A 57671-nucleotide genomic window follows, 5' to 3' on the forward strand; every position below is an offset into this window, starting at 1 on the left:
TTTTGCCAAGTCGATAGCAATTAAATTAGACTGTGTCATGTATGGACTCCTTATTTGGTAAAAGTGTTTTGCAATATCTTTATACCGTACTCTCCCGTTAAGGGGGAGGAGTCCATACATCTCCCACCAAATTAACCACTCCGTGTAGGTGTCTGTTCAACCGGCGATCTTGAACTTTAGAATATGGCTCCCCAAATCAAAAAATGAAAATAAAAAGACACTATTATTGCAGCATTTTATTGCGCTTTACGTTAAAATATTCGGTTATACCAATCACACAAGTGCCTATGGCTTGCAAACAATTGTAATTGGTATCAATTGGCAGCACTTGCTGCTTGTCACCATCACACGGGCTTCCTAACGGGGTATTTATGTCAGATAAGTGCTATATCACAGCGCAACAATTGCTAGAAGATTCATTTCGCTTAGCCGCTAAAGTTTATGAAGACGGGTTTAGACCTGACTTTATTATCGGTATTTGGCGTGGTGGTGCGCCTATTGGTATCGCAGTTCAAGAATACTACGATTACAAAGGTATAGAGACTGATCATATCGCAGTACGTACTTCTTCTTACTATGGCATTGGTAAGCAATCTAAAGAAATCAAAGTACACGGTCTGCATTACATCGTTGAAAATGCAAACGCTGACGATTCATTGCTAATCGTTGATGACGTGTTTGATTCTGGGCGCAGTATTTTTGCGTTGAAAGAAAAGCTTGCAGAACTAATGCGCTTGAACTTGCCTCGCGATATTCGTGTCGCTTGCCCATACTACAAGCCAGCAAACAAAAAAGTACCAATGACACCAGATTACTTTATTCATGAGTCTGACGAGTGGTTGGTATTCCCTCACGAGCTGTCAGGTTTAACGCCGGAAGAATTAGTGGAAGGAAAGTCTGACTTAGCAAATATTAAACACCTATTTGCAAAATAAGCTAATCAGTACTCAAGGGCGAGCAAGTACTCGCCCTAGTTATTCTAAACGCGAAAAATTAAGCTTGCGCGAAGCTATCAACAAAATCCTCAAGCGCGTCAACATCGACTGGCTTTAAGCCTTCACTACTGCGTACTATCAAGCCCTTTTCTACCAATTCACTGACCACCCGACGATATGCACGCTCAGTGGTCGCAAATCTTTCGGCTTCAGCACTTACCGTTGAGTAGGCACGAAGTAATGTTGGGTTCGAATTCTCGGCACGTAATAAGCAGTCTTTAGCAATGTTGTAGCTAAGCGGCAACAGCAACTTGTCTAAGTTTATCTTTTGGTTTTCAGTAAACTTAGCAGCGATGGTTTGCGCGGTATACAGGCTCAGCTCCGGTTGCTCTAGCAGTAATTTTCGCCAATATTTTAGCTCAATGAGGTGATAGGTTACATCGCTTAAGCAAGTCACGGTATAAATACAGGGCTGATGATTCAGCGCTTCGATTTCGCCAATTAGCGTGTTGTTACAGTCCAGTTGTCCGAGTAATAGACGACGACCGTTACCGACATCATAACTAAAAGACACAGTACCACTGGTCACCAATATGAGTTTACTCAATGGTTCATCTTGGTGGATCAAGACTTCTTTTTTGCTGTGCTGAAAACTATTACCAGCAAAAGCGAGTAACTGTTCGACCAAATTGGTTGAAAAATGATATTGAAACATCTAGATGGCTCTTCGGACATATGTCCTATTTATTAAACTATAATGACGTTAGCATGAATTTTTCAGTTTTACGCTAACTCACACCGTTTAAGTAGTATCGGTTTTATCTCAGCGCTGTGGCGAAGAATTTAACAAACGATATTACCATTAAACCCCCACTTCCCGTGTTAGAGCTAATTTATTGGTGCTAATTTCTAGGGGCTTGTGGGTTAGCCTTTTTATTCTGCTCGATACGTAAATTCGAGCATAAACTATATGCTAACGCAACTTAGGGGAGAGGACAAATGAGTTGGGAATATTTAGGCTATTTAGCCTCTGCTTTTTTGGTCGTTTCTTTGATGATGAGCGATGTTGCTAAGTTGCGTTGGTTCAATTTAATGGGCTGTATTTGTTTTACTGCCTATGGCGCACTTATCCAGGCTTGGCCGGTGGCGTTAACTAATGGTCTACTGGCACTAGTTAACACCTACCATTTGGTTAAATTACAAAAAGATCAACGCTGATATTTAAGTTCACCTGCAATCCACGTCTGCTCGACTTTAATATCATCAATTTTATCTTCGCTTACGGTAAAGTAATCTTGGTCGATTAAGATAAAATCGGCCCACTTTCCTTGTTCTAAACTTCCCAGTTTATATTCTTGAAATGCAGCATAAGCAGCATCAATAGTAAATGCTTGGAGTGCTTGTTCTCTGGTTAGCTTTTCTGTTGGGCGCCAGCCATCTTTGGGTAAATCTTGATGGTCTTGTCTGGTGATAGCGGCATGTAGACCATGGAAAGGGTTTGCAAGCTCCACTGGAAAGTCAGAACCCGCCGCGACTCTACTTCCTTGCTTTAAGAATGTTTGCCATGCGTAAGCGCCACTAAGCTGTTTGTCGTCTAGGCGCTTTTCGGCCATATGCATATCGGATGTGGCATGAACAGGCTGCATTGATGGAATAATATCTAACGTTTTAAAGCGGGGGATATCATCCGGATGGACAATTTGTGCGTGCTCAATGCGATTTCTGAGCAGTCTTCCACCTGCTTTTTTAAAAACGTGTTGATATGAGTCTAGCACGATGCGATTCGCTCTATCACCAATGGCGTGCGTGTGCGCACTGTAGCCGCTGCGTATGGCTTGGGTGATTAATGCTTCAAGCGTCGCTTGGTTTTCGAGCATTAACCCTTTATGACCTTTGCGGTCATGATAGTCGCGAATAAGTGCCGCACCTCGACTACCAAGTGCACCATCAGCATAGATTTTTACACTACGAATAGAGAGTTGATCTCGTGTATCTTTGATCACTCCAGCGTCTAACATCTCTGCGAGTTTGGGGGAGCTTGCACTGAGCATAGCGTAGACTCGCAGAGGCATTGAGTGTTCCTTGGTGCGTGCTTGGTAAACCTGCCATGTGGTGTAGTCAATCCCGGCATCATGGGCTGAGGTAATGCCTAAACTCAGTAAGTGTTCTCCGGCTTTATTTAGCGCCTTGTTTACCTGTACATTTGACTGTTCTGGGACATGAGTGCGAATAAGGTCTTCTGCCTTGTCGATAAAAATCCCGCTCGGCATGCCGCTATTCAATGTAATGATTTCACCGCCTTCAGGTGTCTTTGTTGATTTCGAAATGTTGGCAAGCGCCATCGCTTTTGAGTTTACCCAAATAGCGTGACCATCTACTCGAGTGAGCATGACAGGCTTATCTTTTACGTATTTGTCGAGATCAGCTGCGGTTGGGAATTGTCCGCCGGACCATAAGGTTTGATCCCAGCCTCGACCTATTATCCATTCACCTTCATGGGCTTTGGCGTAGTGGCTAAGCCGTTTTCCTACTTCTGCAATGGTTTTGCTACCGCGCACGTCGAGTGTGAGTAAATTATTGCCAAGGCCAATGATGTGACCGTGTGCATCAATTAAACCGGGCAATAGGGTTTTTCCCTCACCATCAAACTTGGTTGCACTCGGGTATTGAGTACTGAGATCCTTTGCACTTGTTTTTACGACTTTACCGTCTCTAATGACCAAAGAAGAAAAGCGCTCAATTTGCTGTGATTTAGTGGGCGTATAGCCATTTACATTGTGAATTAAGGTTACTTGAGCTGTTGATGACAGGCTAAAGCTAGCCAAAAGCGCGAGGAATGTTTTTTTCATTATATTGTCCTTCACTGAGAGTGTTTATTCAGAATAATCATCTAACTCAATAAAGCCAAGTCTTTGAGTTGAGAGTATACTTGGGTTTTAAAGGAGTGGAGTGTCAAAGTGAAGTTGTTTGTTGTATACCTAGGTGGCCGTATTCAAGGTTGCCATATTGAAATGCATGATGTGCGCTTTGTCGCGGCAAATACAATTGAAGAAGCTTATCCCAAATTAAAGCAGCAATGGGTTGGTGATAAAAACTCGGTGCATATGGATAGCTACACAATCATTGAACATGCCGATGGCTATGCCATTGAACTTACCGAAGAGCGTGTTGAGCAAGCTGAGCATTTGTATTTTGTGAACGTGGGAGGATATAAGCCAGATAGTTTAGCTGAGGCGCATGACTTTGGGCTGTTCGTTGCGACGAATGCGGATGAAGCAAAAGAGAAGGCAAAAGCGTTTTTGCTTAACGGTTTTAGCCATATTCATAAAGACGATTTACATGATGTAGATGACTGTTTTGCCATCGATTTATTTGATCAAAACTTAAATATCAAGCTCACCCACAGTGGCCAATCAACACCGCTTACCCCTTTGTGGTTTGGTTATCATCCTCTATAACCAATGTGAGGGATACTTTAGCCCTCACCCTCATTGTTTTCATCGTTATCTGCTTTTATGGCTATTTTAATAGCGACAATCACGACGGCAAACATTAAAAAAGGCAGTGCAGCTAGAGAGTACTCGACAATGTGGCTGTCTTTGTAGCTAGGTTGCAAAATAAAATGGCCACCCACACACATTAAGATCACTACAAACAGTAAAGGTAGCATCATAATCTCTTTGTTCTTTTTGTGTTTTTTCATTCTGAACTCAGCTAATTATTCTTTCATTGAATGGTGAACACTCTCTCACACGCGGTGCAAAAAAGCCTTGATCGAAATCAGTGCGGCGGATTATACCAATTCACTCTGAGTTAGAAATAAAATTCATGAGTTTATACCAATTGTATTAATTAAATAAGCTATTTGAAGCGGAGGAATAGCTTTAGTAGCGAGGCAAAAATTTTGCTATTTAGTTGTTCTAAATGAGAAATTTTTAACGACGCTAATATGGTATTTCACCCTTCAAATTGGTTGGAGAGTTAATGCAATTGGTATTATTACTTGGGAGGGGGGAAGGTCCGTGGTATAACGAAAACCTGTCGCTGGAAAATCAAGCAATAAATTATGACCAAAAACAATAAACAAACCATTGTTATCAAGCTCGGCACAAGTGTCTTAACTGCAGGCAGCCAGACCTTAAACAAGCCCAGGCTTGTTGAGCTGGTAAGGCAGTGTGTAACGTTACGTCAAGCTGGTCATCAGGTCATTGTCGTATCTAGCGGTGCTGTTGCTGCTGGGCGCGGTGTATTGCAGCAACAAATTGGTCATTCACTCGCTGAAAAACAGATGTTAGCTGCGATTGGGCAAGGTCAATTAATCCATTTATGGCAGTCATTGTTTAGTATTTACGATGTCACTGTGGCGCAAATGCTACTGACACGGGCCGATCTTGAGCACCGCGAACGTTACCTAACGGCACGGGATATGCTCACTAAGCTTCTAGAACATCATGTCGTGCCGATCATCAACGAAAACGATGCAGTGGCAACGTCTGAAATAAAAGTTGGCGATAACGATAACCTCTCAGCCTACGTCGCAATTTTAGCAAATGCCGATAAATTGGTATTACTCACCGATCAGCATGGTCTTTTTACCGCAGATCCCAGAGCCAATCCTGATGCGCAGTTGATAGAGCAAGTAACACATATAAACGACGAACTTAGAGCACTAGCTGGTGGCAGTGGCACACAACTTGGCACGGGTGGTATGGCAACTAAGTTGCAAGCCGCCGACATCGCACAACGAGCAGGCGTTGATGTCGTGATTGCAAAAGGTAGTGAATACGACATTTTACCGCAAGTACTTACGCAAACCGCACCAAGCACGACGTTTTTGAAGTTTGACGCTCCGGTTGGAGGGCGCAAGCGCTGGTTGCTGTCTGGCCCTAAATCAACTGGTAAAATAATTTGTGATAATGGCGCAATCAATGCGGTATGTAATCAAGGAGCAAGTTTACTAGCAAAAGGCATCGTGTCGATTGAAGGGCAATTTAAACGTGGTGAGCTGGTTCAAGTGTTTTGCCAACAAGGCACGCTACAGGCACAAGGTTTAACTAGCTTAAGTAATCAAGAACTTGGTTTGGTAATTGGCCGCCATAGTAGTGAATTTGCGCAGTGTCTTGGCTTTGAAAGTGCTGAGGAAATCATCCACCGTGATAATTTGGTACTCTTAAATCAACATAGCCAACAAGAAGTATTAAATTAGCCTATAAATTACTGTAAATTCAGAGGGCTGTTCTACACTTATCAAGAGTCAATTTTATTGAGAGGCCTTGAATGTCTATTAGCTATTCACCCTGTGGTCACGAACTTACTTTAGAGCTCTTGGCGCAAAAGAGTGAACTGGTGCTAATGCAGGCCCTTGAGCGGGTTATCTCTGATGTTTGTGGGGAAAGCTATGCATTTTATTTCAGTAAAAGCTTATCGGAAAAAGAAGTCCCAAAGTCTATATTTGTGAGCCATCGCGACTTTTGTGTTGTGGTGGGACCGGTAGATGCCGTGGTAGATAAATTACAGCAGCGTCAAGATGACAAACACCTCATTCAATACCACGGCGATAGTGTTATCCCGTTTTATCACCAAGCTCAGCTAGTTGGTTTTTTATATATAGAAGGCCAAGTAAATCTCACCACTGCGACTTTAATGAAGCACTTACTCACTGTTTTTGCGCATCAAATGGCAACATTGCACTTTGCTCGTATCGATCCGCTTTCCGAGCTACTCAATCGCCAAACGTTTGATGAAAAAGTCATGGAAATAACCAATGGGGACGGGTTTACGGTATGTCGTGATGACAGTGAAGATCGCAAGTGGTATTTAGCGATGGTAGATATCGATCACTTTAAACAGGTAAATGACAATTTTGGCCATGTGATTGGCGATGAAGTGATCCTGTTGGTGGCACAAAAGATCAAAGCTAACTTTAGAGCAGAAGACTATGTGTTTCGCTACGGCGGTGAAGAGTTTGCAGTGCTATTTCAAAGTCACAATGACGATTCTGCTGTAGTGGCACTTGAGCGCTTGAGAAATGCAATTGCCTCTAGCCGATTTCCGCAAGTAGAGCATGTTTCTGTCAGTCTAGGTTTTAGCGAAGTGGTCGATACACTACAAGTTTCTGAGCAAGTTCATAAAGCCGATCTTGCGCTTTATCACTCAAAAGAAAATGGCAGAAACCAAGTCACAAACTACCTCGCTTTAGGGTTAGCTGAATCACAATACGCATGTGCAGAAATAGAGTTGTTTTAAGCTCCGCTTATATATAGCGCTTAAAGATTATGCTAAACTCCCCAACCTATTTTTTAGCGAATTTAGCAAAAGGTTTGGGAAACGTTATGCAATTTGTAAGATGGTTTTTAGGACGTCTGATTTTACTTTTTGATTTTATTTTTACCCCGCGCAGTAAAAAACGTGCCGCAGAACAACAGCAAAAGCTAGATGCTATGACGGCAAACCTAAAGTTATACCAGTTTAAGGCATGTCCATTTTGCGTTAAAGTGCGCCGTGCTGCCAAGCGTGAAGGGCTTAAGCTTGAAACCCGTGATGCCAAAAATGATGAGCAATATCGCCAAGAGCTGCTAGAGCAGGGCGGTAAGGTGAAGGTGCCATGCTTGCGAATCGAGGAGCAAGGCGAAGTTACTTGGTTGTACGAATCCAATGACATTGTTGCTTATCTAGAAAAGCTGGAAAAAGCAGCTTAATTCACGCGCCTTACTATGCGCTAATCAGGCGCTATGCTAGCATAGCGCCATTAATCGACTAATCCATTTTTAAGAGAATTTTGATGACTATCCGTACTCGTGTCGCACCCTCTCCAACCGGTGATCCGCATTTAGGAACGGCTTATATTGCCTTATTCAATTATTGCTTTGCCAAGCAGCAAGGCGGTGAGTTTGTATTACGAATTGAAGATACCGATCAGGTACGTAGTACTGTTGAATCTGAGCAAGCTATCATGGACAGCCTACGTTGGTTAGGGCTTGACTGGGATCATGGTCCGGATGTGGGTGGCGAGTTTGGTCCATACCGTCAATCAGAGCGTTCTGACTTATACAAAAAGTTTGCACAGCAGCTTGTAGATGATGGTAAAGCGTTTTACTGCTTTGCGACGGCTGAAGAGCTAGACCAAATGCGTGAAGAGCAGATGGCAGAAGGCTTACGCCCTAAATATGATGGCCGTGGCTTACGTTTATCTGAAGAACAAGTAAAGGCAAACCTTGAAGCTGGCAAGCCTTACGTAATTCGCATGAAAATCCCAGAAGAAGGCACGTTTAAGTTTAACGATTACCTACGCGGTGAAATTGAGATCCCATGGGAAAACGTAGACATGCAAGTTTTGTTGAAAGCCGACGGCTTCCCAACTTACTTCCTTGCAAACGTAGTAGATGACCATCACATGGAGATTAGCCATATCTTCCGTGGTGAAGAGTGGATCAACTCTGCGCCTAAACTACTAAAATTGTACGAAGACTTCGGCTGGGAAGCACCTGTACTTGGTCACCTACCGCTACTTCGTAACCCTGATAAGTCTAAGCTGTCAAAGCGTAAAAACCCAACTTCAATTAACTACTACAAAGAAATGGGTTTCTTACCAGAAGCACTACTTAACTATTTAGGTCGTATGGGTTGGTCAATGCCGGATGAGCGTGAAAAGTTCACTTTGGCTGAGATGATTGAACACTTTGATATGAAGCGCGTATCGCTTGGTGGACCTATCTTTGATATTGACAAGCTTAACTGGTTAAACGGTCTGTGGATCCGCGAAAACCTAACCGATGCAGAACTTATCCAACGCTTTGTCGACTGGAAGTTTAACGGTGATATGTTGGCTCGCGTACTTCCTGAAGCCAAGGCACGTATCAACACGCTATCTGATTTGGTGGGGCTAGCCGGTCACTTTGTGGCGGGCTTACCTGAATACGATCCAGCGTTATTAACGGCTGGTAAAGCGGACGAAGAAGTGGTTCGTCAGGCACTGCAATTCTTTATTTGGGAATTAGAAAAGCTGCGTACGTGGAACAAGTCTGAGATCTTCTCTATCGCAAAGGCTGTGGCGACACACCATGAGTTAAAGATCAAAGAGTTCTTAGAGCCTATCTTCGTTGCTATTACTGGCAAAACCTCATCGACTTCAGTAGTAGATGCGATGGAAGTGTTAGGGTCTGACCTTTCTCGTGCGCGTTTAAGAGTGGCACTAGAGCATATTGGTGTATCTAAAAAGCAAGCTAAAAAGCTTGAAAAAGCATACCGTGAGTACCCGTCTATTGCATAATAGCGAGACCGTATTGCAAAAGCCGCTGATGTAGCGGCTTTTTTATTGTCTGAAATGTATCGTGTTTACCGCTGTCCTTGTGCCATCAACACATCAAGAGACTGCTTTAATAGTTGAATTTGCTCCATACTTAAGCCTGCTTTTGCCATCATTTGTGCTGGGATACAAGCGCATGATTGCTCGAGGGTTTTACCTGCTTGAGTTAAGTGAATGAAGGTTTGTCGTTCATCATCAGGATTTTTGCTACGGGTAACGAGGCCACGCTCTGCTAAGCGCTTAAGGAGCGGTGTTAGGGTGTTGCTATTGAGTTCAGCTCGCTCGCCTATTTCTTTCACGAGTTGTCCGTCTTGCTCCCATAAAATCAATAACACTATGTATTGCGGATACGTGAGCCCAACCTCTTTGAGTAATGGCTGATAAAGTCGTGTAACCTGTCTTGATGCACTATATAGCCGAAAACAGATCTGGTTATCGAGATTGAGCTGCGGGTTAGATTGACTCATTTAGTAACTTTTCAATATCTTTGGCTATTTGTTCAGGTTTGGTGATTGGGGCGTAGCGCTTAACGGGGTCACCCTGCTGGTTAAACAAAAACTTAGTAAAGTTCCATTTGATTTTATTACCAAATAGCCCCGGAAGCGCAGACTTTAGGTATTGATACAGTGGGTGTGCTTTATCGCCATTAACCTCAATCTTTTCCATCATCTGAAAATCAACACCATAATTGATTAAGCAGCCTTCTTGAATTTGTTTTGCATCGCCGGGTTCTTGCTTACCAAACTGGTTACAGGGAAAGCCGATGATCACAAGTCCCTGATCCGCGTATTTTTGGTGTAGCTCTTGGAGTCCTTCATATTGTGGTGTTAATCCACACTCACTGGCCGTGTTAACAATAAGCACAGCTTTGCCTTGTAAGTCGGTAAAGTGATATGCCTGACCTTGTAACGTGTTTGCTTCAAACTGATAGAGTGTCGTCATTTTTAGTCTTTTGTGATTTAATCGTGTGCGATTAAATTTAGACTAAGTATGACCCTTGTGCAACAGCAGGTGAAATTATTTTGCAGGAGTATGTTGATATTTGACGCTTAGCATCGCAAGCCGCCTGGTGATCAATGCGTGATCTTGCTTGGGGAGATATTTTAAGTGTGTGGTTAAATAGGTACTAGTGGAATACAGCGCACGGATCATCTGGTTGGCCTTTTCGATAAATGCTTGTGTTTCTTGGGTATGGCTACAAGCAATATGGCCTTCGAGATGAGGGAGGTTATTCGCTATTGGTAGGGAACCCACTAGGTGTGCCTTGTCCTTTGGAAAGCTCTGCTGAAAAATAGCGGGGTAGGCTAATATAAAGTCGACTTTACCTGCACTAAACTGCTCGATAATGGTTTGTGCTGAGGTTTTATACGGTCTAATGGCAACATTTTTGGGTTCAAGTAGCGCTAATGCGGAGTCAATGGTATTGCCATAAGATTTGCCAACCTCTTTGATGATAGTGGCCTGTGGATAGTAAGCCATTAAACTTGCCAGCGACTTCAGTTTACCGGTGGCATTCACAAGGCTGGCATCCATCGGGGTGTGTTGTTTGAAGTAATATAATCTATGGCTCGGATATAGGTGGATGGGGATGGTAAACAAGAAGGTTTGCTGGCGACTTGGGGTTTTTAGGCGAGACACCGCGCACACAGGCTCTTCGCTTGCTAGTAATTGGTTAAGCTTGGTTGGGGTGACAATGTTAAAGTCAAAGTAATCTCGGCCAAACTGGTTTAAAAGCAAGTTGTTGGTATCTGACTCTAAACTATGGGCTTGTCTGGTAAAAAGTCTTTGCTCATCGGCAGGTTCATTCGAGATCAGCAATATTTTTGCGTTGCAGCACGCACCAAATAACAGCAGCATTAGCAGTAAATATTTCATTATTGCTCCAACCCAGTAAAGCAAACACCAGTTTACTATAGAACATTATTACTCGGAGCTGCGAAGTTTGCGGCAAAAACATGTCTAAAAGCCTAACAAACATCAGACAGATGTATATAAATTGGACGCAAAATACGGTGCCAAATCAAGATAAGTGGTTATTTAACCTTAACTCTTTGTGCTGAGTTTTATAACCTGTCATCATTGCAATGATTTTTACCTATGGGGCAAATAAACAATGACCAAAGTGTGGGATGGATTTATCCGCGGGTTTCACTGGCTGCTCGTAGCAGGACTAGTAACCTTATATATTACCGGTGAAGAAGGCATGATGGATCTTCACTTTGTTACTGGCTATTTATTGTTAGCACTGATGGCAGCGCGATTAATTTGGGGTGTCATTGGTAGCCAAACCGCTAAATTAAGCGCGTTATTTCATTCACCTAAAGCAATTTTATCGGCCATTAAATCAAAACAAAGCCATGTAGGACATAATCCTGCGGGAAGTTTGATGGTGCTGCTATTTTTTGTGCTGATCCTTGTCCAGCTTGTTTCTGGCTTGATGACAACAGATGATATTTTGGTGGAAGGCCCACTTGCACAATATGTATCTTACGACTTAGTTGAATTAGCAGGTGATATACATCACACCAATATTGAGCTGTTAATTGCGGCCATTGCACTGCATATATTTGCTATTGTGGTGTATCGCCTAAAAGGTCAAAACCTAGTAAAGACATTAGTTACTGGTAAGCAAGAACATGCAGTCAGCACGCCTGTCATGAAATCGGGTGTTGTTGCATACCTTATCTTTATTGCACTTTCAGCTTTGTTACTCTTTACGTGGGGCGCTGAGCCATTACAAGGGTTAATGTAACTTAACTCTAAACAGAGGTTAGCGAGGTCATTGTTTTCAATAACTTCGCTAACTTTTAGTGCCAAGTCCGGTCAATGTAATATTTGTTAACAGATTATCGTAACAGATATGACCTCTATTTCAGAAAATTCTGGTAACATGGCGCAGTTTTATCATAGAGGTTAGAGAAAAGTAGCGATGTTAGAGCCGTATTATCAACAACAAGCAAATGAGATCACCATTACCAGAGAGCAGGGGAGTTTATTTGCAAAAGGAGTCGCGGACGACTACAACCCACTGCACGACATCGATGCAAAGAAGTTTTGTGTACCGGGTGATCTACTTTTCTCCTTAGTGTTAAAGCACTACGGCTTAAGCGAGAATATGGAGTTTAGCTTTGTGGGCATGGTTGATGAAACAACAACCCTTACATTGCCAGAAGGTGCTGCGCAATTTGATATTACCGCAAATGATAAAGTGATGCTGTCAGTGTCGCGCACTGGTGAAACCAGCACTTGCCCAACACTCATCAATAGTTTGACGAGAAATTACGTAGAATTTTCAGGCACTACCTTTCCTCATGTGATCATCCCATTGATGGGTGAGCAAGAAGTTATGATCAACCCTGCAAGGCCGATGGTGATATACGAATCTATGTCTATTCATATGGATGATATATCGGTAACGGAAGTAACATTGGAAGCGGCTAAGCCAGAGTTTAGCTATGAAGGCAAACGTGGCAAGATCAACCTGCGTTTTAACTTGCTGTCGAATGGCACTAAAGTCGGTTATGGTGAAAAGCACATGTTAGTTTCTGGGATCCGCGAGTATTGTCAGCAAACCGTTGATGATTTGATTGCCTATTACAACGATAGAAAAGTAGCATTAAAGCCGTAACCTCCCAATACACGCTGACGCACCAGTCAGCGTGTTGCCCACACCGTTTTCCTTTGAAACAATAATTCATCCACTCTTCAGCTGTCCGCTATACTGTTTAGATAAAATGTAATTGAATTAAATGGTATTACTGTGCCGTATGCAGACTTGCTCAAACCAGAAGCCTCACAACAAACATTACTAAAGTGGCAAAAAACAGTCGATTTGATGGCGAAGATTTTTTCGGCGCCTGCTGCGTTTGTGGTGCAAAAGAAAGAAGATGGCTTTGCAGTGATGATTGCAAGCGACCAAGAAGAAAACCCGTATCCTGCTGGTGGTTTTATACCGCAAGAAACCAATATCTTTTGTAAGCATGTTGTCGCTAATAATCGCAATCTATATGAGCAGCACGCCAGTGTAAATTATCAGTGGGACGATAACCCTGAGGTTGCCAATGATGGCTTTGAGTCTTATTTGGGGGTACCTATCCATTGGCCCAATGGAAAGTCGTTTGGCACTTTGTGTGTGATGGACTTTAAACCCACGAATTACGGCGCTCCGTTGGTTGAATTTATAGAGCATTTGCGCGATATGCTAGAAGACGATTTGGTGATGATTGAGCGCTATAGCAAAATCAAAGCGATAGCGATGCAAGACCCGTTAACTGAAGTATTAAATCGTCGTGCGACTGAAATACTCGGTGAACATAAGCGTGATATTGCGTTAAAACTGGGTGGTGCGCTTTACTGTGTCTTTCTTGATTTAGATGGTTTTAAACCAATAAATGACAGCTATGGTCATGAAGTTGGTGATCAGGTGTTACAAAGTTTGGCTGAAGCCTTGAAGGCCGCAAGCAGCGAAGATGATATTATCGGGCGCTATGGTGGTGATGAGTTTCTGGCTATTGTGCAGCGAGATAATGAAAAAGCCGTCAACGACTTTATTTTTCAAAGCGAGGCTAATTTCTATCAAGCGTTAAAAGAGAAAAAGCTCCCCAAGTGTGGATTTTCAGCGGGATTTGCCAAGTGTGAAAATAAGTTTGAAAGCATGGCTAGTTTATTTTCTCGGGCAGATAAACACATGTATCAGCAAAAACTGAGCTGAATGCTCGATGTGATCTAAAGCATATAGGCGACATAGTTGCAGACAAGGCATGCCTTTTGTGAACAATGGCGATTTTACGTAAAAAGCTGGACTAATAAACTAGCCATCACAGACCACCTTTTATCAACTACCGCAATGGCTAAATAACATCTGCTATTTAGCTGCGAAAATTACCGTCATCAAGTTGTTAAAATGGCCAAGATCGGAGAGAATATAGCAATCTTTGTTCGAATTTAGCGTGGCCGAGTTTTGGTTCGGTTGCCAATGCCATAAGTAGAATTTCAATGTCAAATATGAGTATTCCGCAGGAAGTGTCGCGCAGACGTACTTTCGCGATCATTTCACACCCTGATGCCGCCCAGCCTTTCAACGCTTAAAACCACCTTTCATTGCACACCACATTCACATCTCTACGTACTGAATTTAAAGGCTTTTTGTCTTTTTCTCGTTTCTTTGCTTTTCAATGATGTTCAAGCGTAACCTCGGAAAGTGTGTACAAACTTGAGTACAAATCGCCATATTTACCGTATTTAGCGAAATTTCATGACACAAACCTAGCTGTAGGCCCCGTGGCTACTGGGTTTTGGCAAAAAAATACCTATATTTTATATGCCGAAAATCGAGAAATGATGGTGAGACGTTCGCGATTATCTCTAATTGTTTGCCGGTTGAGTTTGTTACCGGTTGCTTTCTTACTGTCCTAAAAGTTCATTTGTATGGACCTGATCTTCTGAACAAATCATGCATCTTTCTGACCATCAATAAGTGATGAATCAGGCGATGATAGCTTTACATTGATTTTCAGGAGAATGCAGATGACAGCAGTAGCGCACCAAGTAACCCCTTTTCTAACGTCTTACGAAGTTATGGCTCGTTACCACATTAGCTATACGACGCTCTGGCGAAGAATAAAAGATGGCAGCTTGCCGCAACCTCGTATCAACCGAAATACACGAAACAAGCTGTGGCACATTGAAGACTTGGAAGAGCATGAAAGGAATGTTAACTAAGTCGTCAAGCGGTATTTGTCCCGAGCTCAATAATCCAATTGACGCAAAATTTCAATCCCCTGTACTATTGGCTAATATGGAAGATAGTGTATGCTGTATTTACATCCAGTGTTACTTGTGCTGTCTTAGGTTATCAAGCATACAATAGTATAAGGAAAAAATGTGCTGAATTGTGTTGAGTGTGGATTTTCTTATGAAGATACTTTAGAAAACTGTCCCCGTTGTGTTGAATTGGATGTCACTGAGCGGCCTGTTCTTGTTGCTGTCGCTGCTATGACAGCGGAATTAATAACCACAACCGGCAGCTCAAAATTAGAAGCAAAAATCGGTGAACTTTGGCCCCAAAATGATGGCGTGAGTTTCAAGCTCATCTCTGAAGTAGAAAGAAAATTTAAGGGAAAAAACAAATTTCACAGTTACTTTTTAGAAAGTAACTCATTAAATTCAGCACCCAATATACTTAAAACATATATTAGTAAAAACATTACATTTTCAGTGCTCGTAGAAAAATTCATGGATTCTCTTGTTTCTTCGGCAAAAGAAGTTGGTGTCCATAAAGTTTCTGGCGGTAATATTGTTTTTATGCACTATAAAAGCCATGAAGATACCGATATAGGGCGATTATTGGCAATCTGGGTAACTAAGAAAGATGGTTTTGATTTTGACAAAGAGAGCTTAGTGCCAAAAGATAGTAGTCATTTAAACCTTGACGCGTTGAGACAAGCAGCATTGTTTGATCTTACTTTATTTGATGAGGTCTATCCAAAAATTCCTTCTGACGATACTTATTTAAAATTCATTAAGGGCGCATCTGGCGGTGCCTTTTTTAAAATTGCGTTTGGTTGTGATGAGAGGAATGTAGGTAATGTCGATTCAATAAAAAATCTTCGACAGGCAGTAAGTGATTACCAAGATAAATATAAATTATCTAATGATTTCTACATGGAAGCCAGCGCAAAAGTTGAAAAATTACTTGAGACAGCCCAAAAGAATGGAAAACCTATATCACTATCAACGTTATGTAATGCCGTTGACGGTTTGTTACCTGATGACTCGTTATTAAAGGGAACATTCGAGTCTTTTGTTAACAATAGTGGCTATGAAATTAATCATCATATAGAACCTACTTTAAATAGCGTTAAAGCAGGGCAGACCATTGAGGTGGTTGCAGGTGATAAAAGCTTTTCAGCTAAAATATTAAAAAAGCAAATTGGTCCGGCGGGCTCCGGTCATTTAGTCGAATATGAAGACGGGCGACTAACATTTTTAATCGTTGACCAGGAGCAGAAGAAAGAGCTAGTCAAGCTCGTGACTGCTAATACAGAAAATGAATAGCGAAAATTTTCAGTCATTTTTTAGTATCGTAAGTGAAAGTTCGCCAACTATGAACGATGGCGAACTAGTACTTTCGTTGTCTACTAAAGTCTCATCGCATCAAATTGAAGAAACGTTAACAAGTGTAGGGTACTCATTTGACGACGTTAGAACTATTCGGCAAGGAAAGGTAAACCTCTCGCTCAATGCATCCGACTGGTCAAGTAGTTGTCCAATTTATCTTAGTTGGGAGGACTTATTTACTATCGTTGAAAATACGTCGAAATTACCTTCATATTTTTACGTTTTAGAAACAATGGAGTCCTCGTTAGACGACATACAAAATAAGCGCGCTCTAGAGTTATTTTGTGCCCTCAGACAGTTACTAGCTTCATTAGCCGATCAATGCGAACCTCCCCAGGATGGATGTGGCAAAGGTTCCCGTAAGTTGTTTTACATAATTGAAACGGAAGATGGTGTGGTTAAGTATGACTTTAAACCTACTCTATTGTGGAGTGAGCTTAAAGAAACATTTACTGAAGATGGTCAGCTATCTTTGATTGAAAAGTTACGCAAGTTAATTGCTCTGGGTGATAGTCAAGATTCTGAGAGAAGATCCGTTATGCGTTCTGCATTTCATGAGATTATTTCTACTTGTCATTCTAGCTCAGAAATATTTAAAAAAGTCATAAATTCTATCGATAATTTTCATAAACGCTATGAAGAGCATCACGATATTTTTGTGAGACGTTTTAGTATAAACAAAGTTCTTCATGAGATTAATGAGAAAGACTTAAATTATACTTCTAAGATTAATGAAATCTTGTCGAGTGCACAGAACAAAGCGTTGACGATACCAGGAGCTTTAATTGTAATTGGAGCTGTGATGAAAATTGATCAAATGATTGATGGGGTTGCAGTTGCAATTGGTATGTTGATGACTACACTGATCGTACACCGCTCCCTAAATGTTCATGAAAGCACGTTTGATCACATAGAAAAGCAAATCACTTCAGAATTTAAACGGTATGATGTATTAAATGAGAAGGTTGAAATAAGAAAAAGGGCAAAGCAAACAATCTCTGAATTATCAATTTTAATAGATAAAGCTAAGAAAAACTCTGGTTTCATGAGAAATTCTATATGGCTTATTTGCTGCTTAGCCATAGTTTTTGTGATTGTTGTATTGAATGATGATCGAAGTGGTGTTGCTTTTTCTAAGGTGCCACATCAAGAGTCAAGCATTATATCACAGCAGAAAAATAGTGATGTTATTTCTGGAAACGCTATTTCGATAGATGTTGTATCTGAGTCGAAGCCTAATAAAATGTCAGTTGAGGTGAGCTCTGATTCTAGCGCTATCCCCAAATTACCAGTTGAAGAACAGTCTGCCCCTAATGTAAAGAAGGCTTCAAGTATAGAAGAATAACCCGAGTCTAAAAAACCATTAGACTCGGTTACTTTCAAGAGTTCCAACTCCTTTTATTTGATTTTAGTAATTTATTTACTGTCCGAAACGCCAGTTGAATGGAAAGCCTGTCGGCTCGATGATGGTTTCTAGTTGTTGATACCAAACGTCGTAAGCATGACGCATTTCATCCAGGTACTGATATTGGTTGTAGATAGCATCCAACCCTTTTTTGCTGTGGCCAATCATCAACTCGGCAACTTCTTGCGTCGTGATGGCCGACATTCGTGTTCGCATCGTTCTGCGAAGGTCATGCATGGACCAATGTTCCATCTCAACACCAAGCGACCTGCGAGCCCAGATTTTCACATTGTTAGGAATAGTGGTATCAAAGCCATTTGTGGCAAGCTCTTCTTGTCCGTTCGCGGGAAACAAGTAAGTTGATTTGCTCATCTGCATCGCCAATTCAATCAGCTCAATTGCAGGCCTAATCAATGGTCTCATGATTGGCGCTCCAATTTTCTCACCTTGTTTGCGGATCTCTATAGGCACTGTCCACATTGCTGATTGCAAATCAAAGTGATGCTTTTCAGCTTGAATGAGTTCTCCCTTGCGACCGCCCAATAGCAGAAGCAATTTTATGTAGATGCGGTTCTTCTCAGTAATTTTTGACTCATGTAAATAGCGCCAAAGTATCCTGATCTCGTTATCGTTTAGCACCCGAGTTCGTTTGCCTTTCTTACCGCCAACCTTTTTTGCTGTGATCCCAGCGGCAGCGTTAATTTCCAAAATTTGTTCATCAATCAGCCAGTCATAAAACTTGTGCAGCACAGACACCAGACGTTCTGTGTTTGAAGGGGACGACTCCGAAACCTCACGAAGACAGTTTCGTAAGGACAATTCATTGATGTCAGTTAATGGGTACTTGCCAAGTCGGGGCAGCAAATATATTTCACTGCTGCGTTTTTGGTAGTGCCACGTTTTCTCCTTTAGCCCTTGCTTACCGGCAGAGTCTATCCAGTCTCGAAAAATCGATTCGAAGCTTTGGTTGGCAGAATACTTGGCCCGTTCCTGCTGTAGGTAGAGCTTGGGGTTTCTGCCCTGGTCGAGTACCGCCCTTAACCTATCCAGCTCATTCCTGGCTTCAGCAAGCTTCATAAGTGGGTAAGTACCTATGTCTACTCGCTGTTGCTTGCCATCGAACCGATAACGAAACTGAAAAACAATTTTGCCCTTGGGCGATACCCGAGCACTTAGCCCATCTCGGTCGGCTTTTACTACGGTTTCTTTTGCTTCTTTATTTAACCTGGCATCGAGCCAGCTAACTGATAACGCCATGTTATAAGCCCAGCCCTAGTTTTGATTTTAATGATTGTTTACGTGATTCTGCTTTGGGTTCTGGCGCTGTACTCACCGAAGTCACTTCACCATCTGGTACATGGTCATCCACCGGTGCAGATGTGGTGGATAGATTGGGTTGGCTCATTTGAATTAAGCCAAAGGTGGCCAGCATCCGCAGACGCTCAGCGCGTTCCCGTGGCGGCGTCTTTTCCAATTCTTTGAGCAGTTCTGGGTGGCTCCCTGGGGGAATGTTGACGACAACTCTCATGATCAGGCCCCATAAAACCAGAAGCCTCGGACGTTCGCCAAAACAGACTGTTCCGGCACGATGATCTTGCTTCGTGAAAAAATCTCCTTGGCCGCTTCCTTATAAGCCAAGGCTCCCCCTCCGGCGATCAACACCAAGTCCGCATTGATGCTTTCGTCACGCATTGATTGGCGCATGGCTGTAAGAGCAACAGGCGCTACCTTTTTCATGGCAGCATTCAGATAAGGTGAAATATCGACTTTTTCTCCAAATAGCAGGACCTGTAAGTCCCCGGTTCTCATGGCTTTTTCAAGTCGATCCATTCCGACTTTGGCACCGTGATCTTCTGAAATCAGCTTATCGATTGTTTCCAGTAGCACGGACATTGCCTGAAGACTGGTTCCTGATGAGCTGTAGCGAATTTCTCCGGCCTCAAGGGCAACCCAGTCAACAGAAAAGAAGCCGGGATCGATGACGACGACGCGACCTTCTTCAATCAAGCCCAAATCTCCACCTGTTTGAACCAGATCCATGTAGGCACCGGCAGGCTGCGGCAGCACTTTGACGTCATGAACAGTGATGCTGCGCTTAGGCGTCACTTGATGGACACCTTTTAAACGCTGCACAAGGTCAGACTTACGTTGTGGTTCATGAAACTGGGAAACCGGTAATCCAGTGACAACCAAATCGATGGAGTCAGTTTCAGCCATTAACAAGGCGGCATGAAAAAGCGCCTTATAGGTTTTTGTGGTGGGATACTCCGGGTGAAGCTCTCGTTCCCAGCCTTGAAGGCGTCCAGCAGGCACACCAGCGGCCCAACGCTCATTATCGACAGACACATACAAACAAGTTTCATCATCGCCTCCACCGATACGCTCCGGCATACGATCCGCAGGACCGGCACCCGCAGGCAGAATAATGGTTTTCGGTTCACTGCCTGATTGGCCAATTGCCAGCTTCAGGTTTGAGTAACCGATATCTACGCCTAGTACAAACATACTTATCTCCTGTGCACTCAAAGTGCTCTAACGGTTTTCAACCAACCGCGCTGTTCACGCTTGGGCATTTCCAAGTGCTCTGGCGGTTCACTCAAATGTCATTATCAGGATTCGGTGCACTGACGGTGGGCAGAAAGGTGACAAATTCTTTCATCTATCTGCCTATTGCATTTTCGCAAAAGTATGAGAATAGGCTCTGTTTGGCGGCGGATGACTGAGCCAAAAAAATCGAGACGCCAAACGTCGTTTGCATTCTGGCCTGAACTCGCCAAACGGTTTGTATCTTCATGGCGATACGTCTTTTTAGGCGTTTTTAAGTGAAATCGGCCTGTATCCCTTGTCAGGTATGGGATTGCACGAGTTGATTTATATCGAGACGCCAAACAGTGATTGTTACGGCAGTTTTACGTTTGGCGTTTCGATCCAAAAGCCAAACGGATAGTGGTTTTGGCTTTTGGGGTTAATTGGATGGGGAAATTGGTTTGGTAGAAATCGTCAATGAACAATGGAAATCAGAAGTATCAAATTTATTGCAGCAAGAAACTGACAGGCTAAAAGCGCTGGCACGAGCTGAAGTTGATGACTTTTGGGTTACCCATTACAAGGTTCGTGAAAATGAGCCCTTTAAAGATTGGGGGCTGCTTGGTGTCCGTATCAGAGACTTTAAGTATGGCTTTGGCATAGAGTGGTACATCAACAGCTTTCACGGTCAACGAGGCAAGCGCGTGGTTTTTAGTAAGGGACTGCGTATCTCAAAGACGAAACTGAGATACTCATTTTTGGACTGCCAAGGTCTAGCCAAAGAATGGGAGTTAGCGCTGGCCATGGAGAAAGAAGGTTTCTTCAGTGATGTTCGACGCCAGGTCGATAAGCTCAACATGTTGCGTCGCAGAGTGAATGCCTATTGAGTTAACTGCGCTACTTCACTCGCGGCAACTGGTCCCAGCGTGTTGTATAAGCGGGAGACAAATGCTCTCGCTTCATTGACCAATCTTTCTTCGTACCTTGTCCAGCAAAGAAAACCTTTCCGGCACCGCTTTGGTTAATGGTGTCCAATACAGACATCAACTGCTGGCTATTAGAGCGGGTAGATACGTCATCGAATAGTCCTGGTTGAAACATGCCTGGATCGTAAAAGTCAGACAGCATGACCCCCGCTTTGGCATAACGAAATCCATCCTTCCAAATCCGCTTGAGTAAGTGATTGGCCAGCTCGATAAAATCCCGCGTATCACAACTGGGTATCAATAACTCGCCCGATGCGGAGTTACTGTACTGCGGCTCGTTGTCCTTAAAGGGGCTGGTACGTATGAATACGGTCATCACTTTGGCTTGCTGCTGTTCTTTGCGAAGCTTCTCAGTGGCGCGGGTTGCGTATTCACATACGGCCTCACGTAACAATTCAAATTGCGTTACTTTTGCGCCAAATGAACGGCTACAGACGATTTGCTTCTTAGTTGGCGGGATCTCTTCAAGTTCAATGCACGACTCACCATTGAGCTCTCTGACGGTTCTCTCTAAAACCACTGAAAACTGGTCTCTGATGGCTCTAGGAGAGGCATTGGCGAGGTCTAGTGCTGTGGTGATACCCAACGCATTTAAACGCTTAGAAAGCCGTCTGCCAACGCCCCAAACATCATCAACCGGGACTAATGCGAGCAATCGACGTTGCCGATCTGGATTGGTCAGGTCTACAACCCCTTGAGTGGCTAGATACTTTTTGGCGGCATGGTTCGCCAGCTTGGCGAGTGTTTTAGTCGGTGCAATGCCTACACAGACGGTGATCCCAATCCAGTGGCCTATGCGCGCTCGCACTTGTTGTCCGAACTCGACAAGAGATATGGCCGACTCAATACCGGTTAAGTCCAAAAACGCTTCGTCAATGGAGTAGACCTCTACTCGTGGTGCCATCTCCTCCAAAGTGCGCATCACTCGACTGCTTAAATCTGCATACAGCGCATAGTTGGACGAGAATGCCAAAATGCCATGGCGCTGCATTTCAGCTTTGATCTGAAAGACGGGTACGCCCATTTTAATACCGAGTAACTTAGCTTCACGCGAGCGTGCAACCACGCAACCGTCATTGTTGGACAGCACCACAACCGGCGTATCTTTTAAATCAGGACGAAACAGCTTCTCACAACTGGCGTAAAAATTGTTGCAGTCCACCAAGGCAAATACAGGCATGGGATAGTCACAACTTGCGGCGCATGTTTCGCACCACATTGGTGACCACACCAAATATCTCTAACTCTGTCCCTTCAGGAATATGGATGGGCTCATACGCCTGGTTTCTTGGGAGCAGCTTGACGCACGGCCTCAGTTGCAGCTCCTTTACCGTGAGTTCACCATGGATGCCCGCGATGACAATGTCACCGTGTTCTGCTTGAACAGAGCGATCAACCACCAGAATATCATCTGGGTGAATCCCGGCATCAATCATTGAGTCACCTTCAACACGCACAAAGAAGGTTGCAGCCGGTCGCTTGATGCAGAGCTCGTTGAGGTCGAGCGTTTGCTCAACATAATCCTGCGCTGGTGAGGGAAAACCAGCAGAAACACGTTCCATGAACAATGGGATACGAAGGCGCTTGGCTTTGATGAAGGCAAGTGCGCCGCTATGGCCTATCAGCGAGACACTCATGACGAACCTCGAAAAAAATAGAATTAACACTGTTTGTTTATACAGTATCTAATGCTATGCTGATTTCTACAAGTAAAATTGTAGGTAAACTGTAGTTGTTCGAGTAAGACGTTGTGTCGTGGGTGATTTCTTTTTTGTGTTGAAAAGCTTGATGTGGGTGATCGCTCGCCCTCGTCAAAGCCTGCAAGGCTTGGACAATACTGCTTCTGCCTACTGCTCTTGTTTCTGTTACTGATCCTGTTACTGCTACTGGTTAACGCATGGGTCGAGTAACCGTCAGATAAGGCTTGTTTAACCCTTCGCAAAGGGTTTAAAAACAGTTAGTAAAATTCTGCTTCGTATTGAATTTACAGGCTTAAGGCGAAGTCAGGAGAATCATTAAAAAGCTCAGTCGAACTCAGTTCAAGCCTTTTGCAACCGTTTGAAAAGGGGTTGGCTAAGCCATACGTAAAGGGTATCGGTAAGGGTTACCTAAACGGTTTAGCTAAGACTTTCTGAAAGGCTTAGCCAAAGCCTTCATACATGGGTTCACCCAGTATAAAGATTAAAAAAACGCTGAGGTATCCAAGGTGCATTTTGTACAACCTGTGGCACAGTGAAATAACCCAAAGCGAACAACAGAATTGAAGAGGAACCATCAATGACAAGAGCCCCTGCGCCATTTCCGCTAGAGCGCCTCGCGGATATCCCAGAAAGACCAGAAGATTTTAGATTGCTGGAGCGTATTCCATTAACGCGTGAGCCGCAGTCCTGGCCACTTGAACTATCTCCTGTAGTCGGTGACGAACAGCCAATGGTGCTGCTCGATACAGAGACAACCGGACTGTCTGCCGATGATGAGTCCATTATTGAGCTTGGTATGGTTAAGGTGCTTTACAGCCCCTCTGCTCAGCGGATTGTGTCGATTGTTGATGTGATCAGTTTGTATGAAGATCCCGGCAAGCCTATACCCGAGCTGATTACCGACTTAACCGGTATCACCGATGATATGGTGCAAGGCCAGCGCATTGATGATGCACTGGTTGCGAGTTGGTTATCCGATGATCCGCTGGTGGTCGCGCACAATGCACAGTTTGATCGTCCTTTCTTTGAAAAGCGGTTTGCCGCATTAGGCCATCTATCTTGGGCCTGTTCAGCCAGTGGCATAGATTGGAAAGCACTGGGCTTTGAAAGTCGAAAGCTTGAGTACCTGCTTCTTCGCTTAGGTTGGTTTTATGAAGGACACCGAGCTGCAACCGATTGTTTGGCGATGGCCTGGTTGTTCCATTTGTTGCCCGAGTCCGTTGCAAACTTATTGTCTGAAGCAGACAGGCGAACTGTGCTAGTTCGTGCGTTTGGTGCGCCGTTTGATGTAAAGGACTATCTAAAAGAGCGTGGTTACCGCTGGCATGACGGCGTAAAAGGTGCCAACAAACATTGGTGGTGCGAAATCAGCGAAGACGAGTTACCGCAGGAACAAACTTACCTGGATGATTTGTATCATCGTGGCTCAGAACATGCCCACTATGACTACAAAGATGCCCGCAATCGATTTAAAGCTTTGTAGCTCTCTACAAGTTAAGCCTTGCATATTTGAAAACCTTTGGAAAATGGAAAGTGAACTCATGGTTTAACCAACAAGAGGAATCTTTCCATGTACCAAGACACCTACATTGAATACTGGGGCGAAATCTTCGTCTCTGCCCACATCATTGAATTTGGCATCACGTTCGAGCGCTTTCTTAAAGATCCATGGAAGCATTTGATGTCCTGTGGCCAAGAATCTGCACCGGACGCGATTGCTGAAGGGATGCTGCCATTGCTACCAGCCCAGGCAGAAGTTGCCAGGCGCATTCGGGAGAGTGAACAACGAGCCCTGATGTCTACAGAGTCGGACAAAGGGGTATCGCATCGCGGTAACATCGTGGTGCCATTGGTTCGGGTAGCGCATTGATAGCGGCTATCATCAATGGCATGAAACAATGTCTTCACTCCTATACCTGAGCGGCAATTGCAATCCAGATCATAAAGTTGCCGCTTAGTCTTCCCTACAAAATAATTTGTGATAGGATGATACCTAATAAAATTAATTAGGTTGAAGCCTATTCAGTGTTTTATGGCAATATGTCCAGCTTCAACCGGTAGAGATTGCTAAGTCATTGCGGATGAAGAGCAGCATTGAGTGATGCTTTTCAATGTGATTACGCGATGTCGATCCTTACTTTATAAACAGAATTTTTAAAAAACTGGTTGAATTGGATAAACAAGACGCATGACAAATGATGGTCTGAAACAAACGGTAGTGGCGAAGTCAGATAGGCTTTCGCAGATAGCGCAGTTGCCACAAGCAACCAGGGATCGCATTGCCCACATCGATTTCACCTTATTGTTTAAGGGAGAAGCGGTGCGAGCGGATTTAGTCGATCGCTTCAGTATAGCCGCCGCTCAGGCAACGAAAGACTTCACAATGTACCGAGAGCTTGCACCAAGCAACATTGAGTATGACCAAAAGCTCAAGTTGCATAAACGTGGTGAAGCATTTGAACCCTTGTTCGACTATGACGTTGTTCGAACACTGGCAACCATCAGCCAAGGGTACGGCGATGGCTTCACTGGAAAGGTAAAACCGCCTCTGGCCTGTGAAGCGCCTTATCACTTAAACAAGCCAAGCCTATCTATAGTGGCGAAGGTCACCGAGGCCATTCACAAAGGCAAAGCCTTGAGTATCACCTATGTGTCGTTATCGAGTGGTGAAACAACGCGCGAAATTGTGCCGCATACGCTGGTGGACAATGGCCTGCGTTGGCATGTTCGTGGTTTTGACCGCAAGCATGGTGAGTTCCGTGACTTTGTGCTGACTCGAATTAAAGCAGCGGTTGTGCTTGAAGACTCAAGGTTATCTGAAGCTGAGCTCGAAACCCAGGACCGGCAATGGAATCGCTTTGTAGAGCTGGAGTTAGTGCCGCACCCACGCATAGAGCACAGTGAAGCGATTGAACTGGATTATGGCATGAGGGGTGGCGTTCTTAAGGTTGAGATTAGAGCAGCAACCGCTGGGTATTTGCTTCGCCAATGGCATGTGGATTGTTCCAAAGCACACAGCCTTCAAGGCACTGAATACCAGCTTTGGTTAAAGAATACTCCGACACTCTACGGGGTCGGAAATTTGAATTTAGCTCCAGGGTTTAACGAATGATGTTCGACGACAGTGAACATTGCGTAACCCATAAACGAATTATGACGAATTAAAAGCAGGAATTAGCAAATGACAAGTTTACAACAACGTGCCGAACTTCAACGCCAAATATGGGCGATTGCCAACGATGTCCGAGGCTCGGTGGATGGTTGGGATTTTAAACAATATGTACTGGGTACGCTGTTCTACCGTTTTATCAGTGAAAACTTTGTCAACTACATCACAGGCGGAGATGAGAGCGTTAATTATGCTGCCATGTCTGACGATGATGAAAACATCAAGTTTGCTAAAGAAGATGCCATTAAAACCAAAGGCTATTTTCTTTACCCTAGCCAGTTGTTTAGTAACGTGGCGGCCAATGCACACAAGAATGAAAATTTAAATACGGATTTGGCCGCTATTTTTGCTGCAATCGAAAACTCAGCCAATGGTTATGATTCAGAAAAAGACATCAAAGGCTTGTTTGCGGATTTTGATACCACCAGTAATCGTCTGGGTAATACGGTAGAGGCAAAAAACAAACGCCTGGCAGCCGTGTTAAAAGGCGTGGCAGGTTTAACCTTCGGTAATTTTGAAGACAACCAAATTGATTTATTCGGTGATGCCTACGAGTTCCTGATTTCAAACTATGCCGCCAATGCGGGTAAATCAGGTGGTGAATTTTTCACCCCTCAGCACGTTTCAAAATTGATCGCGCAGTTGGCCATGCACGGCCAAACCAGTGTGAATAAAATCTATGACCCTGCGGCGGGTTCGGGCTCGTTGCTCTTGCAAGCTAAAAAGCACTTTGATGCACATATCATTGAGGATGGTTTTTTTGGTCAAGAGCTCAACCACACTACCTACAACTTGGCGCGTATGAATATGTTTTTGCACAACATTAACTACGACAAGTTTAATATTCAGTTGGGTGATACCTTAACCGAACCACACTTTTTAGATGATAAACCCTTTGATGCCATTGTCTCTAACCCGCCTTATTCAGTGAAATGGATTGGTAGCGACGACCCAACCCTAATCAACGATGACCGCTTTGCGCCCGCAGGTGTTCTCGCCCCAAAATCAAAAGCCGACTTTGCCTTTGTGCTTCATGCACTGAGTTACCTATCAAGCAAAGGTCGTGCAGCCATTGTTTGCTTCCCCGGTATTTTTTACCGTGGTGGTGCTGAGCAAAAAATTCGCCAGTACCTAGTAGATAACAACTACGTTGAAACTGTGATTTCACTGGCACCTAACCTGTTCTTTGGCACCACCATTGCCGTGAATATTCTTGTGCTGTCTAAACACAAAACCGACACCACCACCCAGTTTATTGATGCCAGCGGTTTGTTTAAAAAAGAAACCAATAATAACGTGCTAACAGACATCGACGACGAAAAAAATCCGGGTCATATTCAGCAAATTATGAAAGTGTTTGCTAGCAAAGAGAATGTGGAGCATTTTGCTAAATCCGTTGATTTGGACGACATCGTTAAAGCCGAATACAACCTATCGGTGAGTAGTTATGTTGAGGCCAAAGACAATCGTGAGGTGGTAGATATTGCAGAGCTTAATGCAGAGCTTAAAACCACTGTTGCTAAAATTACTCAACTTCGCAGTGATATTGACGCCATTGTGGCGGAAATTGAAGGTGGGGAGGTTGAGGTATGATCGGCTTAAGTTTTATAGAGAAACTACTTGATGGTGCATCTGTCGCACATTTTCCCCTTGAAAAAATTGCAAAAATTAAACATGGCAAAGATTGGAAGAAGCTAGCTTCGGGTGACATACCGGTTTATGGGTCAGGCGGTATCATGGGTTATGTTGATACGTATTCGTATGACAAGCCCACGGTATTGATTCCTCGTAAAGGCACTATCACAAATCTGTTCTATGTGGATTCAGCATTTTGGAATGTAGATACAATATATTACACAGAGATAGATGAAACTAAAATTCTGCCCAAATATCTATATTACGTTATTAAAACAATAGATTTGATGTCACTTGACACAGGTTCTGGTAGGCCAAGCTTGACTCAAGCTATTTTAAATAAGCTTTTGATTCCCATGCCATGCCCAGATAACCCAGAAAAATCGCTGGCAATACAAGCTGAAATTGTACGCATTCTGGACGCATTTACCGCCATAACCGCCGAGCTGACCGCCGAGCTGACCGCCGAGCTTAACATGCGGGAAAATCAATACAACTACTACCGCGAACACTTATTAAGTTTTGATGAAGGTGATGTTGAGTGGAAGACGTTAGGCGATATTGCTGAAATTGGAACGGGAAAGCATGATACCAGAGATGCAATCGAAGATGGAGAGTATATATTTTATGCCCGTGGTCGTGAGCCTTTAAAACTAAATACTTTTAACTTTGACGAAACAGCAATTATTACCGCTGGTGATGGCGCAGGTGTTGGTAAAGTTTATCATTATGCTCAAGGAAAATATGCTTTGCATCAAAGAGCTTATCGCATTGTACCTGATGACTCTATGCACCCAAGATTCGTATACCATTATATCTCGGCTTATTTTAACGACTATATTCAAAAAGCTTCCGTGAGCTCATCAGTAACATCGCTTCGCAGACCTATGTTTCTTAAATTTCCTATACCAGTTCCACCTCATTCAGAGCAAAGTCGAATTGTAGAGATTTTAGAAAAATTCGAAACATTAACAACGTCAATTCAAGAAGGTCTCCCTCGCGAAATTGAGTTACGTCAAAAGCAATACGAGTATTATCGTGACCTGTTGTTGAGCTTCCCGAAATCTCATTCACATGAGGCGGCTTAATGAGTAAAACGCTAACGGAAATAGCAGAGTTGTTGCAATCATCCGGCAAAAAGGTGCAGTTAATCTATGCCTTTAATGGCACAGGTAAAACACGTTTATCTCGTGAATTTAAAGAGATCATAGCCCCGAAAGAGGATGGGCAAGATGCGCTGATTGATGCGGAGCAAGCGCCTCTGTCGCGCCACAAGATTTTGTATTACAACGCGTTTACGGAAGACTTGTTTTACTGGGATAACGATTTAGATGCTGATGCAGAGCCGAAGCTAAAAATCCAACCCAATACGTTTACCGATTGGATATTAAAAGTACAAGGTCAAGAGCCTAATATCACTAGGTTGTTTCAACGTTACAGCAACGAGAAGTTGACGCCTCATTTTAATGAAGACTTTACTCAAGTAACGTTTTCATTTGAGCGAGGAAATGCGGGAAGAGCACAGCATATAAAAATATCTAAGGGCGAAGAAAGTAATTTTGTCTGGAGTATTTTTCATGGGCTTCTAGAGCAAGTTGTTAGAGTCATGAATAATCCTGATGAAGAGGATGATGAGAGCTTCAATCAGCTAGAATACGTGTTCATTGATGACCCCGTTAGCTCATTAGATGAAAACCATTTAATTGAACTTGCAGTTAATTTGGCGGAACTAATCAAGTTAAGCAAATCTGAGAAGCTTAAATTTATCATATCGACACATAATCCGCTATTTTACAATGTGTTACACAATGAGCTTAATGCGAAAATCTGTTACTTGTTGCAACGTTTTGAAGACGGAACCTTTGATTTAAAAGAAAAAAAAGGTGGCGCGAATACCAGTTTTTCTTATCACTTGTATATCAAGCAATTGATTGAACAAGCTATTACGAACAATGAAATACAGCGTTTTCACTTCAATTTACTGCGCAACCTTTATGAGAAAGTCGCAGCATTTTTGGGGTACGCAGACTGGACAGCTCTATTACCAGAGAGCCGCGAGCTATACGCCAAACGAGTGATGCACTTTTATAGTCATCGTTCATTATCAAACGAAGAAGTTGCAGAACCTACCGAACCTGAGAAGCAGATTGTTAAGTTTCTACTTGAACATCTATTAAATAACTATGGTTTTAAACTGCAAGGAGCACAGAATGACTAGCACAACAAAGCCGATTGCAGAATCAAATAATTTTATTGTCTTAGACAAATACACAAAGCAAACGCAGATAAGTGAAAGTTACCAGAGCGAAGGTGATTTAGAGCGTGAACTTATTCAAGACCTAAGCAACCAGGGCTATGAATATTTACCTGCTCTGACGACACCCGATGCCATGATGGCGAATGTGCGCAAGCAGCTACAAGCCCTTAATAAGGTCGAGTTTACTGATGCCGAGTGGGCTCGCTTTTGCGAGCAGTACCTGAACACACCCAGCGACAATATTCTCGACAAAACTCGCAAGGTGCACAGTGACTATATCTTCGATTTTGTTTTCGATGATGGCCATATCGAAAACATCTACCTGTTCGACAAGAAGACCATTGCTCGCAACAAAGTGCAGGTGATTAAGCAGTTTGAGCAAACGGGAAGCCATGCCAACCGTTACGATGTGACGATTTTGGTCAATGGTTTGCCTTTGGTGCAAATTGAACTGAAAAAGCGTGGTGTGGCGATCCGTGAGGCGTTTAACCAAATACATCGCTACAGCAAAGAGAGCTTTAATGCAGAGAACTCGTTGTACAAGTTCTTGCAGCTTTTTGTGATCTCTAATGGCACCGACACGCGCTATTTTGCCAATACCACCAAGCGCGACAAAAACAGCTTCGACTTTACGATGAACTGGGCGAAGTCAGACAATACGCTGATCAAGGATTTAAAAGACTTTACCGCCACTTTTTTCCAGAAAGAGACCTTGCTTGAAGTGATCTTGCGTTACTCGGTGTTTGACGTCAGCAATACTTTGCTGGTAATGCGCCCCTACCAGATTGCCGCCACAGAGCGCATTTTATGGAAGATTAAGAGCGCTTTTAACGCTAAGAATTGGAGCAACACCGAGAGCGGCGGGTACATTTGGCACACCACTGGTTCAGGCAAAACACTCACCAGCTTTAAAGCGGCACGTTTGGCCACCGATTTAGACTGTATCGATAAAGTCTTTTTTGTGGTGGACCGAAAAGACCTCGACTATCAGACCATGAAAGAGTATCAGCGGTTCTCGCCTGATAGTGTGAACGGTTCAGACAGTACCGCAGGACTTAAGAGTAACCTGGATAAAGACGATAACAAGATCGTTGTTACCACAATCCAAAAGCTCAACAACTTAATCAAAAGCGAAAGCGATTTAGCTATATACAACAAGCAAGTTGTCTTTATTTTTGATGAGTGTCATCGAAGCCAGTTCGGTGAAGCGCAGAAAAACCTGAAGAAGAAATTCAAAAGGTACTACCAGTTTGGCTTTACCGGTACGCCAATTTTCCCTGAAAACGCCTTGGGAGCTGAAACCACGGGCAGCGTGTTTGGCCTGCAATTGCACACTTATGTGATCACTGATGCCATTCGTGATGAAAAAGTACTCAAGTTCAAAGTGGACTATAACGATGTTCGTCCGCAATTTAAGAGCATTGAGACTGAGCAGGATGAAAAGAAGCTCAGTGCCGCCGAGAATAAGAAAGCGTTCTTACATCCAATGCGCATTCGTGAAATCTCGCAGTATATTCTGAGCCATTTTAACCAGAAAACGCATCGAGCCTATTCTGGTGCCAAAGGCTTTAATGCTATGTTTGCGGTCAGTAGTGTTGATGCAGCGAAAGCCTACTATGAAACCTTCAAAACATTGCAGGCCGAGGCCGAGAATGGACCCACAAGTAAGCCTCTGCGCATTGCGACTATCTTCTCATTTGCAGCCAATGAAGAGCAGGACGCTATCGGTGATATTTTAGATGAGAGCTTTGAAGTTAGCGCGATGAACAGCAGCGCGAAAGAGTTTTTGAGCGCCGCAATCACTGACTACAACGCCATGTTTAAATCTAACTATGGCGTGGATAGTAATGGCTTCCAGAACTACTACCGTGACCTTGCCCAGCGCGTGAAGAATCAAGAAATAGATCTGCTCATAGTGGTTGGTATGTTTTTAACGGGCTTTGATGCGCCTACGCTCAATACCTTGTTTGTTGATAAGAATTTGCGCTATCACGGCTTGATGCAGGCGTTTTCTCGCACTAACCGCATTTATGATGCGACTAAGACCTTTGGCAATATTGTTACCTTCCGGGACTTAGAGCAGGCAACCATTGATGCCATTACTTTGTTTGGTGACAAAAACACCAAAAACGTGGTGTTGGAGAAGAGCTACAAAGAATACATGGAAGGCTTTAACGATATTGCTACTGGCCAAGCGCGTCGAGGTTTTGTTGATATCGTAAAAGAGCTGCAAGAACGCTTTCCAAACCCAGAAAATATTGAAAAAGAACAAGATAAAAAGGAATTTGCCAAGCTGTTTGGTGAATATTTAAAAGCAGAAAATATTTTACAAAACTACGATGAATTTGCTGGCTTGAAAGCACTGCAAAGCTTAGATACCAGTGATGAACAAGCTGTTGAAGAGTTCAAGTCAAAGTACTATCTGGACGATGCTGACATCGAGGCAATGCAAACCATCGATATGCCGAGCGAGCGTGCTATTCAAGATTATCGCTCTACCTACAACGATACCCGTGACTGGTTACGCCGCGATAAAGAAGGCCAGGACAAAGATAAGTCAACGGTAGACTGGGACGATGTGGTCTTTGAAATTGATTTGCTTAAATCTCAGGAAATAAACCTCGATTACATTCTTGAACTGATTTTTGATCACAATAAGAAGAACAAGAGCAAAGAAGGCTTGATTGAAGAAGTCCGCCGTATGATTCGTGGTAGCCTTGGTAATAGAGCGAAAGAGAGCTTAGTGGTTGATTTTATTAACCAGACAAACCTAGATGAAATCAATGACAAAGCCAGCATTATCGACGCCTTCTTCAAGTTCGCCCAAGCGGAGCAGAAGCGCGAAGCCGATGCCATTATTGCCTCTGAAAAGCTCAATATCGATGCTGCCAAACGTTATATTGCGTCATCACTCAAACGTGAGTACGCCTCTGAAAATGGCACTGCACTTAATGAGGCGCTGCCCAAACTTAGCCCATTGAACCCACAGTACCGAACCCAGAAGCAAACGGTTTTTCAGAAAATTGCTGCATTTGTTGAGAAGTTTAAAGGTGTGGGTGGGCAGATATAAGTGTTTTTACGTGCTGTTCAGGAAGGAAGTTAAATAGCACAAGCGTCTGAAATTTATTGGTTTCTAGGCTGGTTGTCTTTTACGTGGAAGGTGAATTAAAAAAATGGAAAATGAAAACATAGTAAGGTTTTTGTCATCAGACATAAAAAGGAACTCCGCGTCTTCGAAGAGAGAGCCAATCGAAATTGATCTTTCTAATGATGACTTAGATGACGAGCTGGCCACATTTTTTCGTTTTATCAATAAAGTTTTAGATACTGATAATTTAGTCATACTGGCTGGCTCAGGCACGTCTTTAACATTTAATAAGCCTTCTCAGCAGAATAAAGCGCCTATTGCTCCAAGTATGTGGCACCTTTGGGACTATTGTAAAAAAGCAGATGAGAATCTTTTTCAATTGGTTTTGAAGGCAACAAATTATGATGCCCTTCAAAAACATCGTGAAGCAAACGGAGATGCAAAGCCAGACATTGAACTATTATTGTCTCTTTGCGATTCCTCTTTAGCCGTTGGGAACCTTTCAAATCAAAGAACTAATCAAGTAAGTAAATTCATTGAGCAAGCCAAAAACATAATTTTAGCTAAAACCACCTTTACTGAATCGATCCCTGAATCAGACTGGGTTAGTCATGATAAATTTATGCGTGCAGTAGGTAGAAGGAGTGCTCAGCAACAACGACTTAAACTATTCACGACTAATTATGACTTGGCTTTTGAGCACGCTGCATCAAATACTGGTTTTGTTGTTATTGATGGTTTTGAGTTTTCTAACCCCTCTTTTTTTAATCCTATGTGGTTCAAGTATGACATAGTGAACCGTGGGCACTCTAAGAGCAGTGAAGGCGCATACATATCCAATGTGGTTCAGCTATATAAGATGCATGGCTCTGTGGACTGGAGAAAATTTAACGGCAGAGTTAGAAAGCTAGGTGCTGATAGCAAAATTGGTGAACCTGTTTTTATCTATCCAAGCAGTAGCAAATATCAGACATCTTATGATTCTCCTTACTTAGATATGATGACTTCTTTTTTGGAAGTAGTTAAACAACCAAAAACGGCTGTACTGTGCCTAGGTTTTGGTTTTAATGATAAACATATAAATAATGCGCTGACTATGGCGCTTAGGACTAACCCTGAGTTTATGCTGATGGTTGCAACGAAAGACCCATTCAGTGTAACGGGTTCATTTAATGATGAGATTAGGAATCTGCTAATGGCAGCTATTGACCATGGGGATGGCAGAATCGCAATAATGGATTCAACGTTTAAACAGTTTTCTAGTCTGCTACCTGAACGAAGATCAACAACTCCCGAGGACGAACTCTTCAAAGCATTTGAAAAAATCACTGCGAGTATTAAATAAGGGAGACTATTCATGGAGCGGAAAAAGTGGTTTTCCCCGTACGATCCAACAAGACGGATTGGTAGCGTCATTAGCGTATCTGCAACCGAGCTTATCATTAACTTATCTAAAGCGGGATCTGGTGAGCCCAGTTGGTCATTCGGAAATCGAATAGCCGCTGGAGAAGTAAATGAATTTGTATTCATCGACATAGGTGAAACAGCGATACTTGGGCGCTTAGTGAAAGTGTGGATTGAGGGGGGAGAGAGATTAAGTGTTGACGGTTTGGCTGATAAACCATCCGAAAATCATCCAATTGGACTTGTTCAATTATTGGTGAGTTTGAACCCAGCTAATGGTCGTAACTACAAAGGAATTAAACAGCATCCGAGATTAGGTAGCCAAATATATTCAGCTCACCCGTATCTGGTATCAATAATCGCTGAAGGTAAACAAGATGAGGAGCCTGGCCAAATCCATTTACCGTTAGCCTCACTTCCGCATGATGAATCCGTAACTGTTCACGTTACCCCTGAGAAATTGTTTTCACGCCATTGCGCTATTTTAGGAGCAACAGGTGGCGGGAAAAGTTACTCGATGACAAACATCATCGAGCAAGTGATTAAGGCCGGAGGTAAAGCAATTATTATTGACCCCACGGGGGAATATGAGTCACTTGGCTGTGATAGTTACTATGTTGGGAATCATGCAAAAGCAACTCCATTTAATCAGTTAACTTTTCCACATTGGCAGTTTACAGACTCGGATATTCGAGCATTTTTAAGGCCTTCAGCGCAAAGCCAAGCTCCTAAACTGGAGGCAGCTATCGAGAGTCAGAAAATAGTGTGGCAATTTTGGCAGCAACAAAATCATGGCCTTGATATCAATGCAAATTATCTTTTGAACAAATCTGGGCAAGCAAAGGCTCCTTACGAAGCTGCTCTATTATCTATGAATAGCTCTATCCAGACAGCTCCATGGATGTTTAAATACATTGCTGACCAGATTGTAAACGAGTGTGTGTGGCCAAATGGCGGTAATGCTAATAATCCTAACCCCACTATTTGGGGCGGTAGAGCTGATAATGATGTTGGCCACTGTTTAAACCTGATAGCTCGGATTAAAGCCTATTCAAACAACCCCAATTTAAAATGGATGATTGACCCGGATGATAAATTAAAGACATTACCTAATCTTATTGATGATTTCTGTTCGCCAATAAGTAGCAATAATGTGCTGAGATTAGATCTTTCTGAAGTTCCATTTGAAGCAAACTCAAGAGAAATACTTGTTAATGCCATTGGTAGAAAGTTGTTATCTGTAGCCAGGCAAGGTGCAATAAATCATGGTGCACCTCTATTAGTATTTATTGATGAAGCTCATCAATTTCTCAATAAGCGAATTGGTGAAGAAACGAACAGGTTTGAGTTGGATGCCTTTGGTAATATTGCTAAAGAAGGTAGAAAGTATGGTTTAAATACCATTATTGCTACTCAGCGACCACGTGACATTCCTGAAGATGTTTTAAGTCAGATTGGTACACTTATTGTGCATAGGTTGACCAATCAGCTGGACCAAGAAATTGTAAAAAAGGCTGTTGGCGCTATTGATCAACGTTCAGCATCTTTTCTCCCTGTCTTGGGTCAAGGAGAGGCATTGTTATTAGGAGTCGATTTCCCATTTCCTATGACTGTGAAAATGAAACGTCCTGCAAATGCGCCAACTTCGAAAAGCGCTGGCTTTTCTAAAAGTTGGAAACCTTTGCAAAAGTAGTTTCAATTAAGACAAAACTGCTTCGCCACTTCCTAGTCAAATAGGTGCGGTTCTTTTACATCTAATTCACCGCCGGTGAGTTTATGAACCTTCACACTATCGTGTTGGAGGTTCACTATGTTCAAAAACCTATTTTTTCAAACCAAAGTACTACCAGAACTGTCATCGCAACTGGATGCAGACATTCCACGCTATCCGCCATTTCTGAAGGGGTTGCCAGCTGCGTCACCCGAAGATTTGCAGTCCACACAAGACGAGCTAATTGCCAAACTGCGTCAGGTACTTGGCTTTAATCAGCGTGATTTTCAAAGGCTAATCCAGCCCTGCATTGATCATCTGGCTGCCTATGTTCACTTGTTGCCAGCTTCTGAGCATCATCACCACAGTGGGGCTGGTGGTTTATTACGTCATTCGTTGGAAGTTGCTTTCTGGGCGGCACAAGCAGCGGAAGGGATCATCTTTGTTGCCAGTGGCACACCTGTTGAGAAAAAAGAGCTTGAACCAAGGTGGCGTGTTGCGGCGGCTCTTGGCGGTTTGTTCCATGATATTGGTAAGCCCGTTTCAGACCTGTCCATCACAGACGAAGATGGACGCTATCAGTGGAACCCTTTTTTAGAAACCTTATCCCAGTGGACCAGTAACAACAGTATTGAACGCTATTTCATTCGCTGGCGCGATGGACGGTGCAAGCGACACGAGCAATTTTCAATTCTGGTGTTAAACCGGGTGATGACACCTGAGTTGCTAGCCTGGTTAACTCAACCTGGCCCTGAGATTTTGCAAGCCATGCTGGAAGCAATTGGCAATACCGATCCCGAGCATGTCCTTTCTAAATTGGTCATTGAAGCCGACCAAACCAGTGTCCAGCGAGACCTTAAAGCTCAACGAATTTCCGTTGACGACAATGCCCTTGGTGTCCCAGTCGAACGCTATCTACTTGATGCTATGAGGCGATTACTTGCCAGTTCGCAATGGCTGGTCAATCAGCGAGACGCCAGAGTCTGGGTACGAAAATCAAATCAATCAACCCATCTTTACCTGGTCTGGAAAAGCGCGGCTAAGGACATCATTGAGCTGTTGTCCAAAGACAAGATACCTGGCATTCCAAGAGATCCCGATACCCTTGCGGACATCCTCATTGAGCGAGGATTGGCCACGAAATCCGCCTCAAATGAGCGATATGAAAGCCTTGCCCCTGAAGTGCTGATCAAAGACGACAAGCCAATCTGGTTACCCATGCTGCATATATCTGAGGCCGATTTATTGTTCAGCTCGAATGTACCAAGTAGCGTGACGCTGTTCAGCAAATCTGAGTGGGAAGCAACACAGCAAATACAAGCAGAGCCTCAGAGTCGTTCCAGTGAGCATCCAGACTTGCCTGAAGAGTCATCATCAATCGAACATAGAAAATTGGATGAGTCACCATCGACAAACTCGTCCGAGCAAGATGATGAACTTCGTCATGCCAGTGATGTTAATCACCTTCAGGCAAATGAAAATGTTCCGGGTGATGGATGCGAAAAGCCTCACCATTCAAGCGATGCTGCAATCGCGAATAACGCAAACCAGCACCATGCAGAAGCATTGAATCTCCCTGAATCTTTGGCGTGGCTCCCAGAGGCCAGCAGTGCGTTGGTTATGGTTGGTGAACAGATACTGATCCGCTATCCCGATGCAGTAAGGCCTTGGTGTGCTCCTCGAAAACTGCTTGCTGAACTCAGTCAATTAGACTGGCTTGAATTAGATCCTGCAAACCCGACACGTAAGGCCAGAACTGTGACCTCGAATAATGGAGTTCAGGAGCAAGGGTTACTGCTGAAGGTATCGATTTCAAAAGTGCTAACTGCACTGATAGACCTCTCCAAACAAGATGCAGAACCGGCGGCAGCTGTTCAGAACGAAGAGACTTCACTGCGTCCGAGTCGAATTAATACAAGCAATGCTCAAGCAAAAGAGCCCGCCACAAGAGCGGAGCGTAAGCAAAAGCCGATTGCGGCCAATGCGAGCTCAAGTATCGACCCCAAACACGCGCAGCGCCAACAGATGGTTAATTTTGTGAAAGATTTGCCCATCTTACTGACCGATGGCGATTACCCAGACGTGGATCATAGTGCCGATGGTATTCGCGTCACGATTCAAACCTTACGCCAAGTCGCCAATCAGCATGGCATTCCAGCCGGACAGCTGCTTCGGGGGATCTCGGCCAGTGACCAATGCCAGTTTGATGAGGGGGAAACGGTTCTGTTTACCGCTCACGCTAAGCGTTAATCCATTTGACATTAAGCGGATTGCAAACGGTTATTTGCGGAGCATGAATGAAAGAAAACGCATACGAAATGCCCTGGCGCACGAACTATGAGGCCATGGCAGCAGTAGGTTGGCTGGTTGGGGCCACTGGGGCTATTGCCGCAGAAGTGCTGACTGAGCTACCACCTGAGCCATTTTGGTGGATGACAGGGATTTCCTCGGGCATGGCGTTGTACCGCCTGCCTGAGGCTTACCGTCTTCATAAGTTACAGAAGGGACTAAAAGGCAAACCTTTGGCTTTTATGGCGCTGTCGCATTTGCAAAAGGTGATGGCAAAACATCCTGATGAATTGTGGTTAGGGTATGGCTTTGAGTGGGATCAACGTCATGCTCAACGCGCTTATGAAATCCTAAAGCGGGATAAGCAAACCTTGCTTAACCAAGGTCACGGCAAGCAAATGGGTTCGACCTGGATTCATGGTGTTGAGCCCAAAGAAGACGATGTGTACCAGCCAGTTGGTCACACAGAAGGCCATACCTTAATTGTCGGTACGACCGGTGCCGGAAAAACCCGTTGCTTTGATGCGATGATCACTCAGGCCATTTTGCGCAATGAAGCCGTGATTATTATTGACCCCAAGGGAGACAAGGAACTTAAGGATAATGCGCAGCGAGCCTGTATTGCCGCCGGTAGTCCTGAGCGCTTTGTGTATTTTCATCCGGGTTTTCCAGAGCATTCAGTACGTCTTAATCCCCTGAGAAACTTTAACCGAGGCACTGAAATTGCCAGCCGAATTGCGGCATTAATACCATCTGAAACCGGTGCTGATCCATTTAAAGCTTTTGGCCAAATGGCACTGAATAACATAGTGCAAGGTTTGTTGCTTACTTCACAGCGTCCTGATCTGAAAACACTGAGACGATTCTTGGAAGGTGGCCCAGAAGGCTTGGTAGTAAAAGCCGTCACGGCTTGGGGGGAGCAGGTGTATCCGAACTTTAGTGTGGAGATCAAGCGCTTTACCGAAAAGGCCAATACCTTGGCTAAACAAGCCATGGCGATGCTGCTTTTCTACTACGAACGCATTCAGCCCGTTGCCGCCAATACCGATTTAGAGGGGCTATTGAGTATGTTTGAGCATGACAGAACCCACTATTCCAAGATGGTGGCCTCACTGATGCCGGTACTCAATATGCTCACATCAAGTGAACTAGGTCCATTGCTATCACCGATAGCAAACGATGTGGATGACAGCCGGTTAATTACGGATTCTGGCCGTATTATCAACAATGCCCAAGTGGCCTATATCGGGTTGGATTCATTGACCGACGCCATGGTTGGCAGCGCCATTGGTTCGTTGCTTTTATCCGATCTCACCGCCGTGGCCGGTGACCGCTATAACTATGGTGTTGAAAATCGTCCCGTAAATATCTTCATCGATGAGGCGGCTGAAGTAGTCAACGATCCCTTCATTCAACTGCTCAACAAAGGTCGTGGCGCAAAAATGCGTTGTGTGATTGCTACTCAGACCTTTGCTGACTTTGCCGCTCGTACAGGCAGTGAGGCTAAGGCCCGTCAGGTGTTAGGTAACATCAACAACCTGATAGCCCTTCGGGTGATGGATGCCGAAACGCAGCAGTACATTACCGACAATCTGCCTAAGACTCGGTTGCAGTACATCATGCAAACTCAAGGTATGTCGTCCAACTCGGACAGCCCCGCGTTGTTTACCGGCAATCATGGCGAACGCTTGATGGAGGAAGAAGGCGATATGTTTCCACCGCAGTTATTAGGCCAGCTCCCTAACCTTGAGTACATCGCCAAGCTTTCAGGTGGCCGCGTGATCAAAGGCCGCATTCCTATTTTAACCAGCTCTACACAGGCAGCATAAGGAGTCTGTATGCATCATTCTGTCTGTCTGAAAATGACAACACTTACCAGTAAAGAAATGCTCGCTCAGTGGCAGCAACATAACTCCCAGTTCAAGGAAACCTTAAGACTACTTGAAACCGACTGGCCTCATGCTTTGGCTTCTGTGCACTGTTTGGCGGACTATTTAACAGATGCGCTCACGTTAGATGGCCATTCCATCTTTGATTTGTGTCTGTGTAATGGCTTGGGCAGTTATGAAGAAGTCAGTTGTGATGATGACAGTGTGCGCCTGTGGCATTTCATTGAGGCACTGACTTGGACTGCCGCCAGTGCTTTAACGGGGATTCGCCTGCGTGATCCTGACCATTTCGAGTGGGCCGCTGTGGATGGTGTGTATTTCCACACCTGGATGCGTAATCGTCCAAATCGGATGGCGTATTTAGCTGAAGGACGCATCGATGTGCGTTATGAAAGTGGTCATACGACGACAAAGCGGCTTCAACAAGTGATTAAAGCCCGGATTATGACGCCTACCGTTGCAGCCATGCTGGCGCGAGTAGAAGAGGATGTTTGGCATGAGCAAGCATAAGTCGGTTTGGCTGCTGTGTCTGGCACTGATGCTGGAGATTATTGCCATTGGCGTGTTAGTGCCCGGTGATTGGACTGGCCGGGTTATTAGTAAAGAGAAGCAGATGATCCAAAATCAATTGGGCGCACAAACAAGCTATTGGATTGGTCAAACTAGCCATCGCTGGTATCAGTCATGGGTTGTGGATACGCAGATGGAGCAATCTGTGCGTGATTTTCTAATCCCCACTGAAGAGCAGCGACTGCGCTCTAAAGGGATGGAGAGCATGGGAGGCTTTTGGTTTGTCTGGGTAGAAGACCGTATTCAGGCATTTTTTGATGTGTTGTACCAAGTGTTCACTCGATTTGCGTTGCTGATGGTCTGGTTGCCCTTTGCGCTTATTCTCATGTTACCGGCGTTGTGGGATGGCTTGATGACCTGGAAGATTAAGAAGACAACCTTTGATTTTTCGAGCCCTATCATTCACCGCTATAGCATGATAATTCTGGGTTCAGGCGTCATCTTACTGTTTATGGGATTGTTCGCCCCGCTGGCTATTCCACCGGTGGTTCTACCGTCGATGATCATCGGCTTGGCATTGATGGCAGGGTTGGCGTTAAGCCACTTGCAGAAGAAGATATGAGGCCAGTTAGGCCTCATCTTGTAGAGCTAAAACCTTACGCCAACGGTATTGCCATTCTCGTCTTCCGCTGGCAAATGATAAGTATCAATAAGATGACCTTGAAGCCAAATATATTGCGGCATCCAAAACGAGTACTGTCGTATAAGAGCCAATACTTCATTCAGCGGTTTGTTTGCATGAGGCTCGGCAAGGCGAAAGTACATGAATGAGCAATCATCTCGAAAGTACTCCTGAAGCTCTGAATCTGATAGCGTTTCTTTTAGCTGCCTGTTTTGTTCGTCGTCCTCATCATGGGAGTTGGCATAAATTTCAAATAGCTGCTTTTCAGTGAGCATCTCCAAGAAATGGTCTTCAATTAAAACCCCATCACTGGTATCGACATCCATACCATCTTTGACATCAAAAGCCATGACACATCCAGAAGATAACGCCACCTCTGATGGCTTCAGTACGTCATTGGCTTGTACAACCTGATGCCAATGATTAAAGCCAACAGAGATTGCAATTTCATCGAGTGCTTGAGTGTGTGTAATGGATTTTTCACGTTTAAGCTTTCGTGCTTTTTGCTTTAAACGTTCAACCGTGTCAGAGGAAATGATTTTAGTAATTTGCATTGAGTTTCTCCTATTAGCGAATACGGTGCCCACTGCCGAGGTCGCAGAAAAAACCTAAGCAAAAAATAAATTTGATATGCATGTCGTCCCATCCGGGTTTGCTAAAGTGGGCAGCTGGTCTCGACACGACCAATATCCCATCATATCAACCGCATCAAAAAGATCAATTGTTAGTATTGTCTGAGTAGAACCCTCAAAACCTTCAAGAATTCGGCATCTAGCTGACCACTGAACCTGCCAATCCCAAGGCATCCTTCACTTCTCAATTCAAACAACGAGGAGTGACTATGGAACCTGTGAGTATTCCGTCCTATATCGATGACCCGCCGCACTTCCTGCTTTGGAGTGCCGACGAGATGGCTCCCATTCTGTTGGGGCTAGTGATCGGCATTTTTACCGGTAATGCCTTGGTTTTATGCCTGTTGGGGTTGGTGACAACCAAGCTCTATCGGCGTTTTCGTGATGGCCGCCCAGATGGTTTTATTCTTCACGCCATCTACTGGGCCGGACTGTTGCCAACCAAAGCCAAGACGATCCCTAACCCATTTATCAGGAGCTATCTGCCGTGAAGTTCGACGTGTTTTTAAAATCATGGCAAGGCACGCAATTAGAGAACCGATGGCAACGGTTCCTGATTGCGGTGCTGGTGCTATCTAACTTGCTGCTTGCGGTTGCGGCATTTTCTCGCAATACCGTGGTAGCCATTCAACCGCCAACCTTGTCTGAAACGGCTGAAGTGTCACGAAACCAGGCTACTCAGCCTTACTTGGAATCCTGGGGGCTCTACCTAGCTGAGCTTATGGGCAACGTGACGCCGGGTAATGTGTCTTTTATCCGGGTTGCTATTGAGCCGCTACTTTCTCCAGCGGTGTACCAGCAAGTGGTCGATGCACTGGAGATTCAGGCAAGACAGATCCGTGAAGACCGAGTCACGCTCAAATTCCAACCCAGACAAGTGGAATACGAGTATGAAACCGGCCATGTCTTTGTGACCGGTTACTCCTTGGTTTCTGGGCCATCTGGAGATGAGCAGCGCCAAACTCGCACCTATGAGTTTGACATCGATATTGAGCAATACCGTCCAAAACTTAGCTGGATGGATACGTATGAGGGGCAAGCTAGAACGAAGCGAGTTCGTGAAAAGTTGACCCAAGAGCAAAACCGGAGGGTGAATGATGCGAACCAAAATTAGTCGATGGATGACACCAAGCTTAATCGCAATTAGCTTGAGTGGCGTTCTGTTATCACAAGCGTCGTATGCAGACGTGGAATTGCCGATTGTGCCAGCCAGTGTGATGAAGCAGTCTGCTACTGCAAATCCACCGATTCAAAGCAATTCGGTTGCAGCGGATACGCCAACAACGCTACTGATGACACCGGGAGTTAATGAACTGATCCCTGTAGCTCTTGGGCATCTGAATCGGATTGTGACGCCGTTTGAATCGCCTCAGGTGAGAACAACCAGTGATGCACAGACGCAAATCAAGGGGAATGTTGTATATGTGGCCACAGACAAAGAATCACCGGTTTCACTTTACATCACTCCGCCTGGTCAGGAAGCGCCCGCGTTATCTGTCACCTTAGTACCTCGTCGTATTCCACCGCGTGAAGTCATCTTAGCTATTGATGGTCAGCAGTGGCATATTAAGGGCGTCGTGAACCGAAAAGCCGCCACTTGGGAAACAGCTCAGCCATACGTCGATAACCTACGAGACTTACTCAGACGCCTTGCATTAAATGAGTTGCCACAAGGTTATGACATCCGTTTGGCTGGCCAAACAGACATCAGCCCTAAATGTTTTCAGTCAGGTTTAAAGTTTGGTTTTAAGCAGGGGCAAATTGTGACGGGACATTACTTCACCGTCTATGTAGGACTGGTTGAAAGCTTTGCCGATGAGCCGATAGAAGCCAGTGAGATAGCCTGCAATGCACCAGGTATAGTGGCAAGCGCCTACTGGCCTCGCAATATCTTGTTGCCGGGCGAAAAGACTGAGTTGTATGTGGTTGTTCGCAATCATCGTGAAGAAGCGGTGGAAAGTCAACGACCTTCGCTTCTTGTGGGAGGTGAATAACGATGAAAGCACAATGGGAACAAATGAGCCCGAACATGAAGCGGGGTCTATCGGTTGCTGGTATTGCTGGTGGTCTCATCCTGATGGTGATGGCGTTTTCACCTAATCCTGACGATGGCTCAAGCAGTCGGAACAGGCAGGAAACGATCCGGCACATTCTTACGGATACCAATACTCGTGATGTTGGGGTCGATAGTTTGGCTGCGAACGTAAAACTACTCAGTGAGCGCAATGAACAGTTACGTCGTGAAGTTGAGCGCTTGCGTCGTGACGTTGATTCAGGGCGGCTAAGCCCAGGTTCGCCTTCTATACCAAGTGAGATCAATGCGGAGCTGGCCCGCCTTAGAGCGGAGCTTGATGATGTTCGCGCTGGAGGTGATTCAGTAGCTGAAGGCACAAATAGCCGTTTTGAAGTGCCTTTATCTGCCATGGAATTACCTAAGGACGAAAAGCCACTGCCGTCTAACCCAGACGACTATTTTGCCAATGCGCCGCTGCCAGATCCGCTCTATCAGCAGCCAGCCAGTGGCCAAGGTTCACGAGCACGGGATGTTCCATTGCCGCCAATCACGATTCGTATGATTGAGCCTGAAGTGGTTGCTGAACCAGAGGTTGTTGTGCAAGAAGCGCCGCCTTTGTATTTACCGGCGGGCAGCATCATCTCAGGTACTTTGATCACAGGTTTGGACGCACCTACTCACGAGTCTGCAAGACGTGAACCTTTTCCTGCATTGCTGAGGATTCAAAAGGAAGCCATTTTACCCAACCGATTTAGAGCGGATATCAAAGAGTGTTTCTTGATCGCCGCAGGTTACGGTGATTTGAGCTCTGAGCGTGCCTATTTGCGAGGCGAGACCATTTCATGTGTGAGAGAAGATGGTGGCGTCATTGAAACGCGACTGGATTCTTATGCCGTGGGTGAAGACGGCAAAGCCGGTATTCGTGGCCGATTAGTGTCGAAACAAGGCCAGCTGGTGGCCAAATCGATGATGGCCGGATTCCTTCAGGGCTTGGCTGGCGCATTTGATGTGAATCCTGTACCAACGATTCAGACGGGTAATGCCGGTGATACTCAGCTGTACCAGCAAGTCATGAGCCAAGAAGCATTACAAGGCGCTGCGATTAAAGGCACAGGTAAAGCATTGGATCGAGTGGCCAAGTTCTATTTGGACATGGCTGAAAATATGTTCCCAGTCATAGAGGTAGACGCTGCAAGGAAAATTGAAGTCATCGTCACTCGTGGGGCCTCATTGTCATTGGCCACTTCACAAGGGGGAGGTGCAAGAAGATGAAAAAATCCTGCATGTTGCTAACCGATCGAAGTCCGTTTCAGACAATAAGATGTGTATCCAGAGGAGAGTTAACCATGACGACATCAATGCAGAACAACCCAAAGCACCAGTCAAAACAGTGGTCTAAAGCTGGATTACTTTTATTGGCAGTCGGCTCAACCTTATTGTCTGGCTGTAGTTCATTGGGTCTTGGGAGTAGTGAATATGGATGCCCAGGTATGCCTGACGGTGTGCGCTGTTTATCCGCTCGTGAAGTCTATGAGCTTACCAGTAATGGCGCTGCACCCAAGACGATTGATGCTGTGGCGACTCGAATTGGTTCTCCCTCTGGGTATTCACAATCTGATTTAGAGACAGGACTGCTGAGCCATCCAGCATTACCTGAGACGCAGCAGTCTGCACCTATTCGCATTCCTTCAAGGGTGATGCGAATTTGGATTGCGCCTTGGGAGGATGACCGTGGAGATCTGAATTTATCCAGCTACGTGTTTACCGAAATTGAACCGCGCCGGTGGGATATTGGGGTGTCAGCACCTCGAACGGTTTCGCCAGTGCTACGTCCACTTCAGACTCAAAGCGATTCAGCCTCAGCGGGAGCTGATGGTAAGCGCGATAACTTGAGTATCTACGGAGAAACTAACGAATGACAAATGCAGTTCGCACCATTCAAACTCAGCGCCTAATGACCATTGGTGCGCTTGGTTTAATGGCGTTAATGATTTCGGAGCCCTCATTTGCGGGCACCGGTGGTGATGCTTTCACTGATGTGTGGGATACCCTAAAAGATTGGACCCAAGGTACTTTGGGACGGATCGTAGCGGGAGCCATGGTTCTGGTGGGTATTGTGGGCGGTATCGCTCGCCAAAGCTTGATGGCTTTTGCCTTGGGCATTGGTGGCGGTATGGGTCTCTACAATACGCCAACCGTCGTTGAAAGTGTTATGTCTGCAACCTTACCTGTTGTTGCTAGCACTCAAGAAGTCATTGGCACAACAGTTCCAGCAATCAGCGCCGTTTTACTGGGCACCTGATAATATAGACGGCTTCTCTTGTGCAAGGGGAGCCGTCATCTCAGTCTATCGACAATGATTTTTCGATATCGCAGATCCTTGCCATGAGTACTAAAGGATCAAACGTCGATTCTTTGAAGCCAAATTTCTTGTAGAACGTTTGCGCACTACCATCAATAGCATGGACTAAGATTCCTGCTCCACCGACAGCGTTCATTGCTTGTACTGAGCGAACGATACAATCTTTTAAAAGACCTGCTGCAATTCCTTGACCTTGATAGGCATTATCCACCCCAAGCCTAGCTAGAATCACCATGGGAATGGGATCAGGACTATTTCGTCTTAGTGAACTGAATGCTTGCTCTCTGGAAACTGATCCCATGGCAATAGCATAGTACCCAATCACTTGATGGACTTCCGTGTCATTGACCACATACACTCTCGCGGTTCCCCGCTTTTGACTCTTTAACGCCTGCTTTCTTAACCAAGTATCGAGTTCTTCGATGCCACATTGAAAGGCGTTAATCTCGTGATCAGCAGTGAGTAGGGTTGGTGCACTTATTCCCAAGGCGCTTTCCTTTTAAACAGATCTTTCATACCTTCAAGAGTCTGTGGCTCCGCACGAAGTTCGTTATCAAACGCTTCAAAAGCCTTTGCTTCTAGAACAAAATCCCGCTGTTCTGCCAGTATACTATGCGCTTCATTGAGCGCTGCTTGCTGAATGAACACGGTTCTATCAACTTTTTTTAAACTTGCTGCGGCATCGATGATGTCTCTTACCGATGGCAGTACTCGCATGTTGATTGGGGCTGTCTTTGTAGCCATGACACCATCCTCTGTATATCTACTTAATACACAGTTTAAACGGTTCTAGCGTGTAGTCAATAGATACACGCGGTGCTGTTCTTGGAACTTTGAGAGTTGGTTAGTTGTATTTCGACGGTACGTAACTCTTTTTGGTTTAAACCATTGTAAAATTTAACACCTAGAGTATGAAAAAATAGACTTAAGTAAACAAGAAGTCTAGCAGGGAGGAACCTGTCAACTTTCAGAATGATAGCTATACCGTTACCAATAATGCGTCACAACAAGTGGCACCCTAGCAAGGCATCCAATTCTTCAATCTATCTAACCGAGTCCACATAGGACAACTGCATAGACTGGAGCCTCGATTTACATTAACGAGGACTCCTCATGCGAAAACTATCTCCAATTATTCTGGCGCTTGCGCTGTCTCCATTGGTTCAAGCTGAATCTGTGTCTGAAGTGTCGCCCGTTGGCAAAATTGACGGCATGGTTTCTTTACCTGTCACGGGTATGAAAGCGGTTGAAAGTAATGGCCGAATTGTTTTCATGTCAGACAGTGGCCGGTTCGTCATTGATGGCACGCTCTATGATGCCTGGTCCAAAAAGCCGCTTACCAGCCTTGAAGAAATTCGAGAAGCGGGTAACACGCTGGATTTAAGTCGTCTTGGCTTAAAAATGGATGATTTGAATCCACTGACGCTGGGCGAAGGCAAAAAGAAAGTGGTGGTCTTTGTTGACCCTCGGTGCCCGCATTGCCATGAGCTTTTGAAACAAGCCTTACCACTAACCAAAGAATACACCTTCCAAATTCTCCCTGTGCCAGTGCTTGGTCCTGATTCAGAGCGTCAGGTTCGCCAGCTTGGCTGTGCGCGTGAAAAGAAAGCGGCCACCGATGCATTGCTGAATGGCCGGATTGGTAACCTAGAACAGGATGATGCCTGCAACTTAGAACCAATGCAGCGTACCTTGGTGACGGCTCAAATTCTGGGCATTCAAGGTGTACCTTTCATCGTCGCCAATGATGGTCGCATCAGCCGAGGCCGTCCTTATGATCTTTCTGCTTGGTTGGAGGGGCGTTAATGAAAGCCTCTCTGTATTCAGGGCAACGCGCTTCAGAGCTGTTGCCAGTATTGGCCTATTCAGACGATGAGCAACTGTTTTTCATGGAAGACCTGAGTGTTGGCTTTGGTTTTCTATGTGACCCATTGCCCGGTGGTGATGAGTCTGTTGCAGACAGGGTTAATGTTCTTCTCAACAACGACTGGCCAAAAGACACTTTGCTGCAATTTGGTCTGTACGCCTCCCCTGATATTCAAACCGACCTTCAGCGCATGATGGGCTTACGGCATCGTCAATCCGATCCATTGCTCAGGGCGTCGATACGCAAACGTGCGGATTTTCTCGATGGGGGCACGGTTCAACCGATAGAAGAATCAACCCAGACTCAGGTACGCAACTTTCAACTGATTGTCACCTGCAAATTGCCTTTGGAAAGTCCTATACCGACGGAGCGTGAATTAAGTCGAGCATCCGCGCTTCGGGCTTCTTTCGCGCAGGCGCTGACAACGGTTGGTTTTCGCGTTACTGAGATGACTGACCGGAACTGGCTCGCGGCATTAAGTGCGCAGCTTAACTGGGGAAAAGATGCTTCTTGGCGTAATCCATCTCCAATTCGAAGTGAGGCAGATAAACCACTTCGAGAGCAAGTGTTGGATTATGACCGAGCTATCAAGGTGGATAGCCAAGGTCTGATGCTGGGTGATTACCGAGTTAAAACCTTATCGTTTAAGCGCTTGCCTGAGCGGATCTGGTTTGGTCATGCCGCAAGTTTTGCGGGCGATATGATGACGGGCAGTCGCGGTTTACGCGGCAGCTTTTTACTGAATGTCACCATTCACTTTCCTTCAGCCGAGGCGATGCGATCTCGTCTAGAGACGAAGCGTCAATGGGCGGTCAATCAGGCCTATGGCCCGATGCTCAAGTTTGTGCCGGTGCTTGCAGCCAAGAAAAAAGGGTTTGATGTTCTTTTTGAAGCCTTGCAGGAAGGTGATCGTCCCATTCGGGCAAATATGACCTTAACGCTGTTTTCCCCGACGGAAGAGGCGTCGATCAGCTCTGTTTCAAATGCTCGAACCTATTTCAAAGAACTCGGATTTGAGCTGATGGAAGACAAGTACTTCTGTTTGCCCATTTTCCTGAATGCCCTGCCATTTGGTGCTGATCGCCAGGCGATGAACGACTTGTTTCGATTCAAGACCATGGCGACAAGGCATGTGATCCCTCTGTTGCCTTTGTTTGCGGATTGGAAAGGCACTGGCACGCCAGTGATTAACTTTGTTTCCCGTAATGGCCAGATCATGAGTGTGTCCCTTTATGACTCGGGCAGTAATTACAACTGTTGCATAGCGGCGCAATCGGGGTCGGGCAAGTCTTTCCTGGTGAACGAAATCATCTCCTCCTACTTATCAGAAGGCGGGCAATGCTGGGTGATTGATGTTGGCCGCTCTTATGAAAAGCTGTGTGAAGTCTATGGCGGTGAGTTCTTACAGTTCGGGCGGGACAGTGGCATTTGCTTGAATCCGTTTGAAATCGTTGAGGACTATGACGAAGAAGCGGATGTACTGGTTGGGTTATTGGCCGCAATGGCCGCACCTACGCAGTCATTAACCGATTTTCAGATGGCCAACCTAAAGCGTCAGACCCGTGAACTGTGGGAGAAAAATGGTCGTGCCATGTTGGTTGATGATGTGGCAGAGGCTTTGAAAAATCACGATGACCGTCGTGTGCAAGACGTGGGTGAACAGCTCTATCCGTTTACGACACAAGGCGAATATGGCCGCTTCTTTAATGGCCACAACAATATTCGCTTCAAAAACCGTTTCACCGTTCTGGAGTTAGAAGAGCTCAAGGGGCGTAAGCATCTACAACAAGTGGTGTTGCTTCAGCTTATCTACCAAATCCAACAAGAGATGTACTTAGGTGAGCGGGATCGTCGCAAGATTGTGTTCATTGACGAAGCCTGGGATCTACTGACTCAAGGTGATGTCGGTAAGTTCATCGAGACGGGTTACCGTCGATTTCGAAAATATGGCGGCAGTGCTGTAACGGTAACGCAGTCGGTCAACGATTTGTATGACAGCCCTACAGGTAAAGCCATCGCTGAAAACTCGGCCAATATGTACCTGCTTGGCCAAAAAGCCGAAACCATCAACGCGCTCAAAAAAGAAGGCCGCTTGCCACTAGGTGAAGGCGGTTATGAGTATCTGAAAACCGTTCATACCGTCACGGGTGTCTATTCCGAAATTTTCTTTATTACCGAGATGGGCACCGGGATTGGCCGCCTCATCGTCGATCCGTTTCACAAGCTGTTGTACTCGTCCCGTGCAGAAGATGTAAACGCGATTAAGCAGTTAACGCGCAAAGGCCTTTCTGTTGCTGATGCCATCTCCCAGTTGTTAAAGGAGCGAGGCTATGAATAAGTCCACGCTTTGGCCATTTATGGCTTCTATTACTTTGTCCATTGCTGGCAGCGGTTTAATGACCAGCTGGCTCTTAATGAAAACACTCGAACCTATCCACAGCCAGTTGGCGTTAAGTACGCCCATTGCAGTCGTGGATTTTGGGGAGGCGGTGTTGTCACTGGGCCCCAATGCCAGCGAACAAGACATCGAATCCAGGTTGCTTCAGACCAATCAGCAAATTGAAAAGCTAAAAGCAGCCGGTTTTATCGTGCTGGATGCCCAAGCGGTGGTGGGTGCTGATGATTCCATATTTGTGCCAGTAGGCTCAAAGGAGGTGTCTCATGCAGATACTCCGTAAAAGAATGCCTTGGCGGCCATATCTCATTCGCTTGACCGTTCTTGCGTTAATCATGGCCTTGGTAGGCACCTACGCCATGATGCGCTACCGAATAGGTATTGATACCCAGCAAGAGCGCTGCCTGCCTGATACCACGGTGTATCTGATTGACCTATGGAATAAAGAGCCGGTTAAGGATGGTTTGTATGCCTTCCACTCAAAAGGACTTGCTCCGTTATATAACGACGGTACTCGTATGCTGAAACGCCTAACAGGGATGCCTGGGGATGAAGTCAATGTGACTCCTGAGCATGTGCTAGTGAACGGTGCTGAAGTCTCAATCGGCATGGCATTAGCCCAGCGTCTTGGTGTGGCGGAATCACAATTTAGCCGCTCATTGACGCTGCAAGAAAACGAATATTGGTTTTCCGGCGAGGCTGCTACGAGTTTCGACTCCCGCTATTGGAATGCCGTTAAGCGCGAGCAGATTGTCGGTCGCGCTTGGCCGCTTTGGTAGGAGGTGGATGATGAGAAGACTATACCTCTTATTTTTGTTGGTTGCTCCATTGGCTTGGGTTCAAGTGTCCTGGGCACAAGAGCCTTATCCGTTGTCTGACGAGGACAAAAAGATCGTCGAAATGAGCCGCAGCATTTTACAAAGTGCTGTGGATGGTTCATCTGAATTTATCGAGCCTTTTGCACCGGTTGAACAACCTGTGTCGCTCAAACACAGCGATGAATGGTTGATATTTGCATCGTCCTCATTGGGTGATTCGTCACTGAAGCAGCTATTTAAAGAGGCCAGTGCTACCGGCGCTATTGTGTTGTTTCGGGGAATTCCTGAAGGAAAGACGTTGGGGGCGGCTATCCGTGATTGGCATACCCTGATGGCGGGACTTGATCCTGTTCCTCAGGTGCGAATCGATCCTAAAGCCTTTGTGCACTGGCGGGTGACTAGCGTGCCTGCCATTTTCCGCATAGACGATGACAAGGTGACTGCAAGTGCACTAGGGGTTTACAGCAAGGACTGGTTGCAGCGTCAAATTGAAACAGGAAATACCGGTTCATTGGGTCAACGTGGTCCAATTCATTCGATTTTAGAACCGGATTTGATGCAAGTGGCGATGCAGCGTTTGCAGTCGCTTGACCTGGGCGCGTTAAAGAAAAAAGCCATTGAGCGTTTCTGGTCTCGCCAAACATTTACTGACTTACCCAAAGCCACGCAGTATCGGATAAGAATGGTTGATCCTACTATCGTCATGCAGCGGTCACTATTGGATGCAAATGGCCGAACATTGATCCCAGCAGGAACGCGTATTAACCCACTAAAAGCCTTACCATTTACTCAGCAGCTTGTGGTGTTTAATGCGTCGAACGCTGAAGAGGTGGACGCAGTTGCACATTGGCTTGAGGACCAAGATAGGACACAGCGCCGCATTACGCTTATCACCACGCAGCTCGACCGTGCTCAAGGTTGGAATAGCCTCAATGCGCTCGAAAAGACATTGGATAGTCCGGTTTACCTTCTCAATGCCTCGCTAAAGCAGCGCTTTGATCTGCAAGTCACCCCATCGTTTGTTCAAGCAAAGGGGCTCGCGTTTGAAATAGAAGAAATTCCAGCAAAGGAGCTTGTTCATGCAAAAGCTCAATAATACGTATCGTCTGATGCGGACTCTCGTTGTCATGCTTGTCCTGGGCGCATCTATTCCTGCAAAAGCCGAACTGACCTGCCCAGACGCGGGTTTATTGTCGGGCAAGTTGCTGACGGATGTTTGCTGGTCATGCATTTTTCCTATCCGAGTTGCAGGTCTTCCGCTTGGCTCAGGCAGTGTCCCAAGCGGCGCATCAAACAAGTCATTTTGCTTATGTGAAGACAACTTAGGCGTGCCAAGGCCAGGTATTGTTACCAGCATGTGGGAGCCAGCGCGTCTGATTGAATTGGTCAGAACGCCGGGTTGTTCGCCTTCCCTGGGAGGGATTCGTTTACCGTTAGGTGATAGGAGACTGCAAGGTGGTCATGGCGAAGGTGAATACGACACCGGTGATCTCGCTTTCTACCATTACCATTATTACGCCTTTCCACTTTTGGTCATGCTCGATTTGTTCATGGATGGCAAGTGCAATGCCGATGGTTACATGGACTTTGACTTGATGTATTTGTCGGAGTTGGACCCAACATGGCTGAACGATGAACTGGCCTTTTTTACTCAGCCTGAAGCGGCTGCCGTTGCCAATCCATTGGCTATATCTGCTTGTACCGCTGACGCTGCCTCATCAACGCTTGGTAAACCCATCGACCAGTTGTTTTGGTGTGCTGGCAGTTGGGGGCATCTCTATCCGTTATCTGGCCATACCTTAGCCTTTGGCTCATTAGCAGAAAACACCAGCCATTTAGCGGCGCGTGCAATCGCGGCTCAACACAGACGTGGTCTTGCTAGGCGAACAATGGGGAACAGTGCGCTATGCCGACCTGTTATCGAACCCATGCTACCGAAATCCCAATACAAGATGAGTATGTTCTTTCCTGTACCGGAAACTGAAAGTGCTCATGTTATCGGTGAAAGCACCATGAAATGGGGAGAGTGGCGAACGATCCCCGGTGCCGGTGAAGATGCGCTCTACATTCTGTGGCGCTGGCAAGACTGCTGTAACTCGGGAGGTTAACTATGAAACCAACATTTTTTACCCGAGTGTTAGCGGGTATTTTATCTATCACTATGGCGTGCTTGCCCTTACATGGTGTGGCCGCTGATGTGCAGCGCCAATCCGGTCTAAGCGGACAACAGGAAGGTAAGCAATTGCTGCAAAACTGGACGATGCCCGCACTCAATGGCAATACATTGTCGGTGCCGAATGGCAGTGGTAATGAGTCCATTAACTTGCAAGAGCTTTTCCCTGGTATGGATCAGGGCTCATTGGATGTCTTAACGGGCGTTTATGGCTCTGATGCCAGCATGAATCAATTGGGGACGCAGCGCCAAGAGAGCATGGCATCCGAAAGTGGCGCTACGGGTGAGGCGTTTCGTTCGCTACAGCAAATCAAAGACAGGTCGCGGCCAGATATGGTCAATGATCCGCTTTGGGCATTAACCGATGCGGTTCAAACTGACCCAAATCTATTAACACAAAGCTTCCCAGGCTGTGAGTCTCAAGGTGAAGGTAGCCCAAATTACCAGCAATGCGACAGGCTCAATACAGCGGTTAACAGCTGCACTATTACTCACGATTACACGGCAGGCATTATTGAGCATGTTTCAGGACCAATGAACCTTCGCTCTTGTGGTGAGGGATGTCTTGAAGTTTGGATAGGACGAATTGGCGACAACTACTGGAGTGGCCGTTGTAAAGTGTTTGAACAGGCCATCACATTCAAAGTCGTGAACCCCGATGCGATTACCTCAGCCGTTCTTGAGTACGCCAAATGGGATGACTACATGCAAGTGTGGCTTGGCGATCAGAAAGTCTGGTCTGGGCCGAACAATAACTTTCCACCAGAAACGGCTGGCCGCTGCGAGCTCAGTACCAGTTGGGAGCGCAATCCAAATACCGATCTCACTGCCAAGCTAAAAGCGGTAGAACCAGGTTTAGAAGTGCCGGTAAAAATTCGCGTATCGGTTACGGGTAGTGGTGAGGGGTATGCACGCATCAAGGTGCGCTTTGATCCAACCAAGGTGGTGATGAATGATAGTTGGTCGCCACAATCCTGTATCGAACAAGCAGCGGATATCCCGACGAAGTTTTCAGACTACAGCATTCAATGCACGGATCAGCCGTCTTCAACCAACGGATGTACGGTGGTCAATGGTGTTTCAGTTTGTGAATCCTATTTTGCCCCAAGCCCTGTGGCTGGCATATCGCCTTTGTGTCGGCGTGTACAAGTGAGTGTGGATGACGAAAGCTATAAGGGGATTGAAAATCAGGCCTGCCAAGTGCTTGAAGCGAACCCTTCCTGTGGATTCATGTCGTCAGAATGTGCCGAAACCAATGATAAAGGTGAATGCATGCGTTTTACCGATACCTATGACTGTGGATTGCAAACCAGCGATCCAAAGTGCGTGGTATCCAACCTTATGCCGAGTAGTTTTGAGGCCTGTGAGCCTACTCAGACGATTACGCCATTTACTGAAACCAAGCATGTACCTGATTACCAGGTGTGCGAAAAGATCAGCACGCTTACTGAGTGTCAGTTAGAACGACGTGTATCCGCTGAAACACATCAACAAAGCTGGTCCATTGAGCGCGGTTGCTTTAGTTCTGAAACTCTTAGCTTTGTTCCTCAGCACAGCAACACCATGCAAACTGGAAACGCGACGCTGAGGATTTTTGATAATCAAAATACTGAGATAAAAATCACCGAGTCGCCATCCAAGGCAAATGGTTGGAAAACGACACTCTCACTGACGGGCAATAAGGAAACGGTAACTGAGACGAAACCGTCCATTAAGTACCCTGAAATGACGTGTCCAAAAGGAACCTTGGTTGGCTCATTGTGTAGGGTCGTTAATGGGTCGATTATTTCGTGGCATGAACCCCAGGAGGTCACTCGTTCCAGATGCGAATCCGGCTGGAACAACGTCGATTTCGATACTTGCAGCCGAGAAGTTCAGAAGTGTTTGGCTCCTGCGAAACTGAGCGCTTCCATGACCTTCTCTGGCAAGTACTTAGAGCAGGACGTTGTTCATCAATCAAGTGATCCGGGCGTAGACCAATGCTTGATGCAAACGGATCAGTTTACTGCGGTGCAGTGGCAGTGTTTGGATACGGGCACAAAACGAATCGACGGGTTAACGGTTGGTAGTGGCGAGTTGGCTAAGCTTGGAAGTCTTTATCCGGCGGTTGTTTCGTCTCCTGCTCATTTAACCAGTCGTGGAAGCTCTGATGGACTGGGGCTCTCATGCTGGAGGGCAAGAGCGACCTACAATGCTTCGACTGCTCATCCAGAGTTCAACATGGGCAGCTCAGATAGCTGGGTAGATGCCAATGGTAATACACAAACCATCGTCAATAACGGACAAAACACAACCACCAATACGTGTGCCGCGCTAGAGCAAAACCCGGCCTGCCAGTACGTCAGAACCGAATGCACTGAAGGCGGGGCTGGTCATGAAGGCTTCTGCTATATCCAAAGTTTGGTGTATGACTGCGGACAAAGCGTCGAAGTGCAAAATGCACGAATGGAAACTCAATACAACTGTGAGGGGCCAGTTCGCTGTATGGGCACAGATTGTTTAGAGCCAGAGTCAATCAAGCAGGCTAACTTTGCAGAGGCCGCTGCGATGCTCAATGCTGCGCAGTTTATGACCAATGATATGTCATGTACGGGAGCTGATGGCCAAGATAACGTCGAGTGTACGGTCTTTAAAGGTAATGCTGGCCAGTGCAAAAAAGCCGTTGGTGGCATAGTGGATTGCTGTGAAAAGCCAAGTGGCGTGTCGTTATCGGATTACATCACGATGATAGTGGCGGTTAACAAGCTTGATACAGCAGTCATGGCCATGAATCCGTCTTCGGCAATCTATGGTTCGTGGAATACGCTTAGAGAGCCAATCACGAGCACTTGGAGTGCGGTTAAAGAGCCTTTTGTGTCTGCATGGGACTCTCTCATGGGGGCTGGGCCATCAACGGCTGCTGGCGCTGGAGCGGAGCAAGCTGCGACAGGCTTCATGCAGGTGTTGACCAACAAAACGGCTGAATGGGTAGGTACGACCTTTGGTTCGGGGGCGCAATCGGCACTGTTTAGTAACGTTGGTGGCGCAGTTGGAGCCGATGGTGTCGTTTCGGGTGGTAACTTTGCGCTGGGTGGCGCTGCGGGCGCGGTTCTGAGTACGGTTATGACGGCCTACATGATTTACTCAGTCACCATGATCCTCATTCAGCTTATCTGGAAATGTGAGCAGAGTGAGTTTGAGATGAACGCTAAGCGGGTATTGAAGAGTTGCCACTATGTGGGCTCTTACTGCAAGTCTAAGTTCTTAGGTGCCTGTGTTGAGAAACGGCAATCATATTGCTGCTTTACTTCGCCGCTTTCACGGATCATTCAAGAGCAAGTGCGTCCGCAATTGGGCCTTGGCTGGGGCAGTGCGAAATCTCCCAACTGTGAAGGATTGACCGCGAGTCAGTTAAACCAGGTGGATTGGAGCCAGGTCAATCTGGATGAATGGATAGGTATCTTATCGATCACGGGCAACCTACCCGAAGTACCGTCACTGGATCTGGAAAGACTCACAGGCTCAGGAAGTACGCTAAACGTGGATGGAAATCGTCAGAGTGCCGCAGAAAGAGCTATTGAAAGGCTAAACGGAATGGATGCCCAGAAACTGCGTCAGGAGGCGACGGAAGAAATTTCGGGGAATAATTAAAAGAAGCTGCTTCATCAGTATTAATGGAACCAGTACTGATGAAGCAATAGAAGTGTTTGATTCATCATTCTTCCAAAGTTTACTAATTAGCTTGATCGATTAGCATAAGCTTGAGTTTTAGAAGTAGCGAACTTTCAGAATCTTCAATAGAAAATTTGTATTTTGAATTT

Annotated in this window: 55 protein-coding genes (1 of these 55 running past the window's edge); 40 read left to right on the plus strand and 15 right to left on the minus strand. The window is 45.2% G+C overall.

Annotation, left to right across the window (positions count from 1 at the left end):
- The first annotated feature begins 371 nt into the window (after nt 1-371).
- The gene (locus MHN30_RS20830) at nt 372-935 is read left to right on the plus strand and encodes a phosphoribosyltransferase family protein (protein WP_010607696.1); all 564 of its coding nucleotides are present in this window, start codon (nt 372-374) and stop codon (nt 933-935) included.
- 58 nt (nt 936-993) lie between these two features.
- Here MHN30_RS20830 and MHN30_RS20835 read toward each other — a convergent pair whose 3' ends face one another.
- Nucleotides 994-1650: a Crp/Fnr family transcriptional regulator gene (locus tag MHN30_RS20835; protein ID WP_010607695.1), complete on the minus strand. Its 657-nt coding sequence runs from the start codon at nt 1648-1650 to the stop codon at nt 994-996.
- A 284-nt stretch (nt 1651-1934) separates the two neighbouring features.
- On the opposite strand from MHN30_RS20835, the gene MHN30_RS20840 reads away from it, so the two are divergent.
- Complete coding sequence (locus MHN30_RS20840) at nt 1935-2153, plus strand: YgjV family protein (protein WP_010379202.1); 219 nt, start codon at nt 1935-1937, stop codon at nt 2151-2153.
- Here the strand turns inward: MHN30_RS20840 and MHN30_RS20845 are convergent.
- Nucleotides 2144-3784: an amidohydrolase gene (locus MHN30_RS20845; protein WP_239360971.1), complete on the minus strand. Its 1641-nt coding sequence runs from the start codon at nt 3782-3784 to the stop codon at nt 2144-2146. The genes MHN30_RS20840 and MHN30_RS20845 overlap by 10 nt on opposite strands.
- Before the next feature lie 108 nt (nt 3785-3892).
- On the opposite strand from MHN30_RS20845, the gene MHN30_RS20850 reads away from it, so the two are divergent.
- A complete protein-coding gene (locus tag MHN30_RS20850) occupies nt 3893-4393 on the plus strand; it encodes a DUF1543 domain-containing protein (protein WP_239360972.1) in 501 nt (166 codons plus the stop codon).
- A 17-nt stretch (nt 4394-4410) separates the two neighbouring features.
- Here the strand turns inward: MHN30_RS20850 and MHN30_RS20855 are convergent, their stop codons facing one another.
- Nucleotides 4411-4638, minus strand: a complete 228-nt coding sequence (locus tag MHN30_RS20855) for a hypothetical protein (protein ID WP_010379194.1) — start codon at nt 4636-4638, stop codon at nt 4411-4413.
- Between the two features lie 363 nt (nt 4639-5001).
- Between MHN30_RS20855 and proB the strand changes: the two genes are divergently transcribed.
- From proB to gltX, 4 genes are all read left to right on the plus strand, one after another.
- A complete protein-coding gene (proB, locus tag MHN30_RS20860; RefSeq protein WP_239360973.1) occupies nt 5002-6141 on the plus strand; it encodes a glutamate 5-kinase in 1140 nt (379 codons plus the stop codon).
- Between the two features lie 71 nt (nt 6142-6212).
- Entirely contained in the window at nt 6213-7181 is a 969-nt protein-coding gene (locus MHN30_RS20865; RefSeq protein WP_130164751.1) for a GGDEF domain-containing protein, read from the plus strand.
- A gap of 86 nt (nt 7182-7267) precedes the next feature.
- Nucleotides 7268-7633, plus strand: a complete 366-nt coding sequence (locus tag MHN30_RS20870; RefSeq protein ID WP_026000901.1) for a glutaredoxin — start codon at nt 7268-7270, stop codon at nt 7631-7633.
- Nucleotides 7634-7716: 83 nt separating this feature from the next.
- Entirely contained in the window at nt 7717-9204 is a 1488-nt protein-coding gene (gltX, locus tag MHN30_RS20875; protein WP_010607688.1) for a glutamate--tRNA ligase, read from the plus strand.
- 65 nt (nt 9205-9269) lie between these two features.
- Here gltX and MHN30_RS20880 read toward each other — a convergent pair whose 3' ends face one another.
- The 3 genes from MHN30_RS20880 to MHN30_RS20890 all read right to left on the minus strand — a co-directional run bounded on the left by MHN30_RS20880 (nt 9270) and on the right by MHN30_RS20890 (nt 11115).
- A complete protein-coding gene (locus MHN30_RS20880; RefSeq protein WP_039494481.1) occupies nt 9270-9707 on the minus strand; it encodes a MarR family transcriptional regulator in 438 nt (145 codons plus the stop codon).
- Complete coding sequence (locus tag MHN30_RS20885; protein WP_239360974.1) at nt 9694-10182, minus strand: glutathione peroxidase; 489 nt, start codon at nt 10180-10182, stop codon at nt 9694-9696. Before MHN30_RS20885 ends, MHN30_RS20880 begins: the two co-directional genes overlap by 14 nt.
- Before the next feature lie 75 nt (nt 10183-10257).
- Nucleotides 10258-11115 (minus strand): transporter substrate-binding domain-containing protein, encoded by an 858-nt coding sequence (locus MHN30_RS20890; RefSeq protein WP_239360975.1) that lies wholly within the window; start codon nt 11113-11115, stop codon nt 10258-10260.
- 238 nt (nt 11116-11353) lie between these two features.
- Here MHN30_RS20890 and MHN30_RS20895 point away from each other — a divergent pair, with 238 nt between their 5' ends.
- The 6 genes from MHN30_RS20895 to MHN30_RS20920 all read left to right on the plus strand — a co-directional run bounded on the left by MHN30_RS20895 (nt 11354) and on the right by MHN30_RS20920 (nt 17704).
- A complete protein-coding gene (locus MHN30_RS20895; RefSeq protein WP_010607684.1) occupies nt 11354-11992 on the plus strand; it encodes a cytochrome b/b6 domain-containing protein in 639 nt (212 codons plus the stop codon).
- Nucleotides 11993-12169: 177 nt separating this feature from the next.
- Nucleotides 12170-12868 (plus strand): DUF3581 family protein, encoded by a 699-nt coding sequence (locus tag MHN30_RS20900; protein ID WP_010379172.1) that lies wholly within the window; start codon nt 12170-12172, stop codon nt 12866-12868.
- A gap of 132 nt (nt 12869-13000) precedes the next feature.
- Complete coding sequence (locus MHN30_RS20905; protein ID WP_130164747.1) at nt 13001-13951, plus strand: sensor domain-containing diguanylate cyclase; 951 nt, start codon at nt 13001-13003, stop codon at nt 13949-13951.
- 815 nt (nt 13952-14766) lie between these two features.
- The gene (locus MHN30_RS20910; protein ID WP_099821770.1) at nt 14767-14961 is read left to right on the plus strand and encodes a DNA-binding protein; all 195 of its coding nucleotides are present in this window, start codon (nt 14767-14769) and stop codon (nt 14959-14961) included.
- Between the two features lie 162 nt (nt 14962-15123).
- The gene (locus MHN30_RS20915; RefSeq protein ID WP_239360976.1) at nt 15124-16296 is read left to right on the plus strand and encodes a nucleoid-associated protein; all 1173 of its coding nucleotides are present in this window, start codon (nt 15124-15126) and stop codon (nt 16294-16296) included.
- 49 nt (nt 16297-16345) lie between these two features.
- Nucleotides 16346-17704 carry a hypothetical protein gene (locus MHN30_RS20920; protein ID WP_207618159.1) on the plus strand — a complete coding sequence of 453 codons (1359 nt, stop codon included), beginning with the start codon at nt 16346-16348 and terminating at the stop codon, nt 17702-17704.
- 75 nt (nt 17705-17779) lie between these two features.
- Here MHN30_RS20920 and MHN30_RS20925 read toward each other — a convergent pair whose 3' ends face one another.
- From MHN30_RS20925 to MHN30_RS20935, 3 genes are read right to left on the minus strand one after another with little or no spacing between them, the layout of a single operon-like run.
- Nucleotides 17780-19021 carry a site-specific integrase gene (locus tag MHN30_RS20925; protein ID WP_099821774.1) on the minus strand — a complete coding sequence of 414 codons (1242 nt, stop codon included), beginning with the start codon at nt 19019-19021 and terminating at the stop codon, nt 17780-17782.
- Between the two features lies 1 nt (nt 19022).
- Nucleotides 19023-19292 carry a hypothetical protein gene (locus MHN30_RS20930; RefSeq protein ID WP_239361054.1) on the minus strand — a complete coding sequence of 90 codons (270 nt, stop codon included), beginning with the start codon at nt 19290-19292 and terminating at the stop codon, nt 19023-19025.
- A gap of 2 nt (nt 19293-19294) precedes the next feature.
- Nucleotides 19295-20269 (minus strand): ParM/StbA family protein, encoded by a 975-nt coding sequence (locus tag MHN30_RS20935; RefSeq protein ID WP_055464805.1) that lies wholly within the window; start codon nt 20267-20269, stop codon nt 19295-19297.
- 464 nt (nt 20270-20733) lie between these two features.
- Here MHN30_RS20935 and mobI point away from each other — a divergent pair, with 464 nt between their 5' ends.
- A complete protein-coding gene (mobI, locus tag MHN30_RS20940; RefSeq protein ID WP_239360977.1) occupies nt 20734-21177 on the plus strand; it encodes a conjugative transfer protein MobI(A/C) in 444 nt (147 codons plus the stop codon).
- 10 nt (nt 21178-21187) lie between these two features.
- Here the strand turns inward: mobI and umuC are convergent, their stop codons facing one another.
- A complete protein-coding gene (gene umuC, locus MHN30_RS20945; RefSeq protein WP_239361050.1) occupies nt 21188-22456 on the minus strand; it encodes a translesion error-prone DNA polymerase V subunit UmuC in 1269 nt (422 codons plus the stop codon).
- 7 nt (nt 22457-22463) lie between these two features.
- Nucleotides 22464-22913, minus strand: coding sequence for a translesion error-prone DNA polymerase V autoproteolytic subunit (umuD, locus tag MHN30_RS20950; protein ID WP_239360978.1), 450 nt, complete (start codon nt 22911-22913; stop codon nt 22464-22466).
- A 640-nt stretch (nt 22914-23553) separates the two neighbouring features.
- On the opposite strand from umuD, the gene MHN30_RS20955 reads away from it, so the two are divergent.
- The 13 genes from MHN30_RS20955 (at nt 23554) to MHN30_RS21015 (ending at nt 41550) form a co-directional block, all read left to right on the plus strand.
- Nucleotides 23554-24459 (plus strand): 3'-5' exonuclease, encoded by a 906-nt coding sequence (locus MHN30_RS20955; RefSeq protein ID WP_239360981.1) that lies wholly within the window; start codon nt 23554-23556, stop codon nt 24457-24459.
- Between the two features lie 87 nt (nt 24460-24546).
- A complete protein-coding gene (locus MHN30_RS20960) occupies nt 24547-24846 on the plus strand; it encodes a hypothetical protein (RefSeq protein ID WP_239360983.1) in 300 nt (99 codons plus the stop codon).
- A gap of 318 nt (nt 24847-25164) precedes the next feature.
- The gene (locus MHN30_RS20965) at nt 25165-26088 is read left to right on the plus strand and encodes a WYL domain-containing protein (RefSeq protein ID WP_239360985.1); all 924 of its coding nucleotides are present in this window, start codon (nt 25165-25167) and stop codon (nt 26086-26088) included.
- Nucleotides 26089-26157: 69 nt separating this feature from the next.
- The gene (locus tag MHN30_RS20970; protein WP_239360988.1) at nt 26158-27738 is read left to right on the plus strand and encodes a type I restriction-modification system subunit M; all 1581 of its coding nucleotides are present in this window, start codon (nt 26158-26160) and stop codon (nt 27736-27738) included.
- Nucleotides 27735-28868 carry a restriction endonuclease subunit S gene (locus MHN30_RS20975; RefSeq protein WP_239360991.1) on the plus strand — a complete coding sequence of 378 codons (1134 nt, stop codon included), beginning with the start codon at nt 27735-27737 and terminating at the stop codon, nt 28866-28868. The genes MHN30_RS20970 and MHN30_RS20975 overlap by 4 nt, the downstream gene beginning before the upstream one ends.
- The gene (locus MHN30_RS20980; RefSeq protein ID WP_239360994.1) at nt 28868-29998 is read left to right on the plus strand and encodes an AAA family ATPase; all 1131 of its coding nucleotides are present in this window, start codon (nt 28868-28870) and stop codon (nt 29996-29998) included. The genes MHN30_RS20975 and MHN30_RS20980 overlap by 1 nt, the downstream gene beginning before the upstream one ends.
- Entirely contained in the window at nt 29991-33107 is a 3117-nt protein-coding gene (locus MHN30_RS20985; protein WP_239360996.1) for a type I restriction endonuclease subunit R, read from the plus strand. The genes MHN30_RS20980 and MHN30_RS20985 overlap by 8 nt, the downstream gene beginning before the upstream one ends.
- 103 nt (nt 33108-33210) lie before the next feature.
- Nucleotides 33211-34470 (plus strand): SIR2 family protein, encoded by a 1260-nt coding sequence (locus tag MHN30_RS20990; protein ID WP_239360998.1) that lies wholly within the window; start codon nt 33211-33213, stop codon nt 34468-34470.
- A gap of 12 nt (nt 34471-34482) precedes the next feature.
- On the plus strand, nt 34483-36222 hold the full coding sequence (locus MHN30_RS20995; RefSeq protein ID WP_239361001.1) for an ATP-binding protein: 1740 nt from the start codon (nt 34483-34485) through the stop codon (nt 36220-36222).
- Nucleotides 36223-36339: 117 nt separating this feature from the next.
- Complete coding sequence (gene mobH, locus MHN30_RS21000; RefSeq protein ID WP_239361004.1) at nt 36340-38490, plus strand: MobH family relaxase; 2151 nt, start codon at nt 36340-36342, stop codon at nt 38488-38490.
- A 47-nt stretch (nt 38491-38537) separates the two neighbouring features.
- Nucleotides 38538-40358 (plus strand): conjugative transfer system coupling protein TraD, encoded by a 1821-nt coding sequence (gene traD, locus MHN30_RS21005; RefSeq protein ID WP_239361007.1) that lies wholly within the window; start codon nt 38538-38540, stop codon nt 40356-40358.
- A gap of 9 nt (nt 40359-40367) precedes the next feature.
- Nucleotides 40368-40928: a conjugative transfer protein gene (locus MHN30_RS21010; RefSeq protein WP_193234567.1), complete on the plus strand. Its 561-nt coding sequence runs from the start codon at nt 40368-40370 to the stop codon at nt 40926-40928.
- Nucleotides 40915-41550 (plus strand): DUF4400 domain-containing protein, encoded by a 636-nt coding sequence (locus tag MHN30_RS21015; RefSeq protein WP_239361010.1) that lies wholly within the window; start codon nt 40915-40917, stop codon nt 41548-41550. The genes MHN30_RS21010 and MHN30_RS21015 overlap by 14 nt, the downstream gene beginning before the upstream one ends.
- 26 nt (nt 41551-41576) lie before the next feature.
- Here MHN30_RS21015 and MHN30_RS21020 read toward each other — a convergent pair whose 3' ends face one another.
- Nucleotides 41577-42164 carry a plasmid-related protein gene (locus tag MHN30_RS21020; RefSeq protein WP_239361013.1) on the minus strand — a complete coding sequence of 196 codons (588 nt, stop codon included), beginning with the start codon at nt 42162-42164 and terminating at the stop codon, nt 41577-41579.
- 287 nt (nt 42165-42451) lie between these two features.
- Between MHN30_RS21020 and traL the strand changes: the two genes are divergently transcribed.
- The 6 genes from traL (at nt 42452) to traA (ending at nt 46558) form a co-directional block, all read left to right on the plus strand.
- The gene (traL, locus tag MHN30_RS21025; RefSeq protein ID WP_000433891.1) at nt 42452-42733 is read left to right on the plus strand and encodes a type IV conjugative transfer system protein TraL; all 282 of its coding nucleotides are present in this window, start codon (nt 42452-42454) and stop codon (nt 42731-42733) included.
- On the plus strand, nt 42730-43356 hold the full coding sequence (locus tag MHN30_RS21030) for a TraE/TraK family type IV conjugative transfer system protein (protein ID WP_000667170.1): 627 nt from the start codon (nt 42730-42732) through the stop codon (nt 43354-43356). Before traL ends, MHN30_RS21030 begins: the two co-directional genes overlap by 4 nt.
- Complete coding sequence (locus MHN30_RS21035) at nt 43340-44236, plus strand: type-F conjugative transfer system secretin TraK (protein ID WP_239361051.1); 897 nt, start codon at nt 43340-43342, stop codon at nt 44234-44236. The genes MHN30_RS21030 and MHN30_RS21035 overlap by 17 nt, the downstream gene beginning before the upstream one ends.
- Before the next feature lie 2 nt (nt 44237-44238).
- Entirely contained in the window at nt 44239-45528 is a 1290-nt protein-coding gene (locus tag MHN30_RS21040) for a TraB/VirB10 family protein (RefSeq protein WP_239361016.1), read from the plus strand.
- Nucleotides 45529-45602: 74 nt separating this feature from the next.
- Nucleotides 45603-46175 carry a type IV conjugative transfer system lipoprotein TraV gene (gene traV / locus MHN30_RS21045; RefSeq protein ID WP_001944091.1) on the plus strand — a complete coding sequence of 191 codons (573 nt, stop codon included), beginning with the start codon at nt 45603-45605 and terminating at the stop codon, nt 46173-46175.
- Complete coding sequence (traA, locus tag MHN30_RS21050) at nt 46172-46558, plus strand: TraA family conjugative transfer protein (RefSeq protein ID WP_000180225.1); 387 nt, start codon at nt 46172-46174, stop codon at nt 46556-46558. Before traV ends, traA begins: the two co-directional genes overlap by 4 nt.
- 40 nt (nt 46559-46598) lie before the next feature.
- Here traA and MHN30_RS21055 read toward each other — a convergent pair whose 3' ends face one another.
- Both MHN30_RS21055 and MHN30_RS21060 read right to left on the minus strand, forming a co-directional pair.
- Complete coding sequence (locus MHN30_RS21055) at nt 46599-47105, minus strand: GNAT family N-acetyltransferase (protein ID WP_239361018.1); 507 nt, start codon at nt 47103-47105, stop codon at nt 46599-46601.
- Nucleotides 47096-47362: a DUF1778 domain-containing protein gene (locus MHN30_RS21060; RefSeq protein WP_000212004.1), complete on the minus strand. Its 267-nt coding sequence runs from the start codon at nt 47360-47362 to the stop codon at nt 47096-47098. Before MHN30_RS21060 ends, MHN30_RS21055 begins: the two co-directional genes overlap by 10 nt.
- Nucleotides 47363-47731: 369 nt before the next feature.
- Between MHN30_RS21060 and MHN30_RS21065 the strand changes: the two genes are divergently transcribed.
- From MHN30_RS21065 to traN, 7 genes are read left to right on the plus strand one after another with little or no spacing between them, the layout of a single operon-like run.
- The gene (locus tag MHN30_RS21065; protein WP_239361021.1) at nt 47732-48424 is read left to right on the plus strand and encodes a DsbC family protein; all 693 of its coding nucleotides are present in this window, start codon (nt 47732-47734) and stop codon (nt 48422-48424) included.
- On the plus strand, nt 48424-50823 hold the full coding sequence (gene traC, locus MHN30_RS21070) for a type IV secretion system protein TraC (protein WP_239361022.1): 2400 nt from the start codon (nt 48424-48426) through the stop codon (nt 50821-50823). Before MHN30_RS21065 ends, traC begins: the two co-directional genes overlap by 1 nt.
- Complete coding sequence (locus tag MHN30_RS21075; protein ID WP_011788500.1) at nt 50816-51163, plus strand: hypothetical protein; 348 nt, start codon at nt 50816-50818, stop codon at nt 51161-51163. The genes traC and MHN30_RS21075 overlap by 8 nt, the downstream gene beginning before the upstream one ends.
- Entirely contained in the window at nt 51147-51659 is a 513-nt protein-coding gene (locus MHN30_RS21080; protein WP_172622563.1) for a S26 family signal peptidase, read from the plus strand. Before MHN30_RS21075 ends, MHN30_RS21080 begins: the two co-directional genes overlap by 17 nt.
- A 10-nt stretch (nt 51660-51669) precedes the next feature.
- Nucleotides 51670-52794 carry a TrbC family F-type conjugative pilus assembly protein gene (locus MHN30_RS21085; RefSeq protein WP_239361053.1) on the plus strand — a complete coding sequence of 375 codons (1125 nt, stop codon included), beginning with the start codon at nt 51670-51672 and terminating at the stop codon, nt 52792-52794.
- Nucleotides 52778-53806, plus strand: coding sequence for a TraU family protein (locus tag MHN30_RS21090; protein WP_239361023.1), 1029 nt, complete (start codon nt 52778-52780; stop codon nt 53804-53806). Before MHN30_RS21085 ends, MHN30_RS21090 begins: the two co-directional genes overlap by 17 nt.
- 2 nt (nt 53807-53808) lie before the next feature.
- On the plus strand, nt 53809-57501 hold the full coding sequence (traN, locus tag MHN30_RS21095) for a conjugal transfer protein TraN (RefSeq protein WP_239361024.1): 3693 nt from the start codon (nt 53809-53811) through the stop codon (nt 57499-57501).
- A gap of 82 nt (nt 57502-57583) precedes the next feature.
- On the opposite strand, the gene MHN30_RS21100 is transcribed toward traN, so the two are convergent.
- A protein-coding gene (locus tag MHN30_RS21100) for a hypothetical protein (RefSeq protein WP_225459671.1) crosses the window boundary here: on the minus strand, nt 57584-57671 show its final stretch. It continues 1010 nt past the right edge of the window; only the last 88 of its 1098 coding nucleotides appear in the window; its start codon lies off the right edge, out of view — the gene reads right to left on this strand; the stop codon is at nt 57584-57586.

This window comes from Pseudoalteromonas sp. OF7H-1, from assembly GCF_022347825.1.
Taxonomy (GTDB): Bacteria; Pseudomonadota; Gammaproteobacteria; order Enterobacterales; family Alteromonadaceae; genus Pseudoalteromonas; species Pseudoalteromonas maricaloris.

What these genes read in the sequence shown, in the direction of transcription:
- MHN30_RS21015 (WP_239361010.1), top strand. Translation starts at nt 40,915, where the DNA reads ATGAGCAAGCATAAGTCGGTTTGGCTGCTGTGTCTGGCACTGATGCTG.
- traA (WP_000180225.1), top strand. Translation starts at nt 46,172, where the DNA reads ATGACAAATGCAGTTCGCACCATTCAAACTCAGCGCCTAATGACCATT.
- MHN30_RS21020 (WP_239361013.1), bottom strand. Translation starts at nt 42,164, where the DNA reads ATGCAAATTACTAAAATCATTTCCTCTGACACGGTTGAACGTTTAAAG.
- MHN30_RS20910 (WP_099821770.1), top strand. Translation starts at nt 14,767, where the DNA reads ATGACAGCAGTAGCGCACCAAGTAACCCCTTTTCTAACGTCTTACGAA.
- MHN30_RS21010 (WP_193234567.1), top strand. Translation starts at nt 40,368, where the DNA reads ATGCATCATTCTGTCTGTCTGAAAATGACAACACTTACCAGTAAAGAA.
- MHN30_RS21085 (WP_239361053.1), top strand. Translation starts at nt 51,670, where the DNA reads ATGAGAAGACTATACCTCTTATTTTTGTTGGTTGCTCCATTGGCTTGG.
- MHN30_RS20855 (WP_010379194.1), bottom strand. Translation starts at nt 4,638, where the DNA reads ATGAAAAAACACAAAAAGAACAAAGAGATTATGATGCTACCTTTACTG.
- MHN30_RS21075 (WP_011788500.1), top strand. Translation starts at nt 50,816, where the DNA reads ATGAATAAGTCCACGCTTTGGCCATTTATGGCTTCTATTACTTTGTCC.
- MHN30_RS20970 (WP_239360988.1), top strand. Translation starts at nt 26,158, where the DNA reads ATGACAAGTTTACAACAACGTGCCGAACTTCAACGCCAAATATGGGCG.
- MHN30_RS21080 (WP_172622563.1), top strand. Translation starts at nt 51,147, where the DNA reads ATGCAGATACTCCGTAAAAGAATGCCTTGGCGGCCATATCTCATTCGC.
- MHN30_RS20885 (WP_239360974.1), bottom strand. Translation starts at nt 10,182, where the DNA reads ATGACGACACTCTATCAGTTTGAAGCAAACACGTTACAAGGTCAGGCA.
- MHN30_RS20935 (WP_055464805.1), bottom strand. Translation starts at nt 20,269, where the DNA reads ATGTTTGTACTAGGCGTAGATATCGGTTACTCAAACCTGAAGCTGGCA.
- MHN30_RS21090 (WP_239361023.1), top strand. Translation starts at nt 52,778, where the DNA reads ATGCAAAAGCTCAATAATACGTATCGTCTGATGCGGACTCTCGTTGTC.
- MHN30_RS20980 (WP_239360994.1), top strand. Translation starts at nt 28,868, where the DNA reads ATGAGTAAAACGCTAACGGAAATAGCAGAGTTGTTGCAATCATCCGGC.
- traC (WP_239361022.1), top strand. Translation starts at nt 48,424, where the DNA reads ATGAAAGCCTCTCTGTATTCAGGGCAACGCGCTTCAGAGCTGTTGCCA.
- MHN30_RS20865 (WP_130164751.1), top strand. Translation starts at nt 6,213, where the DNA reads ATGTCTATTAGCTATTCACCCTGTGGTCACGAACTTACTTTAGAGCTC.
- MHN30_RS21065 (WP_239361021.1), top strand. Translation starts at nt 47,732, where the DNA reads ATGCGAAAACTATCTCCAATTATTCTGGCGCTTGCGCTGTCTCCATTG.
- traV (WP_001944091.1), top strand. Translation starts at nt 45,603, where the DNA reads ATGACGACATCAATGCAGAACAACCCAAAGCACCAGTCAAAACAGTGG.
- proB (WP_239360973.1), top strand. Translation starts at nt 5,002, where the DNA reads ATGACCAAAAACAATAAACAAACCATTGTTATCAAGCTCGGCACAAGT.
- MHN30_RS20895 (WP_010607684.1), top strand. Translation starts at nt 11,354, where the DNA reads ATGACCAAAGTGTGGGATGGATTTATCCGCGGGTTTCACTGGCTGCTC.
- MHN30_RS20955 (WP_239360981.1), top strand. Translation starts at nt 23,554, where the DNA reads ATGACAAGAGCCCCTGCGCCATTTCCGCTAGAGCGCCTCGCGGATATC.
- MHN30_RS20965 (WP_239360985.1), top strand. Translation starts at nt 25,165, where the DNA reads ATGACAAATGATGGTCTGAAACAAACGGTAGTGGCGAAGTCAGATAGG.
- traN (WP_239361024.1), top strand. Translation starts at nt 53,809, where the DNA reads ATGAAACCAACATTTTTTACCCGAGTGTTAGCGGGTATTTTATCTATC.
- traD (WP_239361007.1), top strand. Translation starts at nt 38,538, where the DNA reads ATGAAAGAAAACGCATACGAAATGCCCTGGCGCACGAACTATGAGGCC.
- umuC (WP_239361050.1), bottom strand. Translation starts at nt 22,456, where the DNA reads ATGCCTGTATTTGCCTTGGTGGACTGCAACAATTTTTACGCCAGTTGT.
- MHN30_RS20845 (WP_239360971.1), bottom strand. Translation starts at nt 3,784, where the DNA reads ATGAAAAAAACATTCCTCGCGCTTTTGGCTAGCTTTAGCCTGTCATCA.
- MHN30_RS21040 (WP_239361016.1), top strand. Translation starts at nt 44,239, where the DNA reads ATGAAAGCACAATGGGAACAAATGAGCCCGAACATGAAGCGGGGTCTA.
- MHN30_RS20985 (WP_239360996.1), top strand. Translation starts at nt 29,991, where the DNA reads ATGACTAGCACAACAAAGCCGATTGCAGAATCAAATAATTTTATTGTC.
- MHN30_RS20870 (WP_026000901.1), top strand. Translation starts at nt 7,268, where the DNA reads ATGCAATTTGTAAGATGGTTTTTAGGACGTCTGATTTTACTTTTTGAT.
- MHN30_RS20830 (WP_010607696.1), top strand. Translation starts at nt 372, where the DNA reads ATGTCAGATAAGTGCTATATCACAGCGCAACAATTGCTAGAAGATTCA.
- mobH (WP_239361004.1), top strand. Translation starts at nt 36,340, where the DNA reads ATGTTCAAAAACCTATTTTTTCAAACCAAAGTACTACCAGAACTGTCA.
- MHN30_RS20925 (WP_099821774.1), bottom strand. Translation starts at nt 19,021, where the DNA reads ATGGCGTTATCAGTTAGCTGGCTCGATGCCAGGTTAAATAAAGAAGCA.
- MHN30_RS20835 (WP_010607695.1), bottom strand. Translation starts at nt 1,650, where the DNA reads ATGTTTCAATATCATTTTTCAACCAATTTGGTCGAACAGTTACTCGCT.
- gltX (WP_010607688.1), top strand. Translation starts at nt 7,717, where the DNA reads ATGACTATCCGTACTCGTGTCGCACCCTCTCCAACCGGTGATCCGCAT.
- MHN30_RS20890 (WP_239360975.1), bottom strand. Translation starts at nt 11,115, where the DNA reads ATGAAATATTTACTGCTAATGCTGCTGTTATTTGGTGCGTGCTGCAAC.
- MHN30_RS21035 (WP_239361051.1), top strand. Translation starts at nt 43,340, where the DNA reads ATGCGAACCAAAATTAGTCGATGGATGACACCAAGCTTAATCGCAATT.
- MHN30_RS20900 (WP_010379172.1), top strand. Translation starts at nt 12,170, where the DNA reads ATGTTAGAGCCGTATTATCAACAACAAGCAAATGAGATCACCATTACC.
- traL (WP_000433891.1), top strand. Translation starts at nt 42,452, where the DNA reads ATGGAACCTGTGAGTATTCCGTCCTATATCGATGACCCGCCGCACTTC.
- MHN30_RS20975 (WP_239360991.1), top strand. Translation starts at nt 27,735, where the DNA reads ATGATCGGCTTAAGTTTTATAGAGAAACTACTTGATGGTGCATCTGTC.
- MHN30_RS20990 (WP_239360998.1), top strand. Translation starts at nt 33,211, where the DNA reads ATGGAAAATGAAAACATAGTAAGGTTTTTGTCATCAGACATAAAAAGG.
- MHN30_RS20920 (WP_207618159.1), top strand. Translation starts at nt 16,346, where the DNA reads ATGAACGATGGCGAACTAGTACTTTCGTTGTCTACTAAAGTCTCATCG.
- MHN30_RS20995 (WP_239361001.1), top strand. Translation starts at nt 34,483, where the DNA reads ATGGAGCGGAAAAAGTGGTTTTCCCCGTACGATCCAACAAGACGGATT.
- MHN30_RS20880 (WP_039494481.1), bottom strand. Translation starts at nt 9,707, where the DNA reads ATGAGTCAATCTAACCCGCAGCTCAATCTCGATAACCAGATCTGTTTT.
- MHN30_RS20930 (WP_239361054.1), bottom strand. Translation starts at nt 19,292, where the DNA reads ATGAGAGTTGTCGTCAACATTCCCCCAGGGAGCCACCCAGAACTGCTC.
- MHN30_RS20960 (WP_239360983.1), top strand. Translation starts at nt 24,547, where the DNA reads ATGTACCAAGACACCTACATTGAATACTGGGGCGAAATCTTCGTCTCT.
- umuD (WP_239360978.1), bottom strand. Translation starts at nt 22,913, where the DNA reads ATGAGTGTCTCGCTGATAGGCCATAGCGGCGCACTTGCCTTCATCAAA.
- MHN30_RS21060 (WP_000212004.1), bottom strand. Translation starts at nt 47,362, where the DNA reads ATGGCTACAAAGACAGCCCCAATCAACATGCGAGTACTGCCATCGGTA.
- MHN30_RS20840 (WP_010379202.1), top strand. Translation starts at nt 1,935, where the DNA reads ATGAGTTGGGAATATTTAGGCTATTTAGCCTCTGCTTTTTTGGTCGTT.